Origin of the sequence: Streptomyces sp. NPDC001663 (assembly GCF_042893105.1) — a bacterium.
GTDB lineage: Bacteria > Actinomycetota > Actinomycetes > Streptomycetales > Streptomycetaceae > Streptomyces.
This window is the reverse complement of sequence record NZ_JBIAUR010000025.1, coordinates 57485-113350: the sequence shown is the minus strand read 5'-3', so window position 1 is coordinate 113350 and position 55866 is coordinate 57485. Positions and strand designations below refer to the sequence as shown.

General features: G+C 69.6%; 49 protein-coding genes and 5 pseudogenes (2 of these 54 only partly in view). 23 read left to right on the top strand and 31 right to left on the bottom strand.

The genetic code is table 11. The annotated features are described in order from the left end of the window. Together ACFY1L_RS50185 and ACFY1L_RS50180 are read right to left on the bottom strand one after the other, a co-directional pair. Positions 1-1211, bottom strand: partial view of a HEAT repeat domain-containing protein gene (locus ACFY1L_RS50185; protein ID WP_388841697.1) — the 5' portion only. Its footprint begins 334 nt before the window's first position; the window shows 1211 of its 1545 coding nt (coding positions 1-1211); its start codon is at positions 1209-1211; the stop codon falls past the left edge of the window. Then, positions 1117-2066 (bottom strand): annotated as a pseudogene (locus ACFY1L_RS50180) (helix-turn-helix transcriptional regulator). Before ACFY1L_RS50180 ends, ACFY1L_RS50185 begins: the two are co-directional and overlap by 95 nt. 167 nt (positions 2067-2233) lie before the next feature. Between ACFY1L_RS50180 and ACFY1L_RS50175 the strand changes: the two are divergent. The 8 genes and pseudogenes from ACFY1L_RS50175 to ACFY1L_RS50140 form a co-directional block, all read left to right on the top strand. Then, positions 2234-3676 carry an MFS transporter gene (locus ACFY1L_RS50175; RefSeq protein ID WP_388841694.1) on the top strand — a complete coding sequence of 481 codons (1443 nt, stop codon included), beginning with the start codon at positions 2234-2236 and terminating at the stop codon, positions 3674-3676. 44 nt (positions 3677-3720) lie between these two features. After that, the gene (locus tag ACFY1L_RS50170) at positions 3721-4572 is read left to right on the top strand and encodes an aldo/keto reductase (protein ID WP_388841691.1); all 852 of its coding nucleotides are present in this window, start codon (positions 3721-3723) and stop codon (positions 4570-4572) included. Between the two features lie 114 nt (positions 4573-4686). Next, a complete protein-coding gene (locus tag ACFY1L_RS50165; RefSeq protein ID WP_388841688.1) occupies positions 4687-5466 on the top strand; it encodes an SDR family oxidoreductase in 780 nt (259 codons plus the stop codon). 92 nt (positions 5467-5558) lie between these two features. After that, positions 5559-6179, top strand: coding sequence for a flavodoxin (locus tag ACFY1L_RS50160; RefSeq protein WP_388841685.1), 621 nt, complete (start codon positions 5559-5561; stop codon positions 6177-6179). 235 nt (positions 6180-6414) lie between these two features. Next, positions 6415-7056, top strand: a complete 642-nt coding sequence (locus tag ACFY1L_RS50155) for a (2Fe-2S)-binding protein (protein WP_388841682.1) — start codon at positions 6415-6417, stop codon at positions 7054-7056. A gap of 6 nt (positions 7057-7062) precedes the next feature. Next, positions 7063-8044 (top strand): annotated as a pseudogene (locus ACFY1L_RS50150) (FAD binding domain-containing protein). Beyond that, a complete protein-coding gene (locus tag ACFY1L_RS50145) occupies positions 8041-10245 on the top strand; it encodes a xanthine dehydrogenase family protein molybdopterin-binding subunit (RefSeq protein ID WP_388841679.1) in 2205 nt (734 codons plus the stop codon). Before ACFY1L_RS50150 ends, ACFY1L_RS50145 begins: the two are co-directional and overlap by 4 nt. A 66-nt stretch (positions 10246-10311) precedes the next feature. Then, a pseudogene (locus ACFY1L_RS50140) lies at positions 10312-10488 on the top strand (XdhC family protein); the annotation flags it as partial. Positions 10489-10505: 17 nt separating this feature from the next. Here ACFY1L_RS50140 and ACFY1L_RS50135 read toward each other — a convergent pair. The 6 genes and pseudogenes from ACFY1L_RS50135 to ACFY1L_RS50110 all read right to left on the bottom strand — a co-directional run. Then, positions 10506-10724, bottom strand: a pseudogene (locus tag ACFY1L_RS50135) (hypothetical protein); the annotation flags it as partial. A 353-nt stretch (positions 10725-11077) separates the two neighbouring features. Then, positions 11078-11965 (bottom strand): intradiol ring-cleavage dioxygenase, encoded by an 888-nt coding sequence (locus ACFY1L_RS50130; RefSeq protein WP_388841676.1) that lies wholly within the window; start codon positions 11963-11965, stop codon positions 11078-11080. Then, the gene (locus ACFY1L_RS50125; protein WP_388841884.1) at positions 11962-13017 is read right to left on the bottom strand and encodes a maleylacetate reductase; all 1056 of its coding nucleotides are present in this window, start codon (positions 13015-13017) and stop codon (positions 11962-11964) included. The genes ACFY1L_RS50130 and ACFY1L_RS50125 overlap by 4 nt, the downstream gene beginning before the upstream one ends. A gap of 5 nt (positions 13018-13022) precedes the next feature. Further along, the gene (locus tag ACFY1L_RS50120; protein ID WP_388841673.1) at positions 13023-14816 is read right to left on the bottom strand and encodes an FAD-dependent oxidoreductase; all 1794 of its coding nucleotides are present in this window, start codon (positions 14814-14816) and stop codon (positions 13023-13025) included. Between the two features lie 128 nt (positions 14817-14944). Further along, positions 14945-15892, bottom strand: coding sequence for a helix-turn-helix domain-containing protein (locus ACFY1L_RS50115; protein ID WP_388841670.1), 948 nt, complete (start codon positions 15890-15892; stop codon positions 14945-14947). Between the two features lie 110 nt (positions 15893-16002). After that, positions 16003-16905 carry a LysR family transcriptional regulator gene (locus ACFY1L_RS50110; protein ID WP_388841667.1) on the bottom strand — a complete coding sequence of 301 codons (903 nt, stop codon included), beginning with the start codon at positions 16903-16905 and terminating at the stop codon, positions 16003-16005. Positions 16906-16989: 84 nt separating this feature from the next. Here ACFY1L_RS50110 and ACFY1L_RS50105 point away from each other — a divergent pair, with 84 nt between their 5' ends. The 3 genes from ACFY1L_RS50105 to ACFY1L_RS50095 are packed head-to-tail and all read left to right on the top strand — an operon-like array spanning position 16990 to position 19537. Beyond that, entirely contained in the window at positions 16990-18180 is a 1191-nt protein-coding gene (locus ACFY1L_RS50105; protein ID WP_388841664.1) for a thiolase family protein, read from the top strand. Continuing rightward, the gene (locus tag ACFY1L_RS50100; RefSeq protein ID WP_388841661.1) at positions 18177-18848 is read left to right on the top strand and encodes a 3-oxoacid CoA-transferase subunit A; all 672 of its coding nucleotides are present in this window, start codon (positions 18177-18179) and stop codon (positions 18846-18848) included. The genes ACFY1L_RS50105 and ACFY1L_RS50100 overlap by 4 nt, the downstream gene beginning before the upstream one ends. Beyond that, on the top strand, positions 18848-19537 hold the full coding sequence (locus ACFY1L_RS50095) for a 3-oxoacid CoA-transferase subunit B (protein WP_388841881.1): 690 nt from the start codon (positions 18848-18850) through the stop codon (positions 19535-19537). Before ACFY1L_RS50100 ends, ACFY1L_RS50095 begins: the two co-directional genes overlap by 1 nt. A gap of 151 nt (positions 19538-19688) precedes the next feature. Here ACFY1L_RS50095 and ACFY1L_RS50090 read toward each other — a convergent pair whose 3' ends face one another. From ACFY1L_RS50090 to ACFY1L_RS50055, 8 genes are all read right to left on the bottom strand, one after another. Beyond that, positions 19689-21269, bottom strand: coding sequence for an MDR family MFS transporter (locus tag ACFY1L_RS50090; RefSeq protein WP_388841658.1), 1581 nt, complete (start codon positions 21267-21269; stop codon positions 19689-19691). Positions 21270-21651: 382 nt separating this feature from the next. After that, on the bottom strand, positions 21652-23046 hold the full coding sequence (locus tag ACFY1L_RS50085) for an MFS transporter (protein WP_388841655.1): 1395 nt from the start codon (positions 23044-23046) through the stop codon (positions 21652-21654). A gap of 412 nt (positions 23047-23458) precedes the next feature. Then, positions 23459-24784 (bottom strand): acyl-CoA dehydrogenase family protein, encoded by a 1326-nt coding sequence (locus ACFY1L_RS50080; protein ID WP_388841878.1) that lies wholly within the window; start codon positions 24782-24784, stop codon positions 23459-23461. 243 nt (positions 24785-25027) lie between these two features. Beyond that, positions 25028-25543, bottom strand: coding sequence for a nuclear transport factor 2 family protein (locus tag ACFY1L_RS50075; protein ID WP_388841652.1), 516 nt, complete (start codon positions 25541-25543; stop codon positions 25028-25030). After that, positions 25540-26895, bottom strand: a complete 1356-nt coding sequence (locus ACFY1L_RS50070; protein ID WP_388841649.1) for an acyl-CoA dehydrogenase family protein — start codon at positions 26893-26895, stop codon at positions 25540-25542. The genes ACFY1L_RS50075 and ACFY1L_RS50070 overlap by 4 nt, the downstream gene beginning before the upstream one ends. Before the next feature lie 222 nt (positions 26896-27117). Beyond that, positions 27118-27258, bottom strand: coding sequence for a hypothetical protein (locus ACFY1L_RS50065; RefSeq protein WP_388841646.1), 141 nt, complete (start codon positions 27256-27258; stop codon positions 27118-27120). A gap of 74 nt (positions 27259-27332) precedes the next feature. Beyond that, entirely contained in the window at positions 27333-27914 is a 582-nt protein-coding gene (locus ACFY1L_RS50060) for a flavin reductase family protein (RefSeq protein ID WP_388841643.1), read from the bottom strand. A 30-nt stretch (positions 27915-27944) separates the two neighbouring features. Next, positions 27945-29243 (bottom strand): acyl-CoA dehydrogenase family protein, encoded by a 1299-nt coding sequence (locus tag ACFY1L_RS50055; RefSeq protein ID WP_388841640.1) that lies wholly within the window; start codon positions 29241-29243, stop codon positions 27945-27947. A 130-nt stretch (positions 29244-29373) separates the two neighbouring features. On the opposite strand from ACFY1L_RS50055, the gene ACFY1L_RS50050 reads away from it, so the two are divergent. The 4 genes from ACFY1L_RS50050 (at position 29374) to ACFY1L_RS50035 (ending at position 32357) form a co-directional block, all read left to right on the top strand. Beyond that, the gene (locus ACFY1L_RS50050) at positions 29374-30075 is read left to right on the top strand and encodes a TetR/AcrR family transcriptional regulator (protein ID WP_388841637.1); all 702 of its coding nucleotides are present in this window, start codon (positions 29374-29376) and stop codon (positions 30073-30075) included. A gap of 288 nt (positions 30076-30363) precedes the next feature. Next, a complete protein-coding gene (locus ACFY1L_RS50045) occupies positions 30364-31749 on the top strand; it encodes an MFS transporter (protein WP_388841634.1) in 1386 nt (461 codons plus the stop codon). 183 nt (positions 31750-31932) lie between these two features. Next, the gene (locus ACFY1L_RS50040; RefSeq protein ID WP_388841875.1) at positions 31933-32259 is read left to right on the top strand and encodes a transposase; all 327 of its coding nucleotides are present in this window, start codon (positions 31933-31935) and stop codon (positions 32257-32259) included. After that, positions 32163-32357, top strand: coding sequence for a hypothetical protein (locus tag ACFY1L_RS50035; protein WP_388841632.1), 195 nt, complete (start codon positions 32163-32165; stop codon positions 32355-32357). Before ACFY1L_RS50040 ends, ACFY1L_RS50035 begins: the two co-directional genes overlap by 97 nt. A gap of 5 nt (positions 32358-32362) precedes the next feature. On the opposite strand, the gene ACFY1L_RS50030 is transcribed toward ACFY1L_RS50035, so the two are convergent. The 3 genes from ACFY1L_RS50030 to ACFY1L_RS50020 all read right to left on the bottom strand — a co-directional run bounded on the left by ACFY1L_RS50030 (position 32363) and on the right by ACFY1L_RS50020 (position 36230). Then, positions 32363-33064 carry a hypothetical protein gene (locus ACFY1L_RS50030; protein ID WP_388841629.1) on the bottom strand — a complete coding sequence of 234 codons (702 nt, stop codon included), beginning with the start codon at positions 33062-33064 and terminating at the stop codon, positions 32363-32365. 338 nt (positions 33065-33402) lie between these two features. Further along, positions 33403-34755: an MFS transporter gene (locus tag ACFY1L_RS50025; RefSeq protein ID WP_388841626.1), complete on the bottom strand. Its 1353-nt coding sequence runs from the start codon at positions 34753-34755 to the stop codon at positions 33403-33405. A gap of 926 nt (positions 34756-35681) precedes the next feature. Next, positions 35682-36230: a hypothetical protein gene (locus tag ACFY1L_RS50020; protein ID WP_388841623.1), complete on the bottom strand. Its 549-nt coding sequence runs from the start codon at positions 36228-36230 to the stop codon at positions 35682-35684. 317 nt (positions 36231-36547) lie between these two features. On the opposite strand from ACFY1L_RS50020, the gene ACFY1L_RS50015 reads away from it, so the two are divergent. From ACFY1L_RS50015 to ACFY1L_RS50005, 3 genes are read left to right on the top strand one after another with little or no spacing between them, the layout of a single operon-like run. Next, positions 36548-37885 (top strand): acyl-CoA dehydrogenase family protein, encoded by a 1338-nt coding sequence (locus ACFY1L_RS50015; RefSeq protein ID WP_388841621.1) that lies wholly within the window; start codon positions 36548-36550, stop codon positions 37883-37885. Continuing rightward, positions 37882-38397 carry a nuclear transport factor 2 family protein gene (locus tag ACFY1L_RS50010; RefSeq protein WP_388841619.1) on the top strand — a complete coding sequence of 172 codons (516 nt, stop codon included), beginning with the start codon at positions 37882-37884 and terminating at the stop codon, positions 38395-38397. The genes ACFY1L_RS50015 and ACFY1L_RS50010 overlap by 4 nt, the downstream gene beginning before the upstream one ends. Then, on the top strand, positions 38394-39050 hold the full coding sequence (locus tag ACFY1L_RS50005; RefSeq protein WP_388841616.1) for an NADPH-dependent FMN reductase: 657 nt from the start codon (positions 38394-38396) through the stop codon (positions 39048-39050). The genes ACFY1L_RS50010 and ACFY1L_RS50005 overlap by 4 nt, the downstream gene beginning before the upstream one ends. Positions 39051-39299: 249 nt before the next feature. Here ACFY1L_RS50005 and ACFY1L_RS50000 read toward each other — a convergent pair. The 5 genes and pseudogenes from ACFY1L_RS50000 to ACFY1L_RS49980 form a co-directional block, all read right to left on the bottom strand. Continuing rightward, positions 39300-39518, bottom strand: a pseudogene (locus ACFY1L_RS50000) (DUF6191 domain-containing protein); the annotation flags it as partial. A gap of 187 nt (positions 39519-39705) precedes the next feature. After that, positions 39706-40500, bottom strand: a complete 795-nt coding sequence (locus tag ACFY1L_RS49995; protein ID WP_388841613.1) for an IclR family transcriptional regulator — start codon at positions 40498-40500, stop codon at positions 39706-39708. Between the two features lie 51 nt (positions 40501-40551). Then, positions 40552-41394 (bottom strand): fumarylacetoacetate hydrolase family protein, encoded by an 843-nt coding sequence (locus ACFY1L_RS49990; RefSeq protein ID WP_388841610.1) that lies wholly within the window; start codon positions 41392-41394, stop codon positions 40552-40554. Beyond that, positions 41391-43142 (bottom strand): bifunctional 3-(3-hydroxy-phenyl)propionate/3-hydroxycinnamic acid hydroxylase, encoded by a 1752-nt coding sequence (locus tag ACFY1L_RS49985; protein ID WP_388841607.1) that lies wholly within the window; start codon positions 43140-43142, stop codon positions 41391-41393. Before ACFY1L_RS49985 ends, ACFY1L_RS49990 begins: the two co-directional genes overlap by 4 nt. 48 nt (positions 43143-43190) lie before the next feature. Continuing rightward, complete coding sequence (locus ACFY1L_RS49980) at positions 43191-43685, bottom strand: VOC family protein (RefSeq protein ID WP_388841604.1); 495 nt, start codon at positions 43683-43685, stop codon at positions 43191-43193. Positions 43686-43896: 211 nt separating this feature from the next. Between ACFY1L_RS49980 and ACFY1L_RS49975 the strand changes: the two genes are divergently transcribed. Next, the gene (locus ACFY1L_RS49975) at positions 43897-45360 is read left to right on the top strand and encodes an aldehyde dehydrogenase family protein (protein ID WP_388841601.1); all 1464 of its coding nucleotides are present in this window, start codon (positions 43897-43899) and stop codon (positions 45358-45360) included. A gap of 114 nt (positions 45361-45474) precedes the next feature. After that, positions 45475-47034, top strand: coding sequence for a carotenoid oxygenase family protein (locus ACFY1L_RS49970; RefSeq protein WP_388841598.1), 1560 nt, complete (start codon positions 45475-45477; stop codon positions 47032-47034). A gap of 162 nt (positions 47035-47196) precedes the next feature. On the opposite strand, the gene ACFY1L_RS49965 is transcribed toward ACFY1L_RS49970, so the two are convergent. Genes ACFY1L_RS49965 through ACFY1L_RS49945 form a run of 5 tightly spaced genes read right to left on the bottom strand, consistent with a single transcriptional unit; the run spans position 47197 to position 50482 of the window. Next, complete coding sequence (locus ACFY1L_RS49965; RefSeq protein WP_388841595.1) at positions 47197-47637, bottom strand: NADPH-dependent FMN reductase; 441 nt, start codon at positions 47635-47637, stop codon at positions 47197-47199. A 50-nt stretch (positions 47638-47687) separates the two neighbouring features. Next, on the bottom strand, positions 47688-48566 hold the full coding sequence (locus ACFY1L_RS49960; RefSeq protein ID WP_388841592.1) for a nuclear transport factor 2 family protein: 879 nt from the start codon (positions 48564-48566) through the stop codon (positions 47688-47690). A gap of 52 nt (positions 48567-48618) precedes the next feature. Continuing rightward, a complete protein-coding gene (locus ACFY1L_RS49955; protein ID WP_388841590.1) occupies positions 48619-49047 on the bottom strand; it encodes a flavin reductase family protein in 429 nt (142 codons plus the stop codon). A gap of 14 nt (positions 49048-49061) precedes the next feature. Next, a complete protein-coding gene (locus ACFY1L_RS49950; protein WP_388841587.1) occupies positions 49062-49190 on the bottom strand; it encodes a hypothetical protein in 129 nt (42 codons plus the stop codon). A 38-nt stretch (positions 49191-49228) separates the two neighbouring features. Continuing rightward, entirely contained in the window at positions 49229-50482 is a 1254-nt protein-coding gene (locus ACFY1L_RS49945) for an acyl-CoA dehydrogenase family protein (RefSeq protein ID WP_388841584.1), read from the bottom strand. A gap of 154 nt (positions 50483-50636) precedes the next feature. On the opposite strand from ACFY1L_RS49945, the gene ACFY1L_RS49940 reads away from it, so the two are divergent. The 3 genes from ACFY1L_RS49940 to ACFY1L_RS49930 all read left to right on the top strand — a co-directional run bounded on the left by ACFY1L_RS49940 (position 50637) and on the right by ACFY1L_RS49930 (position 54037). After that, positions 50637-51347: a TetR/AcrR family transcriptional regulator gene (locus ACFY1L_RS49940; RefSeq protein ID WP_388841581.1), complete on the top strand. Its 711-nt coding sequence runs from the start codon at positions 50637-50639 to the stop codon at positions 51345-51347. A 663-nt stretch (positions 51348-52010) separates the two neighbouring features. Further along, complete coding sequence (locus ACFY1L_RS49935; protein ID WP_388841578.1) at positions 52011-52373, top strand: hypothetical protein; 363 nt, start codon at positions 52011-52013, stop codon at positions 52371-52373. Then, positions 52370-54037, top strand: a complete 1668-nt coding sequence (locus ACFY1L_RS49930; protein ID WP_388841575.1) for a hypothetical protein — start codon at positions 52370-52372, stop codon at positions 54035-54037. The genes ACFY1L_RS49935 and ACFY1L_RS49930 overlap by 4 nt, the downstream gene beginning before the upstream one ends. 133 nt (positions 54038-54170) lie before the next feature. Here the strand turns inward: ACFY1L_RS49930 and ACFY1L_RS49925 are convergent, their stop codons facing one another. Further along, complete coding sequence (locus ACFY1L_RS49925) at positions 54171-55709, bottom strand: sensor histidine kinase (RefSeq protein WP_388841572.1); 1539 nt, start codon at positions 55707-55709, stop codon at positions 54171-54173. Continuing rightward, a protein-coding gene (locus ACFY1L_RS49920; protein WP_388841570.1) for a response regulator transcription factor crosses the window boundary here: on the bottom strand, positions 55706-55866 show its final stretch. It continues 583 nt past the right edge of the window; the window shows 161 of its 744 coding nt (coding positions 584-744); its start codon lies beyond the right edge, outside the window; the stop codon is at positions 55706-55708. The genes ACFY1L_RS49925 and ACFY1L_RS49920 overlap by 4 nt, the downstream gene beginning before the upstream one ends.

The following is a 55866-nucleotide window of genomic DNA, read 5'->3' as shown; positions in this document are numbered from 1 at the left end:
AGGTTTCGCAGGCGCGGCAGGGCGGCGGAGGCGGGCGCGCCTATTTCGCCGAGCAGATCAGCCGCGTCACCGATGCGGAAGGTGATGCGGTCGTCGAGGAGGCCGAGCAGGAGCGGCATGACCTCGGCCAGGTCACCGCCGACGGCCCATAGCGCGGCGACGGCGGCAGGGCGTACGTGCGCGTCGGTGGCGGTGGTCAGCGACCGGATCGTGTCCCGTGCGCCGGCTGCGGCCGTGCCGAACGCCCCCAGTGCCTTCAGGGCTGATCGCGTGACGTCATGCTGCTCGAGACGCATCGCGGCGCCGAGTGTGTCCGCAACCACAGGAACCGCGGCCGGGTCACCGAGCGCGGCCAGGGCGGACAGGATCGCGTTGGCGCTCATTTCGGTCCACTGCTGGCTGAGGCCGATCCGGCGCAGGTGGTCGCCAAGCCGGGGCACCAACTGGTCCGCCGCCTGCGGCAGTTGCCCTGCGACCTGGATCGCACGCCAGGCGTCAACGTCGCTATCCAGCGCCGCCAGCAGACTCGGCAGCGCGCGCGTGTCGCCGAGGCGCGCCAGGGCCCGCACGGCCTCCTGGTGACTTCTGCGCAGCAGCGCCTGCGGTGCGGCCCAGACGTGAGGTCCGTGCGTCGTGCGTTGGGCGTCGGTGTGCGCGGCGAGTGCCTCCCGGGCCGGGGCGGCGATCGGGTGGCAGGCCGCCAGGACGGTCGCAGCCTCGGCGGCGACCTCCTGGTCGGCCGCGGTGAGCTGGTCGGCGACCAGCAGGAGCAGCCGGGTGTGGTCTCCGCGCCAGGCCCGGATCAGCTCCCCGCTCATCCGGACCGCGTCCAGGCGCGAGCCGGGGTCGGGGCTGCTCAGCTGCTCGGCCAGCACCGCGGTGCGCTCGGGCACCCGGGCCCCCAGAACTTCGTGGAACGTACGCAGCAGGGCCGTGGTCGGTGCGTACACGCGCGTGCGCCGGTCGAGATCCTCGAAGGCGGCGACGATCTGGGGCGCAACGTTGCCCGCGGGCGTGGCCGGACGGCTTTGGGCCGGTGCGATCCGCCGCACGGGTATCGCACGGGCGCTCTCGCGCAACAGGCCGACGGCGGCCGGCACGACGCCCTCACCGATCTCATCCGGAGCGCAGCGGGCCCGCTGGACGACGGCCGCGAGCCGGGTCACCGGGCCCCAGGTCGGCTCGGCGGCGAGCCCGGACAGCCAGTCCATCACCTGGCGCGTGGCCGCCGGCAGGCGCAATGCCGGGGGTCTCTGGTTCGGCGGTATAGACGCCCAGGCGCTGGCCGGGGGTGCCTTCGAGGTGCATGCTCTGGCCGCTGAGGGTGAGGGTGCCGACCTGGGGGTGATGGAAGGTCTTCTCCGTCTTCTTGCGCCCGCCGACGTCGTAGCGCTCCCACAGCTTGGCGAAGTCGGGGCTCTTGAGCAGGAGTTCACCCACCAGGTTGGTGAGATCGGGGGCGTCAGGGGCGGTTCCGGCCACGGCGCGGAGCCGGGCGACACAGCCGCGGACCTGGTTGTCCCAGTCGGGGAAGAGAGTGCGCGCGGTGGGGTGGAGGAACAGGTAGCGGGCCAGGTTGCGCTGAGTGGCGGGCCAGTCGGCAAGGCCCGCATACAGGGCGAGGCCGCCGGGGTTCCAGGCGAGCAGGTCCATGCTGCGGCTGACGATGTAGGCCGGGCTCGGCCGCAGGGTCTCCAGGAACGCTTCAGGTGCGGGCGCAAGGTGCGGCTGGGCGGCGGCGCGGGTTCGGGAGCGTACCTGGCAGCCCGGGCGGCGAGCTCGCGCAGGTGCTGGTGCTCGGCGTCGTCGAGGTGCAGGGCGCGGGCGAGGGCGTCGAGCACGGAGGGGCTGGGACGGGTCTCCTTGCCGCGCTCCAGACGGACGTAGTAGTCGATGCTGATGCCGGCGAGCGTCGCCAGTTCCTCACGGCGCAGACCGGGGGTGCGGCGCAGGCCTGTACCCATGGGGAGGCCGACCTGGTCGGGGCTGGTCTGGGTGCGACGCGCGCGCAGGAACCGGCCCAGTTCCATGTCGGCGCTGCTGCCGGTGCTCTGCTCGGATGCCATGGCGCCAGTGTCACACCGCGCTGACCTGCACGGCAGGCATGTGGGGGGCCCTGTCACACCCCTGAACGTCACTGCCTGGCAGATCCCGGCCTGCCACCGGGGCCGGAAAAGCGCGAGGCTCGATTTCCGACAGCACAGCCAGCCTTCCCAGTGCAGGAGATCCTCCCTTGTCCACGTCCGCCTCGCCCGCATCGCTCCAAATCGGCGCGGCCGGTCCGCCGCCGCGGAGCACGCCCGGCTCACGTCCGGCGCTGGCCGCCGTACTGCTCGGCTTCTTCACGATCATGGTCGACGCGATGATCGTGAATGTGGCCCTGCCCTCGATCGGACGCGGTTTCGACAGCGGGATGACCGGGCTGCAGTGGGTGGTCGACGGCTACACCCTCGCCTTCGCCGCGTTCCTGCTGTCCGCGGGCGCGGTCAGCGACCGTATCGGGGCGCGCCAGGCGTTCGCTGTCGGCCTCGGCCTGTTCGTCCTGGCGTCGGCGGTGTGCGGGGCGGCACCGAATTTGGGCGTTCTGGTGGCGGCGCGGCTGATACAGGGAGCCGGGGCCGCGCTCGTCGTTCCGTCCTCCCTCTCCCTGCTGCGCGAGACCTTCCCCGACCCGGCGGCCCGCGCGAAAGCCATCGCCCTGTGGGGCGTCGGCGGCTCCGTCGGCGCCGCGGCCGGACCCGTGGCCGGCGGGCTCCTCACCCTCATCGACTGGCGGATGATCTTCTTCGTCAACCTGCCCGTCGGCGCGGTGGCCCTGCTGCTCCTCAAACGCGCCGCGCGCTCCCCGCGCCAGGACGTGCCCTTCGACTGGACCGGCCAGGTGGCCGCCGTCGCCGCCATGGGCGCGCTGACGTACGCGGTCATCGAGGCCGGTGCCGACGGGTTCGGCGCCGGGCAGGTCCTGGTCGCCTTCGCGGTCGCGGTCGTGTCGGCCGTCGTCTACCTGCTCGCCCAGGCCCGTGGCCGGCATCCGATGACGCCGTTGCCCCTGCTGCGCTCCCGCACGATGTCGCTCTCGGTCGCCATCGGGTTCGCCCTGAACGTCGGCTTCTACGGCATGATCTTCCTGCTGGGTCTGTACCTCCAGCAGGTGCACGGGCTGAGCGCGCTCGCCACCGGCGTGGCCTTCCTGCCCATGACCGTGCTCACCTCCTTCATGGGCCCCGTCGCCGCCCGCCTGGCTTCCCGGCTCGGTGCGCGGATGCCGGTGATCACCGGGCAGGGCCTGATAGCCGCGGGCCTGCTGGCGATGGCGGCCCTCCCTGCCACCGCCCCCGTATGGCTGACGGTGGTACTCATGGTGCCCGTCGGCGCCGGCGGTGCGATGGCCGTGACCGCGCTGGTGTCACTGCTGCTGGAGCAGGTGCCCGCCGAACGCGCCGGTGTCGCCAGTGGTGTGCTGAACGCCGCCCGCCAGCTCGGCGGTGCCCTGGCCGTCGCGGTCTTCGGCGCGCTGGTCGCCGACCGGACCGCATTCGTGTCCGGCCTGCACACCGGTCTCCTGATCGCCGCGGCAACTGTGGCGGCGAGCGTCGTGGCCACCGTGCTACTGCGCACTCACGTTCCTGATCGGATTCCGGCCACCGTCCCGGGCGCGGGCCCGCGCGAGCGCTGACCGGTCAACTGCCCCACCCCGCCCCGCACAGAAAGAACATCCCCATGCAGAACGTCACCCTCAACAACGGCATCGAGATGCCGATCCTCGGCTTCGGCGTCTTCCAGATCCCGGCGGAGGAGACCGAGCAGGCCGTCAACGACGCCCTGGCCGCCGGCTACCGGCTGCTCGACACCGCCGCCTCGTACGGCAACGAGGAGGCCGTCGGCCGCGCGATCAAGGCCAGCGGCATCCCGCGCGCGGAGCTGTTCGTCACCACCAAGCTGTACGTCCAGGACGCTCCCGCTGAGGAGAACACCAAGCGCGCCTTCGAGACCTCGCTGAACAAGCTCGGCCTGGACTACCTCGATCTGTACCTGATGCACCAGCCCTACGGGGACGTGTACGGCCAGTGGCGCGCCATGGAAGCCCTCTACCGCGAGGGGCGCTCCAAGGCGATCGGCGTCGCCAACTTCTACCCCGACCGCCTCCTCGACCTCATCATCAACAACGAGGTCACGCCCGCGGTCAACCAGATCGAGACCCACCCGTTCTTCCAGCGCACCGACTACCAGGAGCTGATGCGCGAGCAGGGCGTCCAGATCCAGTCGTGGGGCGGGTTCGCCGAGGGCAAGAACGACCTCTTCACCAATCCGGTCCTGAGCGGGATCGGTGAAAAGCACGGCAAGTCGGTGGCGCAGGTCGTGCTCCGCTGGCTGATCCAGCGCGGCGTCGTCGCGATCCCCAAGTCGGTACGCCCCGAGCGCATGGCGGAGAACCTGGACGTCTTCGACTTCGAGCTCACCGACGACCAGATGGCGGCCATCGCGACCCTGGAGACCGGGTCGACGCTGTTCTTCGACCACCACGACCCGGCCATGGTCAACTGGCTCAGCGCGCGGCGCCTGGACGGCTGACTTCGCCTTCTCCGGTGGGTGCCCGTCGCTGTACGCGACCCCAGGCACCCGCCCGAGAGGACCCTTCCGCGCCGTTCTCACGGCAGCCCCCACCTCACGGACCAAGGCCTCACCATGTCCCGGAACCAGAACATCACCGACGTACTCATGGTCGGCGCGACCGGCAGCATCGGACAGCTCGCCGTGCGCGCGGCGGAGCGACACGGCCTGCGCCCCCGGGCACTCGTGCGCGACCTGCGACGAGCCGAACGCCTGCTCCCCGGCGTCGAACTGGTACAGGGCGACCTCGAGGACCCCGCCTCCCTGCACCACGCGGTCAGCGGAGCCGACGCGATCGTCCTCACCCACGGATCCGGTGGCGACTCCCGCCCGGACGCCCGTGCGCACGTCGACTACGGCGGCGTACGCAACATCCTGGAAGCCCTCGACGGCGCCCAGCCGCGCGTGGCACTCATGACCTCCGTCTACGCCACGCGCAGCGACATCCCCGGCGCCACCCCGTGGAAGCGGCGCTCCGAACGTCTCCTGCGAGCCAGCGGCCTGCCCTACACGATCGTCCGCCCCGGCTGGTTCGACCACACCGGCCCCACACAGCGGCGGCTCGTCCTGGAACAGGGCGGTACGGCCGACGGCGGCATCGCCCGCGACCAGATCGCCGAGACGCTCGTACGCAGCCTGCTGACCGGCACCGCGCTGGGCAAGACGTTCGAGCTCATCGCCACCGAGGGCGAGGAACCGTCCGACTGGACCGGGCTCTTCGGTGCCCTCAAGAGCGACGAATCCGGCTCTGTGGACGGCGTGTTGGACCCGGCCGACCTCCCTGTCGAAGCCGAGCCGCAGGCGGGGCGCGCGGATCTCGACGCTGTCCGTTCCCGGAACGGAGGCAGCGAATGACGGCGGGTGATTTCGGCGGCGGGAAGGCCAAACCCGCCGTGCCGGGGCGCCGAGCGCTCCTTCGCGGCGTACTTCTGGGAGGAGCCACCGTCATGACCGGTGTCCAGATCGCCGGCTGCTCCCCGTCGCAGTCGAGCGACGCGGCGTCGGAGTCCAGTGAACGCCCCGCCTCGGCCAGTGGGTCCGGGAAGCGGATCCTGCTGGCCTACTTCTCCCGGCCGGGCGAGAACTACTACTACGGCAAGCGCACGAATCTCAGGACCGGGAACACCGAGGTCCTCACCCGGATGATCAGCGGGCACATCGAGTGCGACGTGCACAGCATCGAAGCCGTCGACCCCTACTCCGACGACTACGACGCGACAGCCGCCCGCAACGTCCGCGAACAGGACGCCGACGCACGGCCGGCGATCGCCAACCCCCCGTCCTCGATCGAGCGTTACGACGTGGTGCTGCTGGCCAGCCCCATCTGGAACGTCCGAGCACCCATGATCATGTCGACCTTCGCCGACAGGTACGACTTCCGCGGCAAGACGGTCCATCCGGTCACGACGTATGCGATGAGCGGACTGGGTACCACCGAGCGCGACTACGCGGGCGCCTGCCCGGGCGCGACCATCGGTGAAGGGCTCGCGGTGCGCGGCGAGGAAGTCCGGAAAGCCGATGCCCAAGTCCGGTCGTGGCTGCGGCGCATCGGCGTTCTCCAGGACTGACCCCGTTTCCCGAACGGGACAGTGTGACAGTCCTGCGCCCTGTGCGACAGGAGGGAGAGGGGCCCTGTCACACCCTGGCTGGTCATTACCTGGCACAACCCGCCCTGCCACACGGCCGGTTGGCCGACCAGGCTTGGGGCGGAACCCGAAATGCCGTGAGGGCAGCGGTGAACCTCCGTCGTGGGCTCACGCCGATCAGCAAGTCCCCCACCTTCCCTGAGTCGAGAGAGTGAGCATGTCTACCGAAACTTCCGAGTCAGCCGCGTCTCCCCCGGCCCAGCCCCCGTCCGCACCGTCGCGCCGTACCTTCATCGCGACGACATCCGTGGCCGGCGGTGTCATCGCGGCGGGCGGTCTGGCCGCCGGTTCGTCGCTGCTCGGCACCGAGGAGGCCGCTGCCACCGAGGCGGCGCCCAGCAGCCGCGTCAGTCTGACCGTCAACGGCCGGCGGCACACCGTCATGGTCGACAACCGGACCTCGCTGCTGGACCTGCTGCGCGAGCACCTCGGCCTGACGGGCTCGAAGAAGGGCTGCAACGCCGGGGCTTGCGGGGCCTGCACGGTCCTGGTCGACGGACACCGGGTCAACTCCTGCCTCACCCTGGCGGTTCGCCTGGACGGCGCCGAGGTCACCACCGTCGAGGGCCTGGCCAAAGGTGACCAACTGCATCCGCTGCAGCAGGCGTTCATCGATCAGGACGCGTTCCAGTGCGGCTACTGCACGCCGGGCCAGATCGTGTCGGGCGTCGGCTGTATTCAGGAGGGCCACACCGGCTCGCCGGAGGAGATCAGGGAGTGGATGAGCGGCACCATCTGCCGCTGCGGGTGTTACGTGAAGATCGTGCGCGCGGTCGAGCAGGCCACGGGCCGGAAGTGAGTGGCCATGTATCCCTTCTCCCTCACCACCGTGACCGACACCCGGGAAGCTCTCAACGCCGGTCGCCGCGGCGGGCGTTACATCGCCGGCGGCACCACGCTGGTCGATCTGATGCGGGAGACCGTCGAACGCCCCGAGACTCTCGTCGACATCAGCGGCCTGCCCTTGCGGGAGGTCACGGTTACCGAGCACGGGGGCCTGCGAATCGGGCGCGCTGGTGACCATGAGCGAGGCCGCCGCCCACCCCAAGGTGCGGACCACCTACCCGGTCGTCTCGCAGGCTCTGGAGCTGAGCGCCTCGGCCCAGCTGCGGAACATGGCGACCATCGGCGGCGACATCATGCAGCGCACCCGCTGCACGTACTTCCGCGATGTGACGGCCGACTGCAACAAGCGTGAACCCGGCTCGGGTTGCGCCGCGCTGGAGGGCGTCAACCGCAGCCATGCGATTCTGGGCACCTCCGACTCCTGTGTGGCCACGCACCCCTCCGACGTCGCCGTGGCGTTCGCGGCACTGGAGGCGCGCGTGCATCTGCTCGGTCCGGACGGCAAGCGCACCATCCCCTTCGCCGACTTTCTCCTCAAGCCGGGCAACACCCCGAACCGTGAACAAGCTCTGCGGAAGGGTGAGTTGATCACCGCTGTCGAGATCCCGGCCCTCCCGCGGCCGCTCAAGTCGGGCTATCTGAAGGTGCGTGACCGGCAGTCGTACGAGTTCGCCCTCACCTCGGCCGCCGTCGCGCTGCACATCCGCGGCGGCGTGATCCGGGAGGCGAAGGTCGCCGCCGGCGGCGTCGGCACCGTTCCCTGGAAGCTGCCCGCCGTCGAAGAAGCCCTCGTCGGCGAACGCCCCTCGGACCGGCTCTGGGCCGAGGCCTCCGCCCACGCGGCGGACGGCGCCCGCCCGCTTCAGCACAACCGCTTCAAGGTCGAGCTACTGAAACGCACCGTCGAACGCCAGCTGCGCATCGTAGGAGGTACGAAGTGAGCCCCCAGCCACAGGCGGCCGTGGGCGCGCCGCTGTCCCGGGTGGACGGGCGTCTGAAGGTGACCGGGCAGGCGAAGTACGCCGCCGATCACGAGCCGTCGAGGTCCCGGGGCGTCGTGCACGCCGTCGTGGTCGACAGCAGCGTCGGCCGGGGCCGTATCACCGGCTTCGACACCCGTGCCGCCGAGGCCCAGCCCGGCGTTCTGAAGGTGCTCCACCACCGCAACGCCCCCAAGCTGCCCTACGGGCCCAACCCCGGCTCCCTGAATCTTCCGGGTGACCGACTGCGCGTCTTCCAGGACGACAAGGTCCGCTTCCACGGCCAGCCGGTCGCCGTCGTCGTCGCCACCACCCTGGAGGCCGCCCAACACGCGGCGAGCCTGGTGAAGATCGACTACGCTGCCGAACGGCCCGCCACCGACCTGACGGACGCCCCGGCGGCGGGCGACCCCGTGACCTACGCGCGCGGCGACGCGGAGGCGGCCCTGCGCAACGCCCCCGTCCGGCTCGAGATGACGTACCGCCCCGCCCGAAACCACCACAACGCGATGGAGCTCCACGCCACCGTCGCCCAATGGGACGGCGAAAAGCTCACCCTCTGGGACAAGACCCAGTGGGTGCAGAGCCCACGCGCCGAACTCGCCGCCAACTTCGGCATCCCGGCGGAGAACATCCGAGTCATCTCACCCTTCGTCGGCGGCGCGTTCGGCAACGCCGCGCGGGCCTGGCCGCACATCACCATCGCGGCCCTCGCCGCCCGCGAGACGGGCCGCCCGGTCAAGCTCGTCCTGACCCGCAGGCAGCTCTACTTCGGGGTCGGCTACCGGCCGTCGTACGAGTACAAGGTGCGCCTCGGCAGCGACCGGCGCGGGCGGCTGACCGCCATGACTCACGACCTGCGCGCCGAGACGTCGAGCTACGAGACGTTCGCGGAGCGCGGTGTCCTCTCCCCGGGGCAGATGCTCTACACCACCTCCAACGTCTCGCAGACGCTCCGGTCGGTGCCTCTGGACGTGAACACCCCGACCCCGATGCGCGGACCGGGCTATTCCAGCGCAGCCTTCCCCATCGAGAGCGCGATGGACGAACTCGCCCACGAGCTGGGCATCGACCCGGTCGAGCTGCGGCGGCGCAACGAACCCGAGAGCGACCAGTCCAGCGGGCGGCCGTTCTCCACACGGCGGCTGCGCGAGTGCTACACCGTCGGTGCCCGCGAGTTCGGCTGGGACCGGCGCAACCCGAAGCCCCGCTCGACCCGCGACGGGGACTGGCTGGTCGGCACCGGCATGGCCACCGCGGTCTACGACACTCTGCGGGCCCCGGGTCAGGCCTCGGTGCGGCTGGACGCCGACGGCACGGCCCTGGTCGAGTCCTCGACCAGCGACATGGGCCCCGGCACCTACACCTCCATGACGCAGGTCGCCGCCGACGCCCTGGGCCTCGCGGTTCGCAACGTCAGCTTCCGGCTCGGCGACACGAACATGCCAACGGCCCCGCTGCACGGCGGCTCGCTGACCATGGCCAGTGTCGGCTCCACCGTCCAGGACGGCTGCGACAAGCTGCGACAGCAGGCGATCGAACTCGCCGTAGGGGACGAGCACTCGCCGCTGTACGGCGTCGACGCCGACGACATCGTCGTTCGGGGCGGTCGGCTGCATGTCACGGACAACCCCGCGCGCGGGGAGACGTACCGGCAGCTCCTGACCCGCAACAAGCGGGATCACCTGGAGGCGACGGGCTCCTGGGCCCCAAGCCAGTCCCGGTCCTCGATGTATGCCTATGGTGCGGTGTTCGCCGAGGTCGGGGTGGACGCCCGCCTGGGCTTGGTCCGGGTGCGGCGGATGCTCGGTGTCTTCGACGCGGGCCGCATCATCAGCCCCAAGCTGGCGGACAGCCAGGCCATCGGCGCCATGGTCGGTGGTATCGGCATGGCCCTGCTGGAGCAGACGGTGACCGACCACCGCGACGGCCGGATCGTCAACGCCAACCTCGCCGACTACCTGGTTCCGGTCAACGCCGACGTCCCCGAGCTGAAGGCGATCTACGTCGACGGCCGGGACGACGAGGCCGACCCCCTCGGCGTCAAGGGCCTCGGCGAGGTCGTCCTGGTCGGCGTGGCACCTGCCCTCGCCAACGCCGTCTTCCACGCGACGGGCCGACGTGTGCGCGACCTGCCCATCACCGCCGAGTCCCTGCTCTGAGCCGAGCCCTGGGCAGCGGTGCACGCCACACCGCTGCCCAGGCTGTCCCTTCTGGAGATCCCGCCCATGCTGAACATCGCGGACACGCTGCACACTTGGTGCCGCGCGGGCCGCCCCTTCGCCCTCGCCACCGTCGTCCAGGTCAGCGGCAGCGCACCGTTGCCCGTCGGCACCGCCCTCGCCGTGGACGCCGACGGCAACGTGGTCGGCAGTGTGTCCGGAGGATGCGTGGAGGGCGCCGTCCCGTTGTAATGGAGGCTGCCGTCGATCTTGACGGCGCTCATGGCGAGGCCGTGCATGGCCCATATGCCGCTGCCGAACGATACGGAGCCCAGGGCCAACCATCTGGCTCTGTGGTGCGGGCGGCGCAGCGACCGCGTCGTGCACCGCAACCCGAGTGCCGCCCCGAGGGTCGCCATCAAGTAGGCGGCGATGGGGGTCACGGCGCCGTAGTCGAGGTTGGAGACGGTGGCGGTCATACAGGCGTCCTTCCTGTGGGACGGCGGGCTGCACCACAGGCACGGTGTGCCGACGCGGTGATACGGCACAGGCACCCGCCTGGCCGCGGACGGACTGCGGCAAAGGCGGAGCGGAGCGGTCGGCTGCGTCCCGCTGGGGTCGGGGACAGGGGGTGCAGGCGGTACGGCGAGTGCGGGGTGCATCCGTTCCCGCCCGTGCCGCACGTGTGTTGGCTCGGCCCAGGAATCAGCCGGTGAGTTCAGGACGCCTCGGGGTCCGAGCAGTTGGAGGGCTGGTGACCACGGGGCCGGGCTCGCCCGCTACTCCGCCAAGTGGCCCGCCCCGTTCGGCTGGTGGGGACTGCGCCCAACGGTCACATACCGGCCGGGGCCAGCACGATGTCGAAGGAGACCCGGGACCATGAGCCGTCCACCGCGCGGCCGTCCGGCGTCGGGGAGCCGGGGGCCTGGCGTTCGAACCCTTTCACCAGGGACGGCTTGACCCCGAACACCGTGTCCGAGTCGAGCAGTTGGTCACCGCGGACGAAGATGTGGGTGACCAGCGTGCGCTGGCCTGCGGCGCTGACCATGAAGTGCAGATGCGAGGCCCGCATGGGCGATCGGCCGACGGCCGCCAGCATCTTGCCCACGGGACCGTCGTACGGGATGGGATACGGCGTCGGTGTGACGCCCCAGAACGAGTAGCGTCCCTCGGCATCGGAGAACAGATGGCCACGGGCGGCGGCCCGGCCGTCGTCGTGCTGGACGTCGTAGAGGCCTTCCGCGTCGGCCTCCCAGACCTCGATGCGAGCGCCGGAGACCGGGCGCCCGTCGCTGTCGGAGACGGTGCCTTCGACCCAGCACGGTTCACCTGCCGCGCCGGCGGAGATGGAGCCGCCGATGGGGATCTCGGGGCTGTTCTCGACGAAGAACGGACCGAAGACGGTTGCCTCGGTCGCGTCGCCGTACGCCTCGTTGTTGATGCCGATGGTCTGCATGGAAAGGCCGAGCACGTCTGAGAGCAGGATGAATTCCTGGCGCTTGTCGTCCGTCATGTGCCCGGTGGCGGTGAGGAACTCAATTCCCTTGGTCCACTCCTCCTCGGTCAGGCGGACCTCGCGGACGAAGGCATGCAGATGGCGCACGAGCGAGGACATCAGCTGCTGGAGTCGCGGGTCGGAGCAGTCGTCGAAAGAACGGACCACACGCTCAACCAGGTCCGCCTCGCGACGCTCCTGTTCGGCGGAGACGGTGTCGGTCATCGGGGCTCTGCTCCTTCCCAGGCCGCGCACAGCAGCCCGGTGATGTTGTCGAGGGTCACGGGGGTCGGATTGCCCGGCGGCACAGCGGCGAGGACCGCTTCCGCGGCGGGGACGATGCCGGACTCCGGCATGCCGTAGTCGCGAAGAGCCCGGGGCGCGTCGAGCCGAGTGCGCAGCCGGGCGAGCCCGCCGGTCGCGGAGTCGGCGTCGAGGGCGGCGGCGATACGTCGCTCGGCGTCCGGCGCCGACGGCGCGTTGAAGGCGAGCACGTGAGGAAGGACGACAGCATGGGTCTGGGCGTGCGGGAGGTCGAACATGCCGCCGAGTACGTGGCAGATCTTGTGGTGGAGCCCTGATCCCGCCGAGGCGAACACCACCGCTGAGAGGTAGGCGCCGTACAGGGCGTGCTCACGCCCATCGAGGCCGCCCGGCTCGGCGGCGACCAGCGGCAGTCCGATGCGCAGGGCCCGGATGCCCTCGCCGGCCAGGGCCCGGTCGATCGGGTCGGCCCGCGGGGCCCACATCGAATCGACGCAGTGTGCCAGGGCGTTGAGGCCGGACGCCACGCTCAGGTCGACCGGCAGGGTGAGCATGAGCGTCGCGTCGTACACGATTGTTCGCGGGAGAACCCGGGGGTCGGTGCCGGTGGTCTTCCGGGCGTGCTCGGTGAGTCCCCAGACGTTGGTGGCCTCCGAGCCGGCGTATGTGGTCGGCACCGCGACGATGGGCAGACCGGTGGTGAGCGCCACGGCCTTGGCGAGGCCGGTCGTCGAGCCGCCGCCGATGCAGACGAGCGCGTCGACGCGATGGGCGCCGGCCTGTTCTCTGGCCCGCTCGGCGACCTCGACCGGTACGTGCATGGCCACCTCGTGGTGCCAGTGCGCCACGGGCAGCTGTGCGGCGACCCGGTGGGCGAGTTCGCTTTCGGCCTCCGCGGCGATCACCATGACCCTCGTTGCGCCGAGCTCCTTGATCTCGTCCACCAGGTTCTCCGCTGCCGCGGCCGAGGCGAACCGCACGCGCTGCGCGAGGGTGTCGTGGTCGAAGCGCATGTCGTTCACGCCTTCCCCAGGATCTGGCGCATCGCCGAACGCAGCGCGCCCTCGGGGTCCTCGGGCATGGTCATCGAGCGCCAGGCGATGTGCTTGTCGGGTCGCACCAGTACGACACCGCTCTCGTCGACCTCACGCAGCCTCGCCCAGTCGTAGTAGAGGTCGGTGACCTCCTGGCCCGGCCCGATGACGACGGACCCGAGCGGAATCCCGAACTCGTGCGCGACCTTGTCGGCCACCGAGGCCCACTCCTCGCCGGCGATGCCGGTGACGAGGGTGAAACGGTCGTAGGGGGCGAGGTCCATCATCGCCGTCCTGTGCATGGTGTCACCGACCCAGGCGTGCGGCAGGTGCGAGCCGGGCACGGTGGACATCTCGTAGTACAGGTCGGGATCACGGCTGGGCTCGGGCAACGAAGATCCGTCGGAGACGACCGCGGCCGACCGGTAGTACTGCCCGAGGTCCACCCCGTGGGCGTTGAACTCGTAGTTCTTGAGTTCCATCGCGTCGACCAGAGCGGCGCGCTTGGCCGCGCCCTCGGGCGTGTTGGCCTTCCGCTCCTCGATCGCCGCGACCATCTCCTCCTCCGTCGTGGCGTCGAGCAGTCCGAGCACCTCGAAGAACTGCACGAACTCACGGCTGGACCGGTTCGCCCGCCGGACGATGCGCTCGGCGACCGGCGCCCGCTCGGCCGAGTAGGTGTCGAGCAGGCTCCGGTCGGCCTGACCGCGCAGCACGAGGGCGAGCTTCCAGGCCAGGTTGTACGAGTCCTGGATCGAGGTGTTGGAGCCCAGCCCGTTGCTCGGCGGGTGCCGGTGGATCGCGTCCCCGGCGCAGAAGACGCGGCCCTTCTGCAGGTGCTTGGCGTACATCTCGTTGTTGCCCCACAGGCTGGTGCCGGTGATCTCGACGTCGATGTCGGGCATACCGAGGAGATCGCGCACGATCTGGGTCGCGGACGCCTCGTCGACGACGGGCGGCTCGTCGTTGATGTCGTAGCCCCAGACGATCAGCCACTCGTTCCACGGACGCACCATGCGCACCAGTCCGGCCCCGATGCCTCCGACGTTCGCGCCCGGCTGGATCACCCAGTACAGGACCGAGGGCCGGTGACCGACGTAGGCCTCGATGTCGGCCTTGAACGTGATGTTCATCGATCCGGCGATGTCCATCGCGCCTTCGTACGGCAGGCCGATGTCCGCGGCGACCTTGGATCGGGCACCGTCGGCGCCGATCAGGTACTTGGCCCGGATGGTGTACTCCACCCCGGTCAGCCGGTCCCGGGCCAGGACGTCGACGCCGTCCGCGTCCTGCACGTGCGAGACGTACTCCGTGGAGAACCGCGTCTGCGTGCCTCGCACGGTCGCGTTCTTGACCAGGATCGGCTCGAGATAGGTCTGCGGGATGTCCACCACGAGGCAGGGCGACGCCAGTTGGTAGTCGGCCTCCCGCGCCGGGTGGGTGCCCCAGGTATGGATACGCCCGATCTCCTCACCGGCGATCGACGTGCAGAAGACCGTGTCGCCGACCAAGTGGTGCGGCGTGGCATCGGCCAGGACCTGCTCCTCGATGCCCATGTCCCGGAAGATCTCCATCGCCCGCTGGTTGGTGATGTGAGCCCTTGGCGTGTTCGCCGTCCACCGGTACTTCGTGATCACCATGTTGTCGACGCCCAGCGTCGACAGGAACAACGCCGCCGACGCGCCGGCCGGTCCGGAGCCGACGATGAGGACGTCGGTCTCGACCACCGACGACGCGGGCGGACGGGTCTCGGGCTGACCGTCGTCGAACACGGGCATGTGCCACACCTTTCCTCGTCCCGGACAGGGGCACCGGGCTGGTGCGTACGAGTGTCAGCGGTCACACCCGGGTCGGCGAAACGATCCGGACCGAGATGGCGGAAATGAGGATCGCGGGAGTCGACCGGTCAGGCGGACCCGGCTCGAACCTCGCCGGCGGTGATGCCGAACCGCTCGCGGAAGGTGCGGGAGAAGTACGCGAGCGACGTGAAGCCGCATCGTGCCGCCACGTCCGACGTGCGAAGGCCGCCGGTCGGCTCGCAGGTCAGCATGCTGTACGCCGCATCCAGCCGGCGCGACAGGATGTGTCCGGGCACGCTGGTGCCGGCGGCCGCGAACAGCCGCGACAGGTGTCGTTCGCTGATGCCTGTGCCGGACGCGATGTCGGCCGCGCGGAGCGTCGGATCGGTGAAGCGCTCCTCGATGAACGTCCGAGCCGCTGCTCTGTGTGCCACCGGCAGGCCGACGTGGTCGGGGGCGGCGAGCACCGATACGAGTTCGACGACCGCCTGCTCGTCCGCCGGCATCGGGCGATCCCGGCGCACTGCACGTCCCGTGAGCCGGGCCAGGGCGCGACCGTGCGGGTTCTCGCCGGCGCCCACGTCGACGACGACAGGGGCGGGCACGGTCGCCAGTCCGGTGAGCGCGGAGAACTCCGCACGGGGAACCTTCACGGCCAGTTCTTCGAGTCCGCGGCCGAAGCCACGGCGGAAGGGACGGTCGGCATCGCAGACGAGGAGCTGTCCTGGCCGCAGCACCCGACGGTGTCCGTCCTGCTCGAAGACCGCCTCGCCCGTGATGGTCATGTAGACGGCGATCGCTTCGGTGGGCCTGGCCTCGACCAGCTCGGCAGAGCGCTCGACCACGTGTCGGGTCCCGCGTACCCGGGCGAGATGGACCCGCTCCAGCTGGAGGTTCACCTCTACCGCCGCGAACGACCGAGCCGCCGGTGGCCGACAGGCGAGGGCGATCAAGGACTCCGCGTTGTGCCGCTCCCAGAGCTCCACCTGGCGGTCCGGCTCGATCTGCGCCGTGGCGAAGTGATGGGCTCTGGGGATTGTGACGGCGCCGATCATGCTGCACCTGCCTGCTCCATACCGACCGCACCACAGTGTGCGTCGGGGCCAAGAATCGGAACGGTACCGCCGGGCTCCCGGTTCCGTAAACGGACGGTGCACCCTCGCGCCTACGGCTGCCCGGTACCGCTCGACATGTACTGCTCGATCATCGCCGCGATCCGTTCGGTGGCCCGCGAGTTCCGCAGCGGCCGGCGTGCGAGCCCAAGCGTGACGGTCTCGGTCTCGGCGAGCGGGACGTAGACGACCCGGTCGAGGCGGAGGCTCTGTACCGATTCCGGGACCAGTGCGACACCATGGCCGGCCGCGACGAAGACCACCAGGGTGGAGGTCTCGCCCACCTCCGTCAACGGCGAGGGTACGAAGCCGGCACGGGCGCAGGCCGCGAGGACCCGGCCGTGCATCGAGGACCGGCCCTGGGAGGGATGGACGACGAAGGGCTCGTCGGCGAGTTCCGCGAGGGCGACCCGGCTCCGGTCGGCCAGCCGGTGTCCGGCGGGAAGGGCGGCCGCCAGCCGTTCGGACCGCAGAGCGGTGAAGGTGAGGCCGACGTCCGGCAGGGCGTCGGAGCGCAGCAGGGCGAGATCGTAGGCGCCGTCCCGAAGGCCTTCGACCAGCGCGGGGTTGAGCAGTTCGCCGTGCAGTTCGAGAGCCACGTCCGGGAGCTGCTCCCGTACCCGTCGGGCGATCTGCGGCAGGACGTCGTACGTGGCTGTGCCGACGAAGCCGATGGACACCCGCCCCGCCCGGCCGGTGGCGAGCAGCGTCATCTGCTCCTCGGCTCGTCCGACCTCGGCCAGGATCGACCGTCCATGGGCGACCAACTGACGGCCGGCCTCGGTGAGTTCGACCCGCCTCGTCGACCGTGTGAACAGCGTCGTGCCCAGCTCGCGCTCCAACTGCTTGAGCTGCTGGGAGAGGGCGGACTGGGCCACGTGGAGTCGCTCGGCGGCGCGGCCGAAGTGGCACTCCTCGGCGAGTGCGAGGACGTAGCGGATCTGGCGGAGCTCCATGACCGCAGCTTATCTCCATTGGTGATTAATCATGCGCCAATAGATATTGGACGTGATTAATGGAGCGGGCCTAGCGTCGCTTCCATGGTTGCCAGCTTCGTTTACAGCGCAGTGCGAACACCCTTCGGCCGCTATGGCGGGGCACTCGCCGGGGTCCGGCCCGACGACCTCGCCGCCACCGCGGTCTCGGCGGTGCTGGACAAGGTGCCCACGCTCGATCCCGCCGCCCTCGACGATGTGATGTGGGGCAACGTCAACGGTGCGGGCGAGGACAACCGCAACGTCGGCCGGATGGCGGTCCTCCTGGCGGGGCTGCCGACGACGGTGCCCGCGACGACCGTGAACCGGCTCTGCGGCTCCTCGCTCGACGCGGCGATCATGGGCTCGCGCGCCGTGGAGAGCGGTGACGCCGACATCGTCCTGACGGGTGGGGTGGAGTCGATGACCCGGGCGCCGTGGGTGCTGCCCAAGCCGTCCCGGGCCTTCCCCGCCGGCGATGTGACCGCCGTGTCGACCACCCTGGGCTGGCGCATGGTCAACGAACGCATGCCGAAGGAGTGGACCGTCTCCCTGGGCGAGGCCAACGAGCAGCTCGCCGACCGGTTCCGGATACCCAGGGAGCGCCAGGACGAGTTCGCCGCCCGCTCCCACACCCTCGCGCACGCCGCCTGGGAGTCGGGCTTCTACGACGACCTGGTGATACCAGTCTTGGTGGACGGCGAGACCGTCCTGTCCCGTGACGAGGGCATCCGGCCCGGATCCTCTCCGCAGAAGCTGGCCGGCCTCAAGCCCTCCTTCCGGCCCGACGGCTGCATCACGGCAGGCAACGCCTCGCCGCTCAATGACGGTGCGTCCGCCGTGCTGATCGGCTCCGAGGCGGCCGCCTCCCGGATCGGCAGCGCGCCGCTGGCCCGGATCGCCGGGCGCGGGGTGTCGGCGCTCGAACCGCAGATGTTCGGGTTCGCGCCGGTCGAGGCGGCCGAGCGGGCGCTGAAGCGGGCCGGGATCTCCTGGGCCGACGTGTCGGCGGTCGAGCTCAACGAGGCCTTCGCCGTTCAGTCCCTGGCCTGCGTGGACGCCTGGAAGATCGACCCGGCGATCGTGAACACCAAGGGCGGCGCCATCGCCGTCGGCCATCCACTCGGGGCCTCCGGCGGCCGGATCCTCGGCACGCTGGCCGCGCGTCTGCGCGCGTCGGGACAGCGGTGGGGAGTCGCCGCGATCTGCATCGGCGTCGGACAGGCGCTGGCCGTGGTCCTGGAGAGTGCGGCATGAGCGCTCGGGTGTACGGGGATCCCGACGAGGCCGTCGCCGGGATCGAGGACGGGTCGACCGTACTGGTGGGCGGGTTCGGCATGGCCGGTATGCCGGTCGAGCTGATCGAGGCGCTCATCCGGCAGGGCGCGACCGAGCTGACCGTGGTGTCGAACAACGCCGGAAACGGCGACACCGGGCTCGCCGCTCTGCTGGACAAGGGGCGGGTGCGCCGGATCGTGTGCTCGTTCCCCCGGCAGTCCGACTCGTGGGTCTTCGACCGGCTGTACCGCGAGGGACGCATCGAACTGGAGGTGGCCCCGCAGGGCACGCTCGCCGAGCGGCTGCGCGCGGCCGGTGCCGGGATCGGCGCGTTCTACTCCCCCACCGGGGCCGGCACCCTGCTCGCCGAGGGCAAGGAGACCCGGGAGATCGCGGGCCGCACGCATGTCCTGGAGTACCCGATCAAGGGGGACGTCGCGCTGATCGGTGCCCACCGGGCCGACCGGATGGGCAACCTCGTCTATCGCAGGACCGCCCGCAACTTCGGGCCGGTCATGGCCACGGCGGCGACCACGGTCGTGGCCCAGGTGCAGGAGATCGTCGACGTCGGCGCGCTCGATCCCGAGGCCGTGGTGACCCCCAGCATCTATGTCGACCGCGTCGTACAGGTGGTGCCCGCAGCATGATGAATCCGACGAGCTCGCCTCTGCCCCTCGTGGAGCACCTCGACCGGGGGCCGCTGACCAAGCACGAGATGGCCGCGCGGGTGGCGCGTGACATCCCGCACGGCTCCTACGTCAACCTCGGCATCGGCCAGCCGACCCTGGTGGCCGACCATCTGCCGGAGGGGGCGGGGGTGGTGCTGCACACCGAGAACGGCATGCTCAACATGGGCCCGGCGGCCCAGGACGGGCAGATCGATCCCGATCTCATCAACGCGGGCAAGATCCCGGTCACCGAACTGCCCGGAGCCGCCTACTTCCACCACGCCGACTCCTTCGCCATGATGCGCGGCGGTCACCTCGACATCTGCGTACTGGGCGCCTTCCAGGTGTCCTCGACCGGCGACCTCGCCAACTGGCACACCGGCGCCCCCGACGCCATCCCGGCCGTCGGCGGGGCGATGGACCTGGCGATCGGCGCCAACCGGGTGTTCGTGATGATGACGCTGTTCACCAAGCAGGGCGTGCCCAAGCTGGTCCCGGAGTGCACCTACCCGCTCACCGGCGTCGGCTGCGTCGACCGCGTCTACACGGACTTCGCGACGTTCCAGGTCGGTCCCGGAGGCGCCACCGTCCTTGAGACCTTCGGCATTCCGTACGACGACCTCGCACAGCGCCTTGAAGTCGCTCTGTCTCGTCCGGCCGGGACCTGAGGTGTGCTTGCGCGGACGCTCTCGTGCACGTACGCGGTGTGTCTCTGTACGAAGGCGGTGGCCGCTCGTGCCAGGTCTTGCCCGCACATGCGGGTGAAGGAGCGTATGCACAACGGTTTCCCGGCGCCCCGAGGACGCGTCGCCTGTCCGCTCACAGCGTCTTCGTCTCCGGTCCTTCGGGTGCTCGCTCCTTGTCCGGTCCGTCGGCGAGCCTCTTTTCGGGAAGCGCGACGGCCAGTGCGGTACCGACAAGGAACAGCGGGACCAGGTAGGCGAAGACCGGTGTCAGGGCGTGCTGGTAGGCCGCAACCACGGCGTCCTGGACACGGGCCGGCAGGGCATGGACGAGTGCGGGGGTCAGGGAGTCCGTGTCACCGACCGTCTTGAGGTCACTCGAGGAGAGCCGAGTGCCGAGTTGGTCGGTCAGGCGGCTGGTGAAGACCGCGCCGACCGCGGCGGTCCCGACCGTCGCGCCGATCTCGCGGAAGAAGTTGTTGGCGGAGGTCGCGGTGCCCACGTCGGCGGCGGGGAAGGCGTTCTGCACGGCCAGGACGAGGGTCTGGGACATGAGGCCGATGCCCACGCCCATCAGGAAGAGGTACCCGCAGAGCAGGGCGAGGGGGGTGTCCACCTCGAGGGTGGACAGCATCAGGGCGGTGACGGCGATGACGAGCGAACCAGCGATCGGGTAGATCCTGTAGCGGCCGGTCCGGCTCATCCGCAGGCCGACCGGCAGGCTCGCACCCATCAGACCGACAACCATCGGCAGCAGCAGCCAGCCGGACTGTGCGGCGGTGACGCCGTAGACCATCTGCAAGTACGTCGGCATGTAGCTGACGACCGCGAACATCCCGACGCCGATCACGATCATGCCGACAAGGGTGGCGATGTCGAAGATGGGGCTGCTGAACAGGCGCAGAGGGATGATCGGTTCGGGCACGCGGCTCTGCGAGTAGAAGAACAGGATCCAGGATCCGGCGCCCGCACCGGCGAGGCAGAGGGTGAGCGGGTCGCTCCAGGCGTACTCGGTGCCGCCCCAGTCCGCGAACAGGACGGTACAGGTGACGGCCGCCGTCATGAGCGTGATGCCGATGTAGTCGACCGTGGCCCTGAGTTCCTTGCGCGGCAGGTGCAGCGCCACGGCACACACGGCGAGTGCGAGCAGGCCGACTGGCAGGTTGATCCAAAAGCACCAGCGCCAGCCGATGCCGTCGGTGAACCAACCGCCGAGCAGCGGGCCGACGACAGATGACAGTCCGAAGATGACACCGATCGGAGCCATGTACTTCGCGCGCCGGCGGGGCGGTACCAGGTCGGCGACGATCGCCTGTGAGGTGATCATCAGCCCGCCGCCGCCCAAGCCCTGGACGGCCCGGCCGATGATCAGCATCGGCATGTCCTGCGCGGATCCTGCGATCGCGGAACCTGCAAGGAAGATGACGATTCCGCCGAGGTAGAGGTTCTTACGGCCGAGCAGATCACCGAGGCGGCCGTAGATGGGCATCACAACGGTGGCGGCCAGGATGTAGGCCGTGGTCACCCACGCCATGTGTGTCACACCGTGCAGTTCGCCGACGACGGTGGGCAGTGCGGTGCTGACGATGGTCTGGTCGAGCGAGGCGAGCAGCATCACGGCCATCAGGCCCGCGTATATGAGTCCGAACCGGCGCTGCCCGTCGGAGGAGTGCCGCTTGTCCTCCGGCGAGCGGGCCACAGAGAGGGAGTCACTCATCGGTTCTCCGGGATTGGGGGGAGGGCGAGTCGGGGCCGGGCGGCCTTGTGGCTGGCGGCGCATCAGGTCGCGAGAAGGGTCTGCAGGAGATCGGCGAAACGCTCGGCATACGGCACGGCCGAGTCGTCGCTCTCTGGGGATTTGTCGCTCGTCCAGCGCGCCGGCGCCGGGCCTGTCGCAGCGCCGCGGCATGGGTCTCGGGTCGTACGGAGACCAGGACGGGTTCGCGTGTCACGGCATGTGAAGTGCCGTTCCTGATCGACGCTTTCTGTCCTCCGGTGGAATCAGAGCACCCGAGCCGGTCCCCTCGCGGCGGCGACTGTCGCAAAGCGCCGGCAGGATCCCCCGGCCTCCTGCCGAACGACGTCACGCCATCACGCCGTCACGCCGACTCGGTGGCCTGCTCGGGAGCGGTCCCGATCTTCCACGGCGACGGGAACTTCGGCAGCACCGCCGCCAGGACGACGGCGACCACCGTCAGCGCGGTGAGCGCGAGCACCGGCACCGTGTAGCTCCCGGTCGAGGTCTGCACCGCACTGACCAGGAACGGCGACATACCGAGCGACAGGGTGGAGATGGCCAGTGTCAGTCCCTGCAGCTGCGCGAACGAGGCGAGGCCGAAGTACCGCGCGATGAGGAAGGGTCCCAGCGACGACTCGGCGCCGGTGGCGAAGCCGAGGAGGATCATCGCGACGAACAGCAGCGGCGTCGAGCCGTGATTCAGGAACGCGATCAGGAGCCCCACCGGCACCGCCGCAAGCATCGGAACCACCACCCGGGGCCGGTCTGTCCTGTCCAGGATCATCCCGCCGATGAGAAGCCCGGCAACCGACGCGGCGAACAGCGCGGACAGGGACAGTGAGACCGTCGCCTCGGTGAATCCGCGCTCGTCGAAGAAGTCGACCGCGTTCTGCCGCACGGTCATCGGGCCGGCTGCGGCGAAGGCGAGGGAGACCGTGATGGAGATCCAGACCCGCGTCCGGACCGCCTTGCGCAGCGGGATGCCCGGAAGCTGCGGCAGCCCTGCCTCGGGCCCCGTCGCGCGCAGCTTCGTCGGCTCCATCGGCTCTGTCAGTTGCATCGGCCCGGTCGGCGCCGTCGGCTGCACCGGCACCGTCGGCTCCGAGATGAGGAACACGGTGGTGGGGATCGCCACGACTGCGATCGCCGCAGCCACGAGTAGGTAGGTGCCCTTCCAACCGAGGCCGGCGCTGCCGCTGATCAGCCACTGGAAGACGGGTGAGAACACGGCGGCGGCCACACTGGAGGCGACGCCTATGAGGGCGAATCCGATGCCCCTGTGCTGCGGCAGCCAGGTCGAGACGACCTTGAAGACGACAGCCAGACCTGACATGAAGCCGAACACCGACGCCAGGATCAGCACGACCGCCAGCGCCGGCACGTTGGACCCGCATACCGGGACGAGGGCCGTCAGCGCCGCGTAGAGGACAGCGGAGGGGATCGCGACCCTGCGTGCGCCCAGTCGATCCACCCAACGGCCCGCGAAGGGCAGGACGATCGGCCCGATCAGCAGCGGGACGGAGACGAACACGAGAATGCCGACGGATTTGGCGGCGCCCGTGTCCTTGGCGAACGACGGCACGATGAACGTCGTCATCGCAGAGAGACCGGAGGGACTGACCAGCATGAGGAGGAGACAGCCGGTCAGCGCGGCCTTGGCGCTCGCAGGTGCCTTCCAGAGGTCGGCGAGGTAGGACTTCCAGCCTGCTTCGGACGAAGACGGGGCGGTGTCGCCCCTGGGCACGGAAGTGGTCATGGGAAAGCCTCCGTTACGGATGCACCGCGGCCCCATTGGCGCGGCGAGCTATTCAGAGGGCGGCTCAATCGGTCATGGGCTGGGGTGCTGTGGAACGCTTCGTTCCTGACCAGCTGTGGGAGTTGTTCCGGCGCGTGGTGCCTGCGGCGATCGTGTTCTTCGCCATCTCCCGGGGTGCTGCCGGCGTCAACTGCTGCCTTGCATAGGCCCGTTGGGCCCGGCCGCGCACCGGCACCGAACCGGGTGGATTCGTGCCCGGGTCTCTGCCAGTGCGCGGCCGGCCCTGGACGAACTCGTCAGCCGCGGCGAGCTGGACCGGTGTCGGTGCACGATCGGCTCCGACAACATGAGGGCTCCGGTGAGCACTTGCTCGCATTCGCCGGTATCGCCGCAGCCCTCACGTGGAATCGGGTCACGCGGGGCGCGGCACCGGGCCCGGGAACTTGCCGTTGGCCGCCTGCGGAGGCATCTTCGCGGGAGGGGGCGAACTGAGGGCGGCCAGCACCGGCAGCGGCTCCAGCCCGAAGATGTCCCGGCCGTTGATCTCGGCCATCGGGTCGATCCGGAACGCGCCGTGGGTCGCCAGCACGTGTACGTCCCGGACGAACCGCTGGATCGGGTTGGACAGGCCGACGGTCGAGGAACCGAGTGCCAGCTGCAGCCCGTCGATCACCTGGAGACAGGCGTGGATCTGATGGACGAGGTCCATCGTGATCTCCGGTTCCTCCGACGGGTGGAAGTCCTCGCCCGCAAGCGCGCGCCGGTCGATCTCGTCGGCCTGTCGCTCGACGACCGATGCGGCCGTGTTGATGACGGCCCTCGCCTTGCCCGCCACGACCTGCGTCGAGGCCATGTCGGCCATGGTCGGATACGGCAGGTTGAACGGCGGACGCTTGGCGGCCTGCTCGACGAAGGCGCTGAGAGCGCCCTGGGCCATGCCCAGGGCGAGCGCCGCGAACGCCGTCGTGGTGGCGACCATGGTTCCGATCGCGGAGTTCATGAATCCGAGTCCCTGGTACTTGCCGCGCAGGGCGTCCATGCGCGCGGGCATGTCCATGGTGTGGATGACCCGGTACTCGGGGACGAACACCTCTTCGTCTGCCCGCACACTGTTGCTCGACGTGGCGCTCAAGCCCATGACGTGCCAGTCGTCGACGATCGTGTACTGGTCCTGGGTGAGAAGCCCCATCGCACGACGCCGTTCTCCGGTGTCGGGGTCGTCGTACTCGAACCCGACCGAGGCCCACTTCGCGATCTTGCAGCCGCTGCCGAACGCCCAGCGGCCCTTCACCATCCAGCCGCCTTCGACCTTGCGACCGTCGCCGACCTTCGGCGCGAAGACGGTGGCGCCGAACAGGAGCGGTCCCTGCCAGGTCTCGATGTCGGCGAAGACCTCGTCCGTCACACGGTCGTTGAGGGTGAGCGCGCCCCGGGCGGCGCTGGAGACGATCACCGTCCAGCCGGCCGACGCGTCGACGCGTCCGAGCTCACGCACGACCTCCGCGGTGTCGCGTGCGCCGGATGCGAACCCGCCCAGCTCCACCGGGACGGTGATGCGGAACACTCCGATCTCGTGCAGTACCGAGACCGTCTCGGGTGCGAGTGCGCCCTGCAACTCCCCCTCGCGGGCGCGTTCGGCAAGGCCGGGCCCCGCCGCGCGCACCGCGTCGCGCATGCGCCGTCCCTCCTCGCTGAGATAGGGCGATTCGGGGAACCTGCTCACTTTGGGCGACGTCATTGTCATCTCAGTTCTCTTTCTTCATCCTTGGGCATCGCCGTCCGGGTTCATCACTGCGCACGCGCGGCGGCGGATTGCGGTACAGGGGGGAGCGCCTCGGCCCGGCGGTGTCGGCTACGGGCGTGGGGCGTGGCCTTCGAGATCGGCCAGGTCGGCCTTGGACCTGCCGTGCGCCACCGCGCGGCTCGGCGCGGAGCGGACGGGTGCTGCGGGAACGATCTGCGACTGGGCCGGGCTCGCCTCTCAGTTCCCCGGCAGGGGCGCGGCCATCTTGCGGAAGGCACTCCAGTGCTCGGCGAGCTTGCCGTCGCGCACGCGGAAGACCGTCAGGATGTACCAGTCGTAGGTCTCACCGGGGCTCGTCGGGTCCGGCGTCGGCGCCTTCAACATGACGCAGGCCAGATCGCCCTCCAGGGTCACGTTCACCACCGGCGGCGGCGTGCCGTTGCCGGTCGGAACGTGGCGGAAGTGCTCGATGAGGTTGTCCAGGCCGTTGCCGGGCGCGTTCGGGTCGTGCTGGATGTAGTCCTCGACGATGTAACGCTTCATCACGTCAACGACGTTCTCCTGCACGGAGCCGTCGCGGACCATGCGCGCGAGGTCCGCCTCGAAGTCGACCAGCAGACGCTTGACGGCGGTCCGCTCGGGCGTGTCCGCCTGGGCGACGGCGGCCTTGTAATCCTCGCGGTCGAGCCAGGTCTCGTACAGCTTGGGATCGTTGATGTGCGCGATGCCGTCGATGATGCTGAAGTCACTCATGCGCGGATGGGCTCCTTGTCTCGGGACGAATCTGTTGAGGCACGGCGCTCGGGGACGGCGCCGCCGATCATGGCGAAGGGGGGCAGGCCCAGGAGCCGGCGCCCGTTCTGCTCCGCCAGCGGGTCGATGCGGATCGCGCCGTGCGAGGTGAGTACGCGGACGTCTCGGACGAAGCGCTGGATCGGGTTCGAGAGGCTCACGGTGGACGAGCCGATCGTCTTCTGCAGCAGGTTGATCGCGTCCTCGCACAGGTTGGCCGCGTACGCGATGGAGAGGCTGATCTCGGACTCCTCCGGCGGGGTGAAGTCGAGTCCCTGCGCCGTGCGTGCGTCGATCTGGTCGGCCGTGCCTTCGATGGTCGCGGCGGCGAGGTTGATCATCGCGAGCGCCTTGCCCGCCGCGACCTGGGCGGACGCCATGTCGCCGATCGTGGGATACGGAAGGGTGAAGGGCTTGCGCTTCGCCGCCTGCTCGGTGAAGCAGCCAAGCGCTCCCCGCGCCATCCCCAAGGCGATCGCGATGTTGGCGAGTGACGCGCAGAGCAGCAGCGCCATACCGCGCTGCGCGAAGCCGGCACCCGTGTAGCGGTCGCGCACCTGCTGCAGCCGCAGGGGGAAGTCGGCGAGGTCGATGAAGCGGTGCGCCGGGACGAAGACCTCGTCCTGCACGCGAAGGCTGTTGCTGGCCGATCCCGACAGACCCATGACGTCCCAGTCCTCGAGGATCTCGTACTGCTCCCGGCGGAGCGCGACCATGCCGCGTCCGCCGCCCCCTCCGGCTTCGGCGGGGTCGTACTCGATGCCGACCAGCGCCCAGCTCGCGTGCTTGCAGCAGCTGCCGAACGCCCACTTGCCCTGCACCATCCAGCCGCCGTCGACGGCTCGGGCAGTGCCGACCTTCGTCGCGAACACGGAGGCACCCACGATGGCCGGCCCGACCCAGTCCTCCGTCTCGGCGCGTACTTCGTCGACCACCCGCGCATCCATCGCGAGCAGGTTCTTCAGGCCCACGCCCACGAATCCAGCCCACCCGGCGGAGCCGTCGCCCTCGCTGAGCGCGCTGATCACCTCGACCAGGTCCCGTGCGCCGAGCCCGTACCCGCCCCACTCGACGGGCATGGACATACGAAAGACACCGGCGTCGTTGATCGCTTCGAGCACCTCGGGCGTGAGCGCCGCGATCTTCTCTCCCTCGCGGGCCTGAGAACTGATCAGCGGGATCAACTCACGCACCCGGTCGCGGATCCGACGGCCCTCGTCGCTGATCCACGGGGAGGCCACGGGTGAGGCGGGTACCGGTGGCACCGGCGGAAGCGGGGCGTCGGGTGAGAGCGGCGGGGGTGTTGAAGTCATTGAGGCACCATGGTTTCTATCAATACGTACTGCACAGTTCAGTGCATGTTGCGGACATGAAGACGAACGGGTCGGGAATGTGAGGCGCGAGGTCGCCCAGCGGCACCGGTCTCAACTCACCGGAGGCTGGGGGGTGTTGATGTCGCGGTGGGGTACGGCGGCGCCGACCATGGGGAACGGTTCAATCCCGAGGAGACGTCGGCCGTTCGTTCGGCGAGGGGGTTAGCCGAGCGTCTTCTGGAGCACGTTGATGGCGTCCTCGCAGAGGTTCGCGGCGTAGGCGAGGGCGAGGCTGATCTCGGATTCCTCAGTCAGCCACGGCGATTCGACGGCCCTGACCTCCGGCGCGATGTGCTTGGACATCGGCTCTCCTCATTGAGATTGAGCGAAAACAGCGAACTGATCTGTAGGTGTGGGTGAGTTGGTGGCAGCCCCTCTCAGGCGGGGACCGCCGTCCTGTCGCCGTCTTCGAGCCGCCGGAAGCGGCTTCCGTGGAAGACCAGGGGCTCGGCCGACGGCAGCGTCCACAGGCGATCTATCTCCAGCAGGGCGATGGTGTGGTCGCCCGCCGGGAGTTCGGCGCGGAGCGTGCAGGTGTACCAGGTAACCGCCCCGGGAAGGACCACCGCTCCTTCTCCGGTCGTCTCCCAGTGCACATCCGCGAACCGCTTCTCCTCCGCACCTGCGAGCGCGCGGCACACCGCTCCCTGCTGCTCGCCCAGGACACTCAGGCCCAGCCGTGGCAGCTGCCTGAGCTTCGGCCAGGTGCGGGACGAGGTCTGAAGGCACACCGAGACGAGGGGCGGAGCCATTGATACGGAGGTGAAGGAGCTCACCGCCATTCCGAGGGGGCGATCGTCCACCATTCCGCACACCGCGATCACCCCGCTCGGGAAACGGCCGAACGCTTCCCGCAGAGCCCGCTCGTCCTCCGGCGCCACCGGTGTGGGCTGCGGCTCGAGGCCGGAGCCCGAATTCATGAGCCCATGGGGCCCGTGCTCATTGATCGACATGGTCATCACGTTCCTTCTTTCTGTGCGGCGGCTCGCTCAGCCCACCTGGGGCACACCACCGGCGAACATGGGAAACGGATCGAGCCCGAGGAGTTGGCGGCCGCTGAGCTCGGCCAACGGGTCGAAGCGGATCGCGCCATGGGTGGCCAGCACGCGCACGTCCCGCGCGAAGCGCTGGATCGGGTTCTTCAGGCTCACCGTGGAGGAACCGAGGGCGAGTTGGAGCTTGTCGATGGCCTCCGCGCACAGCCGCACCGCGTAGACGAGGTCCATCGTGATCTCGGACTCCTCGGCGCCCGTGAACGCGATCCCCGCCAAGGCACGGCGGTCCACCTCATCGGCGTGGCCGAGGATGGTCGCCTCCGCCGCGTTGATCATCGCGCGGGCCGTACCGGCGGCCACCTGGGTCGACGGCATGTCCGCCACCGTGGGGTAGGGCAGGTTGAACGGCTTGCGGGCCTTCGCCTGATCGACGAAGCTGTCCAAGGTGCCGCGGGCCATGCCGAGTGCGACGGCCACGTTGCTGAGACAGGTGATCAGCATCAGCGCGCGTGTGTCGTTGCGGAAGCCGATACCGGCGTAGCGGTCCCGCACGCTGTCCATGACCGCGGGGAAGTCGGCCAGGTCGACGAAGCGGTGGTCCGGGACGAACGCCTCCCCCTCGGCGGTGATGCTGTTACTGGAGGTGGCCTTGAGGCCCATGACCTTCCAGTCGTCCAGGATCGTGTACTGCTCGCGGCTCAGCAGCGCCATCGCCCGGTGCGGCCGGCCTTGCGAGCCCTCGTAGGCCACGCCCACGGCCGCCCAGGCCGCGTGCTTGCAGCCGCTACCGAACGCCCACTTTCCGGAAACCAGCCATCCGCCCTCGGTCCGGCGGGCCGATCCCACGCTCGTGGAGAACACGGAGGCACCGACGACCAGAGGACCGATCCAGGTGTCGATCTCCTTGAAGACCTCGTCGACGGTCTGCTGGGGCAAGCCGAGGACATTGCGGATGCCGCCGGCCACGAAGACCGTCCAGGCGGCGGATCCGTCGCCTTCGCCGAGCGCCGTGATGATCTCCACGGTGTCTCGCGCCCCGAGAGCGTAGCCACCCAGTTCGACGGGCAGGGCGGTCTTGAAGACACCCGCTTCGTGCATCGCCCTCAGCGTCTCCGGGGGCAGGGCGCCGAGCACTTCTCCTTCCTGCGCCTCCTCCCGCAGCAGGGGGATGAGAGCGCGTGTCTCGTCCCTGATCCGCCGGCCGCGGTCGCTGAGATACCGAGAGGGGCGCCGTTCGGCCGCCGTAGTGGCCGACTCGGCTTCGGAAGAGGTCGGACAGGGTGGCTTGCTCACAGGGCTCCTCCGGATTGCAACTGCACTGCACCGTTCAGTCCAGTTGAACCGTACGGTAGGGTTCACCGAAAGGTCAAGAGATGAGATGCGCACCGACTCCGACCGGGGCCGGAACTCGCCGAGGAGTGAAATGGCTGAGCAGGGGCGTCCCCAACGCGCGCGCGCAGGTGGACGGAGCAAGCGGGAATCCATTCTCGACGCCGCGGTCGAGCTGTTCCTCGAACTCGGCTTCGATCAAACCTCGATGGATGCCGTGGCGGCGCAAGCCGGTGTCTCGAAGACGACGGTCTACGCCCACTTCGGCGACAAGCTCGAGCTGTTCCGTGCGGTGATCGCCCGTGGAGGAGCCTCCCTCGACTTCGATCTGGACCAGACGATGCTCGCCTCCGTCGACGATCCCCAGGAGAGGCTGGCGCGCATCGCCCTGAAGCTCCTCCAGGCCACGACCGCCCCGAACTATCTGGCCTTCATTCGCGTCCTGACGGTCGAGGCGGCCCGCCGCCCCGAGCTGACCGAAACGCTTCGATCCCTCGGCGTACCCCATGTCGTCGACCTGGTGGCCGTGGCGCTCCGCGAGGACGCGCGGCAGCGCGGCTACACCCTTTCCGGCGCGGAGGCCTGCGCCGGACTGTTCGTGCGCATGACGGCGGCCGGACCGCAGATGGACGCACTGTTGGATCTGGAGGCCGACCGCGGCCCGGACCACCTGGAGGCGTACGCCAGATGGACGACGGCCATCTTCCTGCGGGGCCTGAGCGCCGACGACCGGCCGGATGTACCCGATTCCGCGATCAGCCAGGTCTTCCCCTGGCTGTCGCGGGCGAGCTCCTGACACGCCCCGAGCGCGGGAGGCAGGGCCTTCCGCGCCACGGCGTTCCCGAGCACTCCTGCGGGATGCCCGGTCACCGCACGCTCTGACCTCTCCCGGGCTCCCCTCTCGGGGCGGCGATGGCAATTCGATTCGTGCAGACCTCTTGACCGATGGAGTGCACTGAACCGTACAGTTCATCGATCGGAGTGCCGCTCGGCGCTCGGCGCCCTCGGCGAGCGATTGGCGACACGAGACCGCCCCGCCCGCTCAGCCGGCGGCCGCCATTTCCTTGCGCGAGGAAGGACGACGATGTCCGCGCCCCAGTCCCATCCGGAATTCGCTCCGCCCGGCCGGCCGGGTGTCCCCGCCACCGCCTCCCTGCGGGAGTCCCTGTCCGCATTGCGCGGCTATCCCACACCGGCATGGAAGGCAGCGATCGCCTGTGTGCTCGCCATGGTCCTGAGTCCCCCGGCTCTCGTCACGGCCGTCACGTTCCTCATCGACCCGGTCGCCGAGGACTTCGGCTGGTCCCACTCGGAAACGCTGAGCGTCTTCAATATCCCCACTGTGGCCGCCCCCTTCGTGCTGCCGCTGGCCGGCCGCTTGGTCGACCGCTGGGGTGCCCGGGCGGTCGCCGTTCCGGGCACCGCCCTCTACGCGCTCGCGACGGCCGCAGTGGCGCTCGTAGGCGCGAACGGAGTCGTACTGACGGCGGTCCTGCTGGTGAGCACGGCTCTGGGGTACACCTCCATTCTCGGAGTGGTCTACAAGGTCGTCTCGGAGTGGTTCCCCCACCACCGCGGACTGGGCTACTCCCTGCTCATCGGCGCGACCTCCAGCCTCGCCGGTGCCGCCCTCTCGCCCCTGAGCCAGCTGTCCATCGAGCACTTCGGCTGGCGGACGACCTACCTGCTGCTGGGCGGATGCATCCTGCTGATCGTCTTCCCTGCCCAGTACCTCCTGATGTACGAGCCCGCGTCGGCACCGCTCGCCCGTGGGAACGCTGTCCCGCCCAAGGCAAAGGGCCGGCCGGCGCACACGGAGCTGCCCGGCCTCCCCCTGGGCCGGGCACTCAGGACCCGGGCCTGGTGGTACATGGTGCTGGTGTTGACCGTGGCGGCAGGTGTGGCGATGAGTGTGCGTCTGAACGCCGTGTCACTCTTCGGCGAGCACGGCTATTCCGCCACCGAGGTGTCACTGTCGGTGTCGGTCATGCTGGTGGCATCCGTCGCCGGGCAGATCGTCGCGGGCGTGGTCCTCGACCGGTCGCACACACCTCGTGCCTTCGTGCCGTTCATGGTGTGCCTGGTGCTCGGCATGGTCATGGTCTTCGCCGCCACGGGAAGCATGTGGGCCCTGTTCCTCACCATGGCCCTGCTCGGTGTCGTGACCGGCGCGGAGTCCACCACCGGGCCGTACCTCGTGGGGTGCTACTTCGGCATGCGGGCCTTCGCCCAGATCCAGGGCATCACACTGGGCATCGTCAGCCTCGTCGGCATCGGACTCTTCCCGGTGCTGGCACAGGGAGCCGCGGAGAGCACAGGCGGATACACCACAACGCTCATCGCGCTCACCGCCGGAAGCCTGATCGTCCTCGTCCTGTCGCTCTTCCTGCCGCGCTATCCGAGCCCCGACCAAAGCCCGGACACCAGGGAGCCGGAACCCAGCAGCGTCGATGAGCGCATAGGCAACTAGCCTCTGAGCTTGAACTCGGGTTGTTGTCGGCGTGGATCGAACGAGCCGGCCGCAAGGGTGGCGTCGAAGCAGAAGGCGACCGCATCCGCGACATCTTCCGCACCAACAGGGCCCACCAACCCCCACTCGTCGAGGACGCCCTCGGCAAACAGTGGTCGCCCTCCTCGCCCGGCTTGAAGCCGCCTGCAGAGCAACCGGCCGGCTCGCCGAGGCGGTGGAAGAGGCCTTCCCTCAGCGTCCGGACGCCGAGATCCTTCTGAGCTTCCCGGGCTCGGCATTCGGCTCGCCGCCCGGATCCGCGCTGAGATCGGGGACGATCGCACCCGCTTCGCCTATGCCCGCGGGCTCAAGGCCTACTCCGACTTCTCGCCTGTCACCAGGGCCTCCGGCAAGAAGTCGTCCATCACCCGGCGGTGGGTGAAGGACGACCGCCTCAACCACGCGGGATACCTCTGGGCTATCTCGGCGGCTGGCACGCGACCGCCCAGCGCAACCTCGTCAACCGCATGATCGGCCAGCTCCGCCACCGCCTGCAGCAGGGCGGAACCTACGACGAATCGCTCGCGTTCCGGACCCCTCTCACCGTGGCCGTTGCGAGCGCAGTCTGAACTGTTCAGCGGGGAGTGAGGCAGGCTTCGAGGGCTGCCCGCTGCTGCGGGGGGAGGTGGTCGCCCAGAGGCACCTTGCGCGGGCTGTGATCGCCTTCGCAGATCCAGCTCCCCTCATCCTCATCGAACCACCAGTCCTCGGCGCCCCACATGGGGTGTCCCTGGAGCAAACGCCTGGCCAGCGCCTCGCTCGCCTGGGGAGCACCCTGGGCCACGAGAGCCCGGATCACAGCTGCCACCGCTTCTTCCGGAACCGAGGTGTCGCCCAGTACAGGAAGCAGAAGAAGGAGCCGAGCATGGGGATCGGTGACTCCAACGGTGGATTCCGGCGCCTCCAGCAGGGCGGCGAGCTCGGGCCAGCACAGCCCAGGTCCGATACGGTCCTGATCGTCGCTGGCCAGCACAAGATCCTGTCTCCAGCCGGGGTGGGTGAGGAAGTAGTCCGTGGTGGTGAGCTCCTCGCCGCTGTTGTAGTGCACGACGATCGTGAAGCCGCCGCTCAGAGGGACTGTGAACACCGGCCATGCCGCTGGGTCTTGGAGCTTGTCCAGCATGGCGTCCGCGTCGCACGGGTCCGAGCCGAAGGCCTCTGGCGGTACGCCCTCGGACAGGTCGGCCAGGTGCGCAGGCCAGAAGCCGAGCTCTTCAAGGAGCGGGTGCCCGTCCACGAGGGGCGACGAGGAGTACCAGTGCCGTGCCATCACCATGCCGGAATTCTCTCCCTGCCCGGCCAGGACTGTTCGAAGACCCCGGCTCTCAAAGGCCGACCGACTTGACGGTATGGCAACGTGAAGGGGCTGTGCGGTCACAGCACATGGCTGGTGCCGCCGGCGCACGCCGGACGGCGAAGCGCTTCCCGTCTCGACGGCGCTGCGCAAGTGCCGACCTTGCCCTTTGGGCTCATGCGCACGGCCCCGGGCCCGGTGGCCCGCCCGGGCCCGGCACTGTGGTGAGGGCCGCGACACAGTCGTACGACCTTTGCTTCGAACGTTCGAATACGAGCCGGGCTGCGGAACTCCCAGGCGCAGGCGCTGCCCTGGCTTGCTCAGACCGATTCCGGCTGCGCCTCGTCCGCCGCCGCAGGCTCGCTCTTCTCGTCGGCCGGGTAGCGCGGGAGCAGGAAGACGAGTGCCAGTGTGAGCACGCTGGCCGCGGTCAGGGCGATCAGGGGCCCGTTGTAACTGCCGGTGGCCTCGGCCGCCGCCTGCACGAGGGTCGGGGCCAAGCCGACGCCCAAGAGAGTGATGACGATCAGCGTTATGCCCTGGACCTGGGCGAAGGCGCGCATGCCGAAGTAGCGCCCCGCCAGGTACGGCGCGACCGACGACTCCGCGCCCATCACCACGCCGAGCAGACCCATGGCCAGGAGCAGTGTCCAGGTGCTGCCCCTGGCGGCGAAGATCGCGACCGTGCCGACCACGAGACAGGCGACGTACGGCACGAAGGCACGCGGGCTCCTTGAACGGTCCATGGCCACACCGGCGAGGAACATTCCGACGAAGGAGGCCACGAGCAGTACCGAAAGCGACAGGGACACAGTCGTGGCCGAATAGCCGCGGTCTCCGAACAGGGCGACGGCGTTCGACCGCACACTCGTCGCGACCCCCGCGGTGAGGACAATGGCCGCCACCGTGAGCAGCCAGGCCCGGGTGCGCAGTACGGCGCCGAGCGGCATTCCGGGGAGTTCCTTCGGACCTTGTCCGTCCTTCTTCGCCGCGAGGTCCGCAGGGTCCCGCTCCGGCTCGGTGAGCAGGAAGTACTGGGCGGGGAAGACGATCACAAGGATGCACACGGCAAAAAGGAGGTAGGTCTGACGCCAGCCCAAACCGTCGATGGACAGCTGAAACAGAGGGGCGATGACGGCTCCGCCCAGGCTTGTGGCGCCGCCGATGAACAGTGAGTAGCCCATCCCCCGGTGGCGGGGGAACCACTCTGCGACGACCTTGTAGGTCAGGCCCATGATGCCGATGTATCCGCAGAGGGCGGAGGCCAACAGCGGCAGGAGCAGAAGCACGGCGTTGCCGCCGGCGAGTGCGATCGCCGCGGTGAAGAGGCCGTACAGCGCGACGCACGGTACCGCGACGGCGCGGGTGCCCCAGCGGTCGACCCAGCGGCCGGCCAGGGGCAGCACGAGTGGAGCGGCGATGATCGGGATGTTGAGAATGGTCAGCGCGTGCGACTGCGACCAGCCGAAGTCCCGGGCGATGGGCCCGACGAACAACGTGATGGTGGCGCTTGAGGCGGCCGGGCTCAGTGCCATGGCCAGCACGCAGGCGATCGCGGCCTTCCACGCGGGGGCGGGGTAACCACGCAGCGAGGTCACATACGCAAGCAGGGAGCCTGTGGTGTGTGTCGGCTTGTCCGGTGCCGTGAGATCTGCATGAGGGTTCGGGGACATCGTCGTCCTTTTCTTCCGTACGCGAGGTGTGACGCACACCCGCATTCGGTCTGGGGCCGGAGCGGTGTGCGGGAGGGCTGCGCGACGGCGCCCAGCTTCTTCGGCAGAATCGATACTGTACGGTCCAGTGCATATTGCAGGTCAAGAGGTCTGCACGACTGACAGATGGTTCAGACGCTGCCCACCGGCGCCCGAACGGGTCAGGGGCGGTCAGGGCTTCTCGCGCGGTGCAGCCCCCGCCGTCCGACACCGCACGGAAGACCGAGCACCCCTCTTGTCGCCGGCCCTGGCCCGGAATTCCTCGGTGGCACCGGCTGCCGCATCCGGGACGAGACGCTCGGTTCAGTCCCCCTGTTGCAGAAGAACGCACCGGACAGTGAGGCCCTCGGCGCCCTGCCGCCCGAGACCCTGCAGGCGATGCCGCGAGGCGGGCGCCTTCAAGGTCTGCCTGCTGGTTGAGCTGGGCGCATACGCCCTTTGAGGGCGCGATGCCGTGGAGATCGTCCACCTGCCTTACCCCAGCTTCGCGCCGACCCGTTGTCCACGCAGAGACTCGCCGGGACACCGCGGGCGGCGGCCCGCTACGCGCGCCGCGGCGGAGGAATCCCGGAGGCGCCCAGAGCCGTGCCCCCGCATTCAGCGGGAAGCGCGAGTTTGAAGACATCCGCGTCGCTCACGGCCTTGAGCGCCTCCGGCGTGAGAGCTCCGGCCCTTTCGCCTTCCTCCGCGTTTGCGCGCAGCAGCGGGGACCAGTTCCCTGTTCCCGTCGCGGATCGGCCACCCGGTCGCACTCCAGAACTCCGACTCTCATCACTGCGGAACGTGCGGGGCGGCGGGACCCCACATATCGGTAACACGCGAGTCGTTCATCAAGGTCGCCATGGTCGGTCGGTATCCGGGTGCGGGGTTGCCAGGACCAGTGCGCGCTACTCCGGCGCCGGCCCGGCGTCGTGGCCGCCCTTCTTGTACGAGCCCCAGTGCTCGGCCAGCTTCCCGTCCCTGATCCGGAAGACGGTAGGGATGAACCAGTCGTACGTCGCACCGGGGGCCGTCGGATCGGGCCACGGCTTCTGCATCAGCAGACAGACGAGGTCGCCTTCAACGATCAACGCGACCGGAGGGGGCGGCGCGTCCCCGGTCAAGGGGATCTTTCGGAATCCGTCCGCCAGGAAGGCACGCCCGTTGCCAGGCACGTTCGGATCGTTCTGGATGTAGTCGTCGACGATGAACTTCTCGAGGATGCCGTCGACCTGCTCGTCGACCCGGCCGCTCAGCATCATCCGGGCGAGAGCCGCTTCGAACTCAATGACCAGGCGCTTCATCGCGGTCACCTCGGCTGTCGGCGACTCCGACAGCCCTTCGACGAAGTCATCGCGGTGCATCCATGCCTCGAAGAAGGCCGGATCATGGATCTGCGCGACCCCGCCCACGATCGTGTACTCCTGCAACGTTCCCTCCGGTGAGTCGGTCTTCACGTTATTCCGTACTGTACGGTTCAGTGCAGTCAATACGGCGCGGTTCGGCGTTGTCAACGACCTGAAGCGATTCGGCGCAGCGCAAGAGAAGCAAGGCGATCTTGAGCACCTTCTCGCGTCCAACGGCCAGCGATTGCGGCCACCTACCGGCAACCGCAGCCCGCACAGCTGGGCGCTGCCATCTACGTCACCGCAGACCTCTCACCCGGCCGCCCAGCCACCGCGCCGCTCCGACGGAGTCGTATCGCCTTGACAGACATGCTGAACTGCACGGTACAGTTCAATTAGTTTGCCCGCTTATTCAGCAAGGAGAGTCCATGTCTCAGCCCACTGCCCACAGGGAGCCACCGATGCCTCCGCCGGGCCCGCTCCCGGAGTTCAGGGCCGTTGAGTCGCCGTATCTGACCGATGCCGGACGTGAGCTGCGGGACCGGATCCGGGACCTCGTCCCTCTCATCCGGGAGCAGGCGCGCGAGGCGGAGCGGATCGGGGCGTTGACTCCCGACGTGCTCCGGGCGCTGGACGAGGCGGGCGTCTACCGCATGACGATGCCGGTCGAATGGGGCGGCAGCGCACTGGGCGCCCGCGACATCGTCGAGGTCGTCGCGGCCCTGGCTGAGGCGGACGGGTCGGCGGCCTGGAGCGCCTTCGTCGGCGTCGGGCTGCGCAACTTCCTCGCCCTGCAACCGCGAGTGGTCGAGGAGATCCGCAAGGACATCGAGGGCTGGGTGGGCCCCGCGCTCGTCGGCGCCTCCGTGTTCGCGACCACCGTCGGCAACGCCCGCAAGGCCGACGGCGGCTGGATGGTCAACGGCCGCTGGGCCTTCGGCAGCGGCTGCAAGCACGCCCGCTGGGCGCTCGTGGGAGTCGCCTTCGACCCTGCAGAAGCCGGCGGCACCGGCCGCGGCGTGGTGGTGCTGGAGCGGGAGCAGTTCGAGATCCTCGACGACTGGCACGTCATGGGCCTCTCCGCAACGTCCAGCAACAGCCTGCAGGCCACCGAGGACATCTTCGTCCCCGACCACCGCTTCCTCGACCTCGCCGAATTCCCCCCGCGGCTCGACCAGATCCGACACCACTACAGCGGCGCCGCCTTCCAACAAAGCGGCCGGGCACTGCTGATGACCGTGGCGCTCAGCAACACCTCGATCGCGCTGGGCATGGCACGCGGCGCGCTGTCCTGTTTCGCCGAACAGGCGGCCAGGCGCAAGCCGTTCACCCTGCCCTATCCGAGCGTCGCCGACATGGCTTCGGCCCAGGTGGCCGCCGGCCGCGCCCAGGCGATGATCGTTCTAGCCGGGTCGACGATCGAGCGCTTCGCGGACCAGGTGGACGCCCGTACCCAGGCCGGTCTCGAGTTCAGCGACGAGGAGGAGTCGGAGATCAGTCTCGCGCTCGCCTACGCGGCGAACCTGTGCGAGGACGCGATCAACCTGCTGCAGAAGACGCTCGGTTCCTCAACCATCGCACTGTCCAACCCCATCCAGCGCTTCGTCCGCGACGCACGCGTAGTCACCTCACACGGCGCGATCCGCGTCGACCCGCTCGCCGAGCAGAACGGCCGACGCCTCCTCGGGATCGAACCGTTCCCCATGGTCGGCGCCGCCGTACCGCAACGCGGCACCACCGCCCCCGAGAGGGAGCCCGTGCGATGAGCGGTTTCAGCATCGTGGACGGTGTCGCCGAGATCCACGACACCGAGCTCCACCAGACATGGATGGACCGCCCCGACTACATCGACGCGGTCGCGGCGTGGCCCGACCCGGACGTGGCCGCGACCAAACGGATCGTTGTCGAATTCGTAGCCGATCTGGCCCGGATGATCCGCGACGACGCCGTCGAGGAGCGCATCCACGACATCATGAAGCGCTACGTCGCCGAGGACTACGTCCAGCACGACCCGAACGCCCCCGGGAACGGCCGCGAACAGCTGATCGAACACCTCCGTCGCGCGCCGCTCGACGACGGACCGCCACCGGCCGTGGTCAACATCATCGCCGAGGGCGAGCTCGCGAGCGTGATGACGCGGCAGCCCACCCCGGACCCGCTGATCCCCGGCAGCACCTACGACTGGTACAGCCTCGCCGTCGTCCGCATCAGCGACGGCCGGTTGTCCGAGCACTGGGGTCCCTTGAAGAAGACGGCGCCCGGAGAGGGGTCGATGTGAGCGGCACGGACAACACCATGAAACTCCAGGTCATCGTGGGCAGCACCAGGCCGGGCCGACTGGCGCGGCCGATCGCCGAATGGGCTGCCGAGGCAGCCGAGAAGGACGGCGGCTTCGAGGTGGAGCTGGTCGATCTCGTCGACTACGCCCTCCCGCTGCTCGACGAGCCCGGTCCCCCACGGATGGGCCGCTACGAGCACGAGCACACGCGGCGCTGGAGCGCGAAGATCAAGGAGGCGGACGCCTTCGTCTTCGTGACCCCGGAGTACAACTACGGCCCCTCGGTCAGTCTGTTGAACGCCGTGGACTACCTCCACAACGAGTGGCTGTACGCGCCGGTCGGCTTCGTCAGCTACGGCGGCATAGCCGGCGGCCTGCGCTCCGTGCAGGTGATGAAGCAGGTTGTCACGACCCTGCGCATGATGCCGATCCCCGAGGGGGTCTCGGTCCCCTTCGTCATGCAGCACATCGAGGGTGGGGTGTTCACTCCGCCCCCGCCCGTCGCAGGATCCGTCGCGCCCATGCTCACGGAACTCGCCCGCTGGGCGGAGGTGCTCCGCCCGCTGCGGACGGCTCCGCCGCCTCCCCCGCCGCCGCTGCCCGGCCCTCCGGCAGTTCCTTCCGGCTCGGCACCGTCTCCCGTCCCCCGATAGACGAAGACCGTGCAGGACATGCCGAGTGGTCCGGTGACAGCAGGTCAGGAGCGGTACGCCGGCCCTTCCGCGAGCCCAGCACCGAGGCGTGACCGGCCAGACCGGTAACCCGCAGCCCTGTCCCTGTTGCCCGCGCCGACACACGGCGCGGGCAACAGGCATGCACTCGTGGGGCTCTGCCGAACCGGCCGGGGTCAGGCGCCGGCCCTGATGTGGACGATGCCGCTGCCGCGGGCCGATCGGCCCGCGGCAGGGATCGCCCTCGCCCGCGTCGTCACGCATCCATTCCAGGCGCTGTCGTTCCTCGTGATGGTGACGGGCGCTCGGACGGAAGATCTCTTCGACGATGTTCACCGGAGCGCTCCGGTAAGCCTGCGCCGAGGCCGGCTCGGCGCACGAGGGGCCAGGCGGCGGCAAGGGCAAGGAGTCCGAGGCCGAGATGGCGGGGCGATGAACGCCGAGGAACATGCCTACAGCACCGGCAGGTACTCCACGCCCGGAAGCAGCAGGATGTCTCGAATGGGATGAGCCGACGGGACAGAGCGTGTCGTGGCAAGCGAGCGCAGCCCAGGAGGTTCCGGTCCGCCCGGCGGCGGGCTCAACAGGCCAGGTGTGCCATGCAACCCGCAGGACCGCGCCGGGCAGTGACTGGCCGTCAGCCAGTCACCACGCCCATCCGGTCGGTGATTTCCTGTCCCGCGGCCAGCACATGCCCGACGATGTCGGCTTCCGTCCCGCTCGGGACCCTCGAAGCCAGCGCGGCCACGCTCACGGCCGCCACGACCTGTCCCGCGTCGCCACGGACCGGCGCGGCGACGCCGAGAATGTCGGGGTCGAGTTCGGCGCGCGAGATCGCGTACCCGGCGGCCCGGATCTTCTCCAGACGTTCCATCAGCGCGTCGACATCGACCAGCGTCGCGGGAGTGAACTGCTTCAGTTGCGCGGCCTCCAGTAGGCGGCGCGCCTCGTCCGGAGGGCTCCAGGCCAGGAGCACATGCGCCGAGGCGCCGGCGTTGATCGGCAGTGCGCTGCCCCGCTCGTAGGAGATGCGGACGGGGCGTTGTCCGGGTTCGGCGGTCTCGACGCACACTACGAGGTCGCCCACCCGCCGAGTCAGGAGTACGGTCTCGCCCGTCAGTTCGGACAGTGCCGTCATGGCGGGCAGCGCGATGTCGGGGAGGCCGTAGCTGCGTCGGGCCAGCCTGGCGATCTCCATCACGCGCAGACCGAGCCGGAAACCGCCGCCCGGCGCCTCCTCCAGGAAGCGGCTCGACACGAGGGACTGGAGGTAGCGGTAGGCGGTTGAGCGTGCGACGCCAAGCCGCCCGGCGACCGCCGTCGCGGAGACCACCAGCTCGCTCTCGTCGAACATCATGAGGATGTCGAGCGCCCGGTCCGCGGTCGAGTTGCGCTCACGGTAGGCGCCTGCGGGGGACGCTTCTCCTGACATGCGGGACACACTAGTGGACGATGTCCCGGCCTGAGGTTTCTCGTGCCGGGCTCACGCGGGATCGTCCTTGACCACGCGGTTGCTCGTCTCGCCGATCCCCTCGATGCGCGTGACCAGTCTCTGGCCTGGACGCAGGAAGACCTTCGGATCGCGCCCCGCCCCGACACCGCCCGGGGTGCCGGTGGCGATGAGGTCACCGGGCAGCAACGTGATGATGGTGCTGACGTAGGACACGATGTGCGCCACGTCGAAGAGCAGGTCGGCGGTGTTCGACTCCTGCATGGCGTGCCCGTCGACGCTGCATCCGATGTCCAGGCCCGCCGCTCCGGGCGGAAGCTCGTCCGACGTCACCAGGGCGGGCCCCACCGGCGTCGTGGCCTCGAAGGTCTTGCCGGAAAGGAACTCACGGGTGCGGTGCTGCCAGTCCCGGACGGTGACGTCATTGAGGATCGTGTAGCCGGCGACGGCATCCAGCGCCTCCTGCTCGCCGACGTGCCGGGTCGGGCGCCCGATCACGGCGCACAGTTCGGCTTCCCAGTCGAGATCGTCGCTCACTGCGGGCATGTGGATGTCGTCGTGGGCGCCGACGAGGGCTCCGTCGTACTTGGCGAACAGCGTGGGATGGGTCGGGGTCGGGCGGCCCATCTCCTTGATGTGGGTGGCGTAGTTCAGGCCGAGGCAGACGATCTTGTTGGGGTGGGGGACCACGGGGGCGTACGACACGTCGGCGGCCGGGACGCGCCGGCCGTCGGAGTCGGCCGCGCGCCCGGCCCAGTCCTCACCCGAGGCCAGCAGGGCCGCGACGTCCGCGTGGGGCAACAGCACCAGTTCGTCGCCTTCGTGGCGGGCGGCGACGGTGCCGTGGTCGGCCGTACGGATCGTGCTCAGTCTCACTTGCGGGCTCCTTGTGTGTCGTTTTTCGATGCGGGGCCGCCGGACGGGGCCGGACTCGCGGGGAAGGGTGAAGTACCGGACGGGCGAAGCTCCTCGGGGGCCCCGGGCGGCCCCGCTTCGCGGGTGCGGGCTGGAGACAGCAACCGGCCGAGTGTCCGTGCGACATCACCGACCTGACGGGGGGTGAAGACGGCCGCTATCAGCCGGTCGGGGCGGACCAGCAACAGATGGCCGGGCAATGACGCCAGGTACGCGTCGAGCTCGCCGTCCGCATCGGCCACTGCGGCTCGTCCGTCGTGCGCACGGGGTGCGCGGTCGCCGAGCACCACGTCCACCCGCCGCGCGTCGGGCAGCGGGGCTGCCGCCACGGCCTTCCAGTCCTCGTCGGACAGGCCGATGCCCAGCAGGCTCCAGCCCGGGCCGAGGAGATCGTCGAGACGAGCGGTGGTGTATCCGGGGCCGTGCAGCACCGAGGGCTGGTGCAGCAGGGTGCCGGCCAGCGCCTGTCCAGGACCGTCGGCCAGTACCACCGCTCCGGCCCGCACCCGGGTGTCGGGCCGGTACCGCATCTCGGTCAGGTACCGGCGCCCGCGTCGGCTCCGAAGAGCCGCACGCACACAGAGGTCCCTGACCCGGGCCCGTCTGCGGTCGGTCGTCATGACGACACGGCCGAGCCGCACGGACAGTTCGATCATCGCCTGAGCGTGCGGATGGCGCTCCGTGTCATAGGTGTCGAGGAGGGCGTCGGCGGCGCGCCCGGCGAGCACTTCGGCCACCTTCCAGCACAGGTTGGCCGCGTCCCGGACACCCGAGTTGAGACCCTGTCCGGCAAAGGGCGGCATCATGTGCGCGGCGTCGCCGAGCAGGAAGCAGCGGCCGTCGCGCAGCTTCTCGGCCAGCAGGGCGTGGAAGGTGTAGGCGACCGAGCGCTCGACCTGTTCCGGGGTGATGTCCCGGTGCGGGCGCAGCAGGTCCCGCACCAGTCCGAAGGGCACCGCGCCGCCGGGGGCGCACTCGCCCGGGCGCAACCGGAACTCGTAGCGGCACCGCCCCTCGCGCCCGGGCACGATGACGAGGGGCCGGTCAGGGTCGCCGACGTGCATGCCGTACCGCTCGTCGTGCGGATCCTCGAGCGTGTCGACGACGAGCCAGACGTCGTCCGGATAGCTGCGTCCGCGCATGGGGATGGACAACTGCTCACGCACGGTACTGCGGCCTCCGTCGCACCCCAGGACGTAGGCGGCCTCGATCTGCTGCGTCACTCCGTCGCCGTCACCGTCACCGGATGCCAGGGTGGCCCACACACGGTCGGGATACTGGCTCAGTTCCACGAGGCGGGTCCCGAAGCGGACGTCGACGTGCGGGAAGCGGTCGAGACCGGAGAGCAGCACGCGCTCGAGATCGGGCTGGGCGAACGGGTTCTTGAACGGGTGGCCGTATCGCCGCTCTCCGGTGCCGCGGGCATGGACGAGCGGCCGTCCGCCGACTCCGTAGTACTTGGTACCCGTCCCCGGCACGATGATCGGGTGGACGGCCCCGTCCAGGCCGGCCAGTTGCAGGGTGCGCAGCGACTCGTCGTCCAGGCTGATCGCCTTCGCGTCGTCGCTCGTGGTCGCGTGACGTTCGACGACCAGGACGCGCACACCGAGCGCGCCCAGGAGGTTGGCCGCGGTCAGCCCGACCGGTCCCGCGCCGACGACGAGCACCAGTGGCGCCGCACCGGACGGCGCCGGGGGTGGTGTAGCCATGGATGGGCCTTTCGGCAGGGTGAGTGAGCTGGACGTGAGGTCGCCGGGCTACTGCACCGGCTGGTAGGCCGGGCCACCGTCGACCAGCAGTTGTTCCGCCTGGGCGAGGATCTGCTCGGGGTCCTGGTCGAGGTCGATCGTCTTGCGGAACGGCTGGCGCACGTCGCGCTCGATCCGCAGGTAGACCTCGTTGCGGTTGCCCTCGGGGTCGAAGAAGTAGATCCCGATCGCGTTGCCGTGGGTCACCTCTTGCTGGACCTCGATGCCTTCGGCCCGGAAGCGCCGATGGAAGTCGATGATCGTCTCCAGCGAGTCGACCCGCCACGACACCTGGTGGGTGAGCTTGACCCCGGGCGGTGCCGTCCGGCCGCGCTGCAGGACGAACTCGTGGTGCTCGTCCTCGGGGCGGGCCGAGTAGAAGACGATCCCCTGCTCCTCGTCCTCATCGGTGACGGTCAGACCCATGACGCGCTCGTAGAAGTCACGCATCTTCGCCAGGTCCTCGACCCAGAACCCGGTGTGTCCCAGACCGGTGATACCCATCATGTCTCCTTTTTCAGGACGGATGAACTGACTATCGAGACACTAGGTCGGGACTTCCAGCCTTGACAACCCCGGATCCGAGCGAGTGTCCTGTTTAACAAGTGAGCCGTCCCACTTATCAGGACACCTTCACCGATCGACCGCACCTAGCGAAAGCTGCGGCGATGTAATTAAACTGGACGGTACAGTGCAGATCAATGGATGGAGCATCATGGCTTTTCTCGAGGATCACGACTGGCAGGGGCGGATCTTCTCCGGCGGGTGGGTCGACGGCTCCGGTGAGCCCTACGACTCCGTCGAGCCGGCCACCGGCAAGACGCTGGGCCGCGTCGGTGCCGCCGCACCCGCCGACCTGGACCGAGCCGTGACACAGGCCGCACGGGCCCAGCGCGCGTGGGCGGCCCTGCCGTACATCGAGCGGGCACAGGTGCTACGGCGTGCCGCGGCCCTGTTCGAGAAGCACCAGGCCGAGATCGCGGACTGGATCGTGCGGGAGTCGGGAGCCCTGCGCCCGTTCGCGGACTTCCAGACCTCGAACGGCGCCGCCGAGGAGTGCTACGAGGCCGCGGCCCTCGCGGCGGCCCCCTTCGGCGAGGTACTCCGCTCGGTGGAGGACCGGCTGTCGTTCTCGCGGCGACGGCCCGTGGGCGTCGTGGGCGTGATCGCTCCGTTCAACGCGCCGATGGTGCTGGCCATGCGGGCGGTGGCGCCGGCGCTGGCGCTGGGCAACGCGGTCGTCCTCAAGCCCGACCCGCGCACAGCGGTCTGCGGGGGTGTCACGATCGCACGAGTCTTCGAGGAGGCGGGACTTCCCGAGGGGCTGCTGCACGTTCTGCCCGGCGGCGCCGACGTCGGAGCGGCGCTGGTGGACGATCCCCGGGTACCGGTCATCGCGTTCACCGGGTCGACCCGGGCCGGCAAGGCGATCGCCACGGCCGCGGCGCAGCGGCTGAAGCGGGTGCACCTGGAGCTGGGCGGCAATTCGGCCCTGATCGTCCTGGAGGACGCCGACCTGGAGAAGGCGGTGTCGGCGGGCGCGTTCGGCTCGTTCCACCACGCCGGTCAGATCTGCATGGCCTCCAGCCGGCACCTGGTGCACGCCTCCATCGCCGAGGAGTACACCGCACGGCTCGCCGAGCGCGCCGAGGCGGCGCCCGCGGGAGACCCGGCGACGGACGCGGTCGCCGTCGGTCCCATGATCGACGAGAGGCAGCTGCAGGCCGCCCACTCCGTGGTCACCGACACCCTGGCCGCCGGAGCACGACTGGCCGCGGGCGGAACCTACGAGGGCCTGGTCTACCGGCCGACCGTCCTGGCCGACGTCCCGCTGACCGCGCGTGCCTACACCGAGGAGATCTTCGGCCCCGTAGCGCCCGTCGTCGCCTTCCAGGACCTGGACGAGGCCGTCCGACTCGCCACCGACACCGAGTACGGTCTCTCCCTCGGCATCCTGACCGGCGACCCGGCCAGGGGTCTGGCACTGGCCGACCGTATCCCCACCGGGCTCGTGCACATCAACGACCAGACCGTCAACGACGAGGCCACCGTGCCCTTCGGAGGCATCGGCGAGTCGGGCAACGGCTCCCGTCACGGCGGCACCGCGGCCAACCTCGAGGCCTTCACCGAGCAGCAGTGGGTCACTGTCCGGGGCGAGATCCCCGGCTACCCGTTCTGATCCCGTCCGCCGGCCGGGATCCCTGCCTCCCGCCGGGATCCCGGCCCTCCCCTCAACCGAGTTCGCCGTCCGGCATCCCGAACCCACTTCCCATCACCCGCATTGGACATACCGATGAACGCAGTCGCCCCCCGATCCGGCCTTGTTCCGCCGGACCCGATGACGATCGCCCCACGCGCCGCGGCCACACCGCCGACCCCGCGCCGGCCCCAGGACGCGACCGGCTGGGCTTCCGACAACAAGTTCCTCGACGGGCCCTTCACGCCCTGGACGGAGGAAGACGCGGCCTACGACCTGGAGGTCGACGGCCAGATCCCCGAAGACCTCGCCGGAGCCCTGTTCCGCATCTCCTCCAACCCCCGCTTCCAGCCCCGCGATCCGGAGCGCTATCACTGGTGGGAGGGGGACGGCATGGTGTGCGGCATCTATCTGCGCGACGGCCGGGCCGCCTACCGCACCCGCTGGGTGATGACCGACTCCATGAAGTTCGAGGTCGAGCAGGGCGAGGCGGTCTACAGCGGTTTCGCCAACGGCGGCAGCACGGCGCCGCTCCCCCACGGCGCTCCGCCCGCGAAGAACGTCGCCAACACCAACGTCGGCATCTTCGACGACCACTTGCTGGTCTACTTCGAGGGCGGACTGCCGTACTCGATGCACCCGGAAACCCTGGAGACGTACGGCAGTTACGACTTCCACGGCGGCCTCGACGTGTTGTGCACCGCCCACTACAAGACCGATCCGGCCACGGGCGACATGCTCTTCTTCGCCGCGACCGGGCCGGTCATCACCTGGTACCGGGCGGACGTGAAGACCGGGCACGTCGTCGACAGCCACAGCTTCGACATCAAGGTGCCCGTGCTCATGCACGACTTCGCGGTCACCGAGAACCACGCGATCTTCTTCGTCACCCCGGCCCAGTTCCGCCTCGACCACATCATGCGGGGCGAGCCGGGCGTCGTCTGGGACGAGGCCTCGCTCCCCCACGGTGTGCAGATCGTGCTCATGAACCGCAGCACCCACCAGGTCACCTGGCACGAGGTCGGCGGCCACTGGGCCAACACCCACTTCTACAACGCCTACGAGCGTGGTGGGCAGGTCGTCGTCGACGGGCACCGCATCACCCGGCTGGGCACACCCGCCGACCGGCTCGACACCCCGGTCACCTCCCACTCCTGGTTCCCCCCGTCGCTCCCCCACCGCTGGCGCGTGGACCTGGCGACCGGCAAGGCCACCGAGGAGATGCTCAGCGGTCTCGCCGGCGAGTTCCCACGGATCAACGACGCCTACACCGGGCTGGAGCACCGCTACGGCTACTTCGTCACCACCCGCTCACTGGCCGCGGACACGATGAGTGACGGGCTGGCCAAGCACGACTTCCTGCACGGCAGCACCAGTGTCGTGGAAGGCCCCGCAGGGCTTACCAACCCCGGCGAACCGGTCTTCGTCGCCCGCGAGAACGCCCGCTCCGAAGACGACGGCTATCTGCTGTCCCTGTGGTGGAACCGCCTCACGGGCCTGTCCGAACTCCTTATCCACGACGCCGCCGACCTGGTCCGCACCCCGCTTGCCCGGGTCAAGCTCCCCAGCCGCGTCCCGTTCGGCTTCCACGGCAACTGGGCCGACCACGTGACCCTCGACCAGGCGGTCGCGGCACAGGGTGAGAAGACCGACTGACACGCAGCACACCCTGTGCCTCGTGAAGACGGGGGCCGACGGCGGATTCCGCCGTCGGCCCCCGTCTTCGCGCCAGCGCCGCCTCCTATCGCGCCGAAACACAGCGAGCCGGTCGCAGCGCGGCATCACCCGCGGTGCGACCGGCTCGCAGTCGTCCCAGGACTACGGTGCGCGCACCCAGCTCGGCGCCTCAGCAACGCTCTTGCGCAGGATCTGCAACGGATCGGTCCAGCGCAGCAGTTCGTCGAGCATGTCGGTCGCCGCCGCCTCCCGCGGCATCACCTTCAGCGTCGTCAGTAGCTGCTTGAGCACCTGTACCGAGCGCAGTGCGGCCGGAGGGCCGTAGTTGTACTCGGGCGTGACGAAGACGAAGGCGTCCGCCTCGTCCACCGTGGCGCTCCATGTACGGGTGTGCTCATGGGTGTACTGCCCCGTGCGCGGATGCGCCGGTTCGTCCAGGAGCGGGAGCCCGCGCTCGGCCAGGTCGACGAGTTCGACATCGAAGCCGCCGTGCTTCTCGGCGGCCTTCGCAGCCCACTGTGCGACGGGCGGCCCCAGACGGGCGGGACGGGTACCGCCGACCACCACGTGCAGGTTGGGCATGGCGAAGTCTTTCTTGCGGGTGAGGAACGAGTAATGGGTCAGATCCCTGGTCAGGCGGGCGGGCGCGGAGGCGGCACGGGGTGGCGAGGCGGAGCCGCCTTGGACACGCCGCTCCAGTGTTCGGCGAGCAGTCCCTCGCGCACCCGGAAGGCGTCGTAGACGAAGTACGGGTACGTGCCGCCGGCATCGGGGTCGGGTTGGGGCATCAGCCCGGCGCACACGACGATGTCTCCCTCGGCGACGAGCAGCACCGGTGGGTTGAGCGGCTCGGCCGGCGTCGGGAGGGGCCCGTCGGGGAACTGGTTGCGAACGAACTTCTCCAGCCCCGCGCGGCCGGCCGGGTACTGGGAGACGTGCTGGTGGTAGTCCTCGGTGACGAAGTCCTTGACGGCGTCGGGATTCTGAGCATTGAAAATGCAGCGGTAGAAATCGCATACCAGGCGTTTGTTCGCCTCGGTGTCGTTCCCGGAGGACGTCGACACGAGAACCGCACGCGATGGCGTGTCCGGTGCGGGCGGCTGCGGCGGGGCGACCTTGTTGACGGAGGGCCATCGCTCCGTGATCCGCCCGTCGCGGACTCGGAAGGTGGTGAATGTGTAGTAGTCGAAGGTGGCCCCGGGGAGGTCGGGATCGGGCTGCGGGAGGTATCGGCAGACGCAGACCAGATCGTTGTCGGCAATGGTGAAGACGGGCTGCGGCGGCGCAGCGGCGCCGTCCGGTCCGCCGGCCTCCGTCTCACGCGCAAAGCGGGCCCGCAGGTATTCGGTGTACGCCTGCCGGCCGCTCGGGACGTCCGCACCGTGCTGGACCAGTTCGGGGGCGACGTATTCGGCGACCGCGTCGGCGTCCCGAGCGGTGATGACGGCGGTGAAGAAATCTGCCACCAAGCGCTTGTTGGCGGCGGTCACGGAGTGGGGTGAAGGAGGCATGAGCGTGCTCGCTTTCGTCGAGGCCATCGCTGGGATGTCCGGGTGGTCCACGTCAGGCAGGCACTGCCGATCGCTCGCAGGTGACCAGGCGTCGGAACCGACTGCCGTGGAAGACCAAGGAGTTGGCCGCCGGCAGTGTCCGCAGACGCCCGACCTCCAGCAGCGCGATGGCGTGGTCGCCGGCGGGCAGTTCGGCGCGCAGAGTGCAGTCGAACCAGGTGATTGCGCCGTTGACGAACACGGCGCCCTGCTCGCCCGCCTGCCAGTCCACCCCCGCGAAGCGGTTCTCGTCTTTGCCCGCCAGGGCACGGCATACGGTGTCCTGGCCCTCACCGAGCACGCTCAGTCCCAGCCGTGGCAGTGCCCTGAGCCTGGGCCAGGTACGCGACGTGGTCTGCAGGCAGACCGAGACCAGCGGGGGCGCCAGGGACACCGAGGTGAAGGAACTCACGGCCATGCCCACCGGGTCGCCGTCGTCCATCCCGCATATCGCGATCACCCCGCTGGGGAGCAGCCGAACGCCTCCCGCAGCGCCTTCTCGTTCAGGGCCGCCGGCTCCGGCCGCCGCGCGATGTCGTCGGCCGAGCCCCCGGACACGCGGTCACCACGCTGCGTTTCGTACATGGAGATCACTTCTTTCCCGACAGCGGTGGCGGCAGGCCTCAGCCGACCTGGGGGAGGCCGCCGGCGAACATGGACAACGGCTCGAGTCCCAGGACCTGACGGCCACTGATCTCCGCCATCGGGTCGAACCGGATGGCGCCGTGGGTCGCCAGCACCCGCACGTCGCGCACGAAGCGCTGGATGGGGTTCTTCAGGCTCACCGTGGAGGAGCCGAGTGCGAGTTGCAGCCGGTCGATGGCGTCCGCGCACAGCCGGACGGCGTAGACGAGGTCCATGGTGATCTCGGACTCCTCCGCCGCCGTGAAGTCCTCCCCCGCGAGCGCCCGACGGTCCACCTCGTCCGCGTGCCGAAGAATCACGGCTTCGGCGGTATTGACCATGGCGCGCGCCGCCCCGGCGGACACCTGAGTGGACGGCATCTCCGCCACCGTCGGGTAGGGCAGATTGAACGGCTTGCGCGCCCTCGCCTGCTCGACGAAGCAGTCCAGCGTGCCGCGCGCCATACCGAGGGCGATCGCGACATTGCTGAGACAGGTGATGATCATCAGGGCCCGTGTCCCGTTGCGGAACCCGATGCCCGAGTAGCGCTCGCGGACGCGGTTCATGGTCGCGGGGAGGTCGGCCATGTCGAGGCAGCGATGCTCGGGGACGAAGACCTCTCCCTCTACGGCGATGCCGTTGCTCGACGTGCCCTTCAGCCCCATGACGTGCCAGTCGTCCAGGATCGTGTACTGCTCGCGCCGCAGGAGTGCCATCGCACGGTGGGGGCGGCCTTCCGCGTCCTCGTACCCCACGCCCACGACAGCCCAGGCGGCGTGCTTGCACCCGCTGCCGAAGGCCCACTTGCCGGAGACCATGAAGCCCCCTTCCACCGCTCGGGCCGACCCCACGACGGGGGAGAACACCGAGGCACCCACCGCCAGCGGGCCGACCCAGGTCTCGACCTCCTTGAACACCTCCTCGACGGCCTGCTCGGGAAATCCGAGAAGATTGCGGATGCCGCCGGACACGAACACGGTCCACGCGGCCGCCCCGTCTCCCTCCGCCAACGCGGCGGTGATCTCAACGGTGTCGCGCGCCCCCAGCGCGTCCCCGCCCAACTCCGGCGGAAGCATGATCTTGAACACGCCGGCCTCGTGCATCGCCTGCAGCGTCTCGGGCGTCAGTGCGCCGATCTCCTCTCCCTCCAGGGCATTGCGCCGCAGCAGTGGCACAAGGCCACGTGCCGCGTCCCGGATCACCCGGCCGCGGTGTCGTCCTGTCTCGGAAGACATCGGGTCCTGCTCACTCATCGAACTGCTCCTTCGGGGATTCGGGATACCGGCTCGGCGCAATTATTGAACTGCACTGTTCAGTACAGATTCGACGGTACGATAGGGTCGCAAAGAGGTCAACAGGCAAAGAGATATGGGCATCTGCGGGGTCAGCGGCCCGAGGAGGAGCGAGATGGCGGTCAGGGGGCGCCCCCGCACGGGAGCCGGGACCCGGAGCAAGAGAGAGGCCGCGCTCGACGCGGCGGTCACCCTCTTCCTCGACCGGGGCTTCGATCAGACGTCGATGGACGCCGTCGCAGCCGAGGCCGGAGTTTCGAAGACCACCGTCTACGCCCATTTCGGCGACAAAGTGGAACTTTTCCGCGCCGTGATCGAGCGTGGCAGCTCATCCCTGGACTTCGAGCTGGACCAGGCGATGCTCTCGTCGGTCGAAGACCCGCAGGAGAGGCTGACCCACATCGTCGCCAAGCTTCTCGAGGCGACGACCGAGCCGCAGCACCTCGCCTTCCTCCGGGTCCTGACCACGGAAGCCGCCCGCCGTCCCGAGCTGACCGAGGCAATGCGCTCATTCGGCGTGCCGCACGTCGTCGACATCGTGGCAGCCACCCTGCTGGAGGACGGTCAACGGCACGGCTACACCCTGCCGGACACCCATGTGTACGCTGCACTGTTTGTCCGCATGGCGGCGGCCGGGCTGCAGATGGACGCCCTTCTGAGCCCGGAGCCCCGCCATGACTCCGCCCAACTCACCGCGCACGCCCGCTGGACGACGACGCTCTTCCTGCGCGCCCTGCGGTCCCAGGACCCCGACGGCCTGCCCGAAGCACCGGTGCGCGATGCCAGCGACGCCTTTCCCTGGGGCGAGCCGCCCCACACGGACTGACACGGCCCACCACGTCGGCTCCTGACCCACCCGATCAGGAGCCGAACGCTCCGCCCGCACGCCGCCCGCGCACTTCACGCCCGGCGTGTGGGCTTCGTCGTATCAGGACACTTCAGGCACCCCTGAACGGCCGGACCCGCGAAAGAACCATGCCGCACAGGTCTTGACGCTCGAGCTGCACTGGACTGTACAGTTCAGCGTCTGGCACTCCGCGCCACGCGCAGCCGTCCGTGACTTGGCCGAACTCCAGGCCGACGGCGGGCGCCCCAGCCCACCCGAGGAAGGACGCCGATGTCCGTCACCCGGTCCGGCCCGAACCCCGCGCGGACTGTGCGACCTCGGACAGATCCAGGGCATGGCACTCGGCCGACCACCCTGCAGGGGGTTCCGGTCCGGGCGCAGCACACTGCCGAGCAGACCAGCCGTTACGCAGCGACGCTCTCCGTTCCGGCCGTCGCAAGCCTGCTCGGCCTCGTCCTTGCCGTCATGCTGCCGCGCCACCCCCAATCCGACCGGGCTGTTGCCTTGCCCGAGGACGAAAGTCCCGCCGCGGTTCCGGAGGCGGACCGGGCCCGACCGCGAGCAGACGGGACCGAAGAACCCGCCGTCGGCGCATGACCACCCTCGGCGATGCGCTTCACTTACCCACCAGGAGAAGACCCGATGCGTCACAGACCCCACCCATCCGCACCTCCGGATCACCACGACACGCAGAGCGGTTCGTCGGCTCTGCGACATGCGCGGCAGCAGGCCCTGCGACTGGACCGGGCCTTTCTGACGTCCAACGCGACCGGCCTCGCCGTCACGCTGGTTCTCGGCGCGACGGCCGGCGATCTGCTGGCCCGTAGGCTGCCCGGCACCCAGGTGACCGTGGGGCTGGTGCTCTACCTGGCCCAGGTGGCCTTGCTGCTGGTGACAGCCCGGCGCTTCGACCGTCGCAGCACCCGTCTGCTGGACCCCTGGCAGCAGGCGTACGCGCGGTCCGGCGCGGGAGCGGCCGACGGCCACACGGGGGACGCGAGATGACTGGCGGGACCTTGCACGCGGCCGCTTCCGCCAACCCGAATCATGTCTTGATCGGCTTCATGCTGTTCATGATGGTGACACTCTTCCTGACGGTCTTCTCCAGCCTGGAGGAGCACTCCGTGCGGGAGTTCTACACAGGCGACCGAACGTTGCCACCGTGGAAGAGCGGACTGGCACTGGCCGGGAGCTTCACGTCGACCTCCCTGCTGCTCACCGTCACAGGCGTGGTGGCGACCGCGGGCTTCGACGGCATCACCACGGCCGGCAGCATGTTCCTGTCCCTCGGGGTCCTCCTTCTCCTCGCCCGGCCGATCCAGCTGAGCGGCGCCTGCACCCTGGGCGAGCTCCTGTCGCTACGGGCGTCCGGAACGGCCCCCCGGATCGCCGCCGCAGTGGCCACGCTCGCCGTAGCAGGGCCGTTCCTGGTCGTGCAGCTGATGGCCGCCGGCAGCATCACCGCCTCCCTGCTCGGCTTCACCGGGGTCGGCATCCAGAAGATCTGCACCGTACTGATCGGCTGCTTGGTCGTCACCTGCGGAGTGCTCAGCGGCGCCAAGGGGCTCACCTCCGTGCAGATACTTGCCGTTACGGTGATCGGCACAGCGATGTTCGTGATCTGCACCTACGCCATCCGGGCGTTCCACGGGGACGTCGACGCCCTGATCGGCGCCGCCGCCGAGGGCAGCACCAGTCCGAGCCGGTATCTGTCCCCCGGCGGCACGATCGGCCTCGGGAGCAGCACACGCCTCGACTTCGCCGGAGGTCAGCTCGCGCTGGTCCTGGGCAGCGCCTGCATGCCGCACGTCCTCAGCCGGGTCTACGCGATGAAGGACCCGGCCACGGCGCGACGTTCCATCCGGTACGCGGCCGGTGTCGTCGCCTTTCTGTGCGCGGCACTGATACTGCTGGGATTCACGGCCGCGGCACGGATCGGCACTCGCGAGATCTTCAACGGACAGACGCACTCCGACGGCGCGCTGATGCTCCTGGCACGGAGCCTGACAGGGGGTACGGCGAACGGACTCGGCAACCTGATGTTCGCCGCTGTGGCCTGCGCCCTGTTCCTGTGCATTCTGTCGGTCGTCGGCGGCACCACGCTGGCTGCTGCCGGCGCCCTCGCCCGCGACTCCTACCACTACGTCGCGCGGCACAAGCGGTCAGGCCCGTCGGACGAACTGCGCACCGCCCGCGTCGCCGTGGCGCTCTTCGGCGCCCTCGGTATCGCGCTCGCGGTGATCGCCCAGGGCCACTCCGCCGGCTTCCTGGCCCAACTCGCCACGACCGCGGCGGCATCGACCGCGGCACCGGCCCTGCTGTACACCTTCTACTGGAGCCGGTTCAACCGCACGGGGCTGCTGTGGACGGTCTACGGCGGAACAACGCTGACGATCGGTCTGTACGTGTTCTCCTCTGCCGTGTCGGGCAGCCCGACGGCGCTGGTCCCGACGGCCGACTTCGCGTGGTTCGGCCGGAGCAACCCCGCCGTGATCTCCGTACCCGCGGCCTTCCTGCTGGGGTGGGCGGGCAGCCTGGTGGGACGGCGCCGTGACGGACGGACCCTGGCTCCGGAGGAGGATCCGCTCGCCGTCGATGCACTCCTGGTGACCGGTCGGCCGCTCGCATCCCGCGCTGTCACCGCGGATCCTTCCGCGCGCATCCGCTGAACTCCGCACGCACCGACCGCTGTGACGCTCCCCGGCCACCTCGAGCGTGGGTCGTCCGCCCGATCCCGTCCACACGTCCGCGGAGCCGCTGTCGCTCTCGGTCCCTGAGGGCCGCACGCCCGGACGCGCGGGATCAGCGGGGTTCCTGGCCGAAATCGGCTGCGGGCAGGACCAGGCGGAAGGTGCATCCGCGGCCGGGGGCCGTGTCGAGTTCGAGGCGGCCGCCGTGGCCCTCGGCGATGGTCGCGGCGATGGCCAGGCCGAGGCCGCTGCCGCCGTGGATGCGGGAGCGGGCGGGGTCGGCGCGGTAGAAGCGCTCGAAGACGAGCTCGGCGTCGACGGGTTCGAGGCCCGGCCCTTCATCCGTCACCTCGATCACGGTGATCGGCAGGCCCTCCGGCAGGGGCGGTGAAGCGGTGGTGCGTCCGGGCCGGTCCGTGCCTCCGGTTCCGGGACCCGCCTCGGTCGTGCCGACGTGCACGTGGACGCGGGTGCCCGGCGGGGTGTGGGTGCGGGCGTTGGAGAGCAGGTTCTCCACGATCTGACGCAATCGGTGCGGGTCGCCGACAGTCTCCGCGACGTCGAGTTCCTCGGCCCCGGTGGGATCGGCCGGGGTGCGCAGCGGGCCGAGGTCGACGGGGTGGGACTCGCTGTGGACCGCGGCGGCGCTGACGGCGTCCGCCGCGAGGGACAGCAGGTCCACCCGCTCCCTGCGGTAGGAGGGTTCTTTGTCCAGGGTCGCCAGCAACTGGAGGTCGTCGACGAGCAGACTCATGCGTTCCGCGTTCTGTGCGATGAACCGGTTGGCCTCGTTTCGTTCGAGGGCCGAGCGCGGTTCCGGGCGGAGGGCGAGTTGGGCGTAGCCCTGGATGGCGGTGAGCGGAGTGCGCAGCTCGTGCCCGGCGTCGGCGACGAACCGGCGAAGGCGGGCCTCCGAGGCCTCTCGGGCCAGCAGCGCCTTCTGCAGGCGGTCGAGCATCGAGTTCAGGACCCGGCCGAGTCTTCCGATCTCGGTACGCGCATCGGTGTCGGCCAACCGCAGATCGAGTCGGCCTGCGGTGATGTCCTGAGCCGTCCGTTCCATTCTGGTCAGGGGCAGCAGCCCCAGCCGAACCACCCACCGGCCCAGGGCGATCAGGGCGACGATCGTGACGACGAGCAGCACGGCGTTCAGCCACAAGAGCTTCGATGTGGCGCCGTCGACGGTGTCGAGCGGAAGGGTGACCACCGCGCTCATGCCGCCCGGACCGGGGTTCAGCAGCACCCGCCAGCGGCCGTCGCCACTGGTGGCGGGCACGGTTTCGGGGTGCCCGTCCTGCAGCCCGAGGTCCTCCGCGTGATCGGCCAACCGGGGTCCTGGCTTGGTCTGGGAGCCCAGGGAGTTGTGCAGACGGCGCCCGGAGGAGTCGTAGAAGTAGATGTGGAAGTCCGAGGGAAGCACGTCCTGCCGCTCCCCCGGGTCCGGGAGCCTGTCTTGGAGCGCGTCGTAGTAGGCGGGAGCCGGTGGATGGAACTCGACGAGCTGCTCGTCGACGCGGTCCAGCAGCCAGGAGCGAAGCACCACATAGCCGATCGCCTGGGAGGTCAGGACCGCCGCGGTGGCGAGGAGAGCGGCGCCGAGGACGAGGCGCCGTCGCACCGACTTGGGCAGCCGGGGCAGGAACCGGGTCACTGGTCCGACGTCCCTGCGTGGTCGCGGGGAAGCCGCAGGCAGTAGCCGACGCCGCGCACGGTGTGGATCAGTGGCGGCTCGAAGCAATCGATCTTCCTGCGCAGGTATCTGACGTACGTTTCGATGATCCGGGAGTCGCCGGCGAAGTCGTAGCTCC

Bases quoted from the DNA above. Each gene is read 5' to 3' on its own strand.
- ACFY1L_RS50170 (WP_388841691.1), top strand. From the start codon at position 3,721: ATGCAGAACGTCACCCTCAACAACGGCATCGAGATGCCGATCCTCGGC.
- ACFY1L_RS50165 (WP_388841688.1), top strand. From the start codon at position 4,687: ATGTCCCGGAACCAGAACATCACCGACGTACTCATGGTCGGCGCGACC.
- ACFY1L_RS50160 (WP_388841685.1), top strand. From the start codon at position 5,559: ATGACCGGTGTCCAGATCGCCGGCTGCTCCCCGTCGCAGTCGAGCGAC.
- ACFY1L_RS50155 (WP_388841682.1), top strand. From the start codon at position 6,415: ATGTCTACCGAAACTTCCGAGTCAGCCGCGTCTCCCCCGGCCCAGCCC.
- ACFY1L_RS50130 (WP_388841676.1), bottom strand. From the start codon at position 11,965: ATGACCGACACCGTCTCCGCCGAACAGGAGCGTCGCGAGGCGGACCTG.
- ACFY1L_RS50125 (WP_388841884.1), bottom strand. From the start codon at position 13,017: ATGCGCTTCGACCACGACACCCTCGCGCAGCGCGTGCGGTTCGCCTCG.
- ACFY1L_RS50120 (WP_388841673.1), bottom strand. From the start codon at position 14,816: ATGCCCGTGTTCGACGACGGTCAGCCCGAGACCCGTCCGCCCGCGTCG.
- ACFY1L_RS50115 (WP_388841670.1), bottom strand. From the start codon at position 15,892: ATGATCGGCGCCGTCACAATCCCCAGAGCCCATCACTTCGCCACGGCG.
- ACFY1L_RS50110 (WP_388841667.1), bottom strand. From the start codon at position 16,905: ATGGAGCTCCGCCAGATCCGCTACGTCCTCGCACTCGCCGAGGAGTGC.
- ACFY1L_RS50105 (WP_388841664.1), top strand. From the start codon at position 16,990: ATGGTTGCCAGCTTCGTTTACAGCGCAGTGCGAACACCCTTCGGCCGC.
- ACFY1L_RS50100 (WP_388841661.1), top strand. From the start codon at position 18,177: ATGAGCGCTCGGGTGTACGGGGATCCCGACGAGGCCGTCGCCGGGATC.
- ACFY1L_RS50095 (WP_388841881.1), top strand. From the start codon at position 18,848: ATGAATCCGACGAGCTCGCCTCTGCCCCTCGTGGAGCACCTCGACCGG.
- ACFY1L_RS50090 (WP_388841658.1), bottom strand. From the start codon at position 21,269: ATGAGTGACTCCCTCTCTGTGGCCCGCTCGCCGGAGGACAAGCGGCAC.
- ACFY1L_RS50085 (WP_388841655.1), bottom strand. From the start codon at position 23,046: ATGACCACTTCCGTGCCCAGGGGCGACACCGCCCCGTCTTCGTCCGAA.
- ACFY1L_RS50080 (WP_388841878.1), bottom strand. From the start codon at position 24,784: ATGACGTCGCCCAAAGTGAGCAGGTTCCCCGAATCGCCCTATCTCAGC.
- ACFY1L_RS50075 (WP_388841652.1), bottom strand. From the start codon at position 25,543: ATGAGTGACTTCAGCATCATCGACGGCATCGCGCACATCAACGATCCC.
- ACFY1L_RS50070 (WP_388841649.1), bottom strand. From the start codon at position 26,895: ATGACTTCAACACCCCCGCCGCTCTCACCCGACGCCCCGCTTCCGCCG.
- ACFY1L_RS50065 (WP_388841646.1), bottom strand. From the start codon at position 27,258: ATGTCCAAGCACATCGCGCCGGAGGTCAGGGCCGTCGAATCGCCGTGG.
- ACFY1L_RS50060 (WP_388841643.1), bottom strand. From the start codon at position 27,914: ATGACCATGTCGATCAATGAGCACGGGCCCCATGGGCTCATGAATTCG.
- ACFY1L_RS50050 (WP_388841637.1), top strand. From the start codon at position 29,374: ATGGCTGAGCAGGGGCGTCCCCAACGCGCGCGCGCAGGTGGACGGAGC.
- ACFY1L_RS50045 (WP_388841634.1), top strand. From the start codon at position 30,364: ATGTCCGCGCCCCAGTCCCATCCGGAATTCGCTCCGCCCGGCCGGCCG.
- ACFY1L_RS50030 (WP_388841629.1), bottom strand. From the start codon at position 33,064: ATGGTGATGGCACGGCACTGGTACTCCTCGTCGCCCCTCGTGGACGGG.
- ACFY1L_RS50025 (WP_388841626.1), bottom strand. From the start codon at position 34,755: ATGTCCCCGAACCCTCATGCAGATCTCACGGCACCGGACAAGCCGACA.
- ACFY1L_RS50015 (WP_388841621.1), top strand. From the start codon at position 36,548: ATGTCTCAGCCCACTGCCCACAGGGAGCCACCGATGCCTCCGCCGGGC.
- ACFY1L_RS50010 (WP_388841619.1), top strand. From the start codon at position 37,882: ATGAGCGGTTTCAGCATCGTGGACGGTGTCGCCGAGATCCACGACACC.
- ACFY1L_RS49995 (WP_388841613.1), bottom strand. From the start codon at position 40,500: ATGTCAGGAGAAGCGTCCCCCGCAGGCGCCTACCGTGAGCGCAACTCG.
- ACFY1L_RS49985 (WP_388841607.1), bottom strand. From the start codon at position 43,142: ATGGCTACACCACCCCCGGCGCCGTCCGGTGCGGCGCCACTGGTGCTC.
- ACFY1L_RS49980 (WP_388841604.1), bottom strand. From the start codon at position 43,685: ATGGGTATCACCGGTCTGGGACACACCGGGTTCTGGGTCGAGGACCTG.
- ACFY1L_RS49975 (WP_388841601.1), top strand. From the start codon at position 43,897: ATGGCTTTTCTCGAGGATCACGACTGGCAGGGGCGGATCTTCTCCGGC.
- ACFY1L_RS49970 (WP_388841598.1), top strand. From the start codon at position 45,475: ATGAACGCAGTCGCCCCCCGATCCGGCCTTGTTCCGCCGGACCCGATG.
- ACFY1L_RS49965 (WP_388841595.1), bottom strand. From the start codon at position 47,637: ATGCCCAACCTGCACGTGGTGGTCGGCGGTACCCGTCCCGCCCGTCTG.
- ACFY1L_RS49960 (WP_388841592.1), bottom strand. From the start codon at position 48,566: ATGCCTCCTTCACCCCACTCCGTGACCGCCGCCAACAAGCGCTTGGTG.
- ACFY1L_RS49955 (WP_388841590.1), bottom strand. From the start codon at position 49,047: ATGGACGACGGCGACCCGGTGGGCATGGCCGTGAGTTCCTTCACCTCG.
- ACFY1L_RS49950 (WP_388841587.1), bottom strand. From the start codon at position 49,190: ATGTACGAAACGCAGCGTGGTGACCGCGTGTCCGGGGGCTCGGCCGAC.
- ACFY1L_RS49945 (WP_388841584.1), bottom strand. From the start codon at position 50,482: ATGAGTGAGCAGGACCCGATGTCTTCCGAGACAGGACGACACCGCGGC.
- ACFY1L_RS49940 (WP_388841581.1), top strand. From the start codon at position 50,637: ATGGCGGTCAGGGGGCGCCCCCGCACGGGAGCCGGGACCCGGAGCAAG.
- ACFY1L_RS49935 (WP_388841578.1), top strand. From the start codon at position 52,011: ATGCGTCACAGACCCCACCCATCCGCACCTCCGGATCACCACGACACG.
- ACFY1L_RS49930 (WP_388841575.1), top strand. From the start codon at position 52,370: ATGACTGGCGGGACCTTGCACGCGGCCGCTTCCGCCAACCCGAATCAT.